The following is a 55,096-nucleotide window of genomic DNA, read 5'->3' on the forward strand; positions in this document are numbered from 1 at the left end:
AAGCATAGACGAGCTGATACATCAGGACGAACATGATGCCCGTCGACGTGGCGACCATCGCTGCGAAGCGCCCCCATCCCATTTTCATCTTTTGGTGCTGATCCATGGCGACCTCCTGCCATTCAACGGATCAGGCGGCCCTTGGTTCAGCGCGGCATGAAATGCGCCTAGAGCAGCCCGCTCACGACCGCGCCGCCCTTCGCGGGGTCGCTGATCTCGAAACTTCCCTTCGGAAATGGCCGCAAGAGCTCCCCCACGGGCCTTTGCTGCGTGAGCCAGTCCTGCCAGTCGTCGGGGCGCACGACGGCCATGTGGCGGTCCTTGTAGGGCGCAATGTCGGGGTTCGCTTCCACGGTGAGCGCGGCGAACGCCTCGGGCCATCCATCCTCCGCCGGACGCCACACACCCGCGAAGCAGAAGCACGGCTCGTCGGTGATGAGCTTCGCCGTGTAGCGCTTCCTGCGCGAGCCCTTGCCCGCATCGATCGTGAAATCCGATGCGATGATGAGGCAGGGATTCGTGATCGTGCGGCCTTCCGAGCGCAGCAGGTGAACGGGGTTTCCGTACATCTCGACGGGCTTCAGGCCCCACTTGCATTTGAGCTGCATCGCCGCGCCGTTCCGCCAGAGGACGATCTGCGCGGTTTTGCCGGGGCCGTCGCGCCAGCTTTCGGCCGGCGCCCGTCGTGCCTGTGCCGTCATATCGGGTCTCCTTCAACGCCGCCGCCGTAGCTCCTTCTTCCATACGGCCTCGCTCGGCATCGGCAGCGTCTCATCGGTCGGCGGCTCGCGCACAAGGTCCAGCGTCGGCCGCCGCGCCCCGCAGGACGTGCATTTACACTTCTCACGGACGTCTGGGAGCCAGTCAGGTCGGCCGCGCTTGTGGAAGTGATACCAGAGGGCATGGGGATCGAATATCCGCTGATGGCGGCAGCGGGGGCAGGTGAGCTTGACGGCGTAGTGGCGGACGGCTGCGTCGAACAGGTCGCGGATGGGATTGACCAGCTCACGGGGTGGCATGTCAGGGACACGGGTCGGGCTCTGTCACGCCGAACTTGCCGGGGCTTTTGCCATGCGGTGAGGCGTCCACCATTTCGGCGGCGATGACCATCGTTCCGCTGTTGTCGATCAGGTCGCAGATGCGCCCGGCAAGCGCGCTGGCGCCTTCGTCCGACTCGTGCGGCAGCTTCGATTTGAACTTTCGCACATCGACCTTCGACGCCGTTTTCAGGCTCACGCTGATCCACGTTGCAAGCTCGTCTCGGGTGATTCGTCTCATGCCACGATTATGAGAACAAAACGGGAACGATGACAAGAGGCGATCCGGCTAGGCGCGCTGGTCTTGAAGCGATCGAAGCACGATCCAAAATAGGCCGGGCCGAGCCGTTCAGGTCGGCACGAACATAGTCAACTTTTGCATGGAGTGGGCGATGTCCAATCATCTCTTGAACTATCTGCGGCGCGAACATGCACGCCTCGAAGGTGAACTCGCAAGGGAGGCGGCACGGCCGCTCCCCGATCAGGTGCTTCTGGCCCGGCTGAAGAAACTGAAGCTGGCCGTGAAGGACCAGATGGCAGAGGCGGAGAAAGAAAACCGTCAGGTCGCTGCCTGACCGATACTGGCGGGGTCGTGTCGGCCCCGCCTTCCTTCACGTAAGGCCCATAGGGACGCACAGGGCGGGCTTGGGGTCCTTCATCTGACAGTCAGCTTGGCAGGGATAACGCGAAGTATGACAGAGATAGCACCATTGAACGCGGGTCCGGCAGGACGCAGGCGGAAACTCAAACGCGAAGCTCGTGAGCGGACGCTCGGTCCCGACAGCATCCGTACCCGGTGGCTTGGAACGCGCCTCAAGGACCTCGCGCTGATCGCGTTGAGCGGGCTCGTGCTCTGCGCGTTCGTCCTTTGGTTTATAGGACTGGTCAACGGCGCCTCGTAAACGAAAACGCCCGGCACTGGGGCCGGGCGTTACGATTTGTCCTGATCAGGCGGGGCCGGTGGTCACGTAATCTTCCGGACGGCGGTAAGTCCCAGAACAAGAAAAATGACGGCAATGATCAGCGCCGCGACGAACAAGATTTTAGCAATCCCCATCGAAGCGCCGGCGAGGCCGCCGAAACCCAGGGCGCCGAGCACCAATGCGGCGATGGCGAAAATAATGGCCCATTTGATCAACGCGCGCTCCTCTCGTTAAGGGATCTCTCCCGAAACAATGTCTCGAACGCCGAAGTGTTCCGTGCGCTGCATGGGTCACCGTTGTGCGGTGCTGCTGGTCCCGCCCAACGTTTCAAAGCCCGTATCGCTTGTCCCCGTCACCGCGTGAGCGCGATCCGGCGGCGGAGAAGCCCGCATGGAGGGCAAGGTTCACCGACCGCGATACAGCTCGCACGCGATGCCGTCGCCGTCCCTGTCGAGATGCGGCCCGTACCCCGGCTCGCCGATGCGGATCGGCGCGGCGCCCGCGGCGCGCGCCTCGCTGCAGTTCCGGTAGGCCCCGCCCGACGCACCAAACAACCGGGACGGCGTTTCGGACCGTGGCGATGCGGATGCACGGTGACAATGATAGTCGCCGGTCTTTCGGTTGTTATGGCAGCCTTCAGCATTGAGGCCGCCCGGATGCGACAACGCCGGCATCGCGGCAAATGCCACGCACAAGATCGTCAGATACCGCATGTCCGCTCCAAAGCCAGAATTGCGCTTAATATGGCAGCGTCTTTACCAATTTGACGTTTCCTTGCGGTGTTGAACATGACTTGCGTGTTGGAAGACTGAAATGGACTTGATCGAATGAATGCCCACGTGCAGTCCGGAATTTATACTGAATTCAATCCTCACGTCCCGTGGGGCCGAAGGGATGGAATGGGAGTCTGCGGATGGTGCCGCCGCCGCTGAGCGACTGGGAGCTCTGGGCCGTTGCGCGGCGGTTCATGGAGGAGCACGGCGACATGGCGGCCGGCTATGCAAGCCTGAAGGCGGCCGAGCTTGATGCGCGGGGCGACGCACGCGGGCGGGATGTGTTCCTGGAGGTCGCTGCCCGGATCAATCGAATGGGTTCAGCCGAAGGGACGCGGCACTAGCGCCTAGTAGCCGGCATCCTCGATGCTCGCCGCGCGCGCGCGGATCGCGGCATCCGTGAACGTCCTGTGTGAGGGCGGCGCGAAGCCAAGCGTGCGCGCGGCGAGCCAGAGCTCCAGTCGCCGTTCTTCCTGCACTTCATTTGCAATTGCGGAAAGTAGCGAGGCAACACCACGATCGTATTCGGCAGTCGAAAGGCTCGCGACGTCCAATCGGCCAAAGTGCTCGGCAATGATGGTATCTGCAACCATCGGGCCTCCGCGAGACTTCAATCTCTTATTTTACGCTCCGAGTATATGAACAGCAAGTTAAAGCAGGCCGAGCGTCTTAAAGCTTTTTATTCCGCTCTCGCTGACGACAACATGATCGTGAAGTTGAAGTCCAAGCACGCGCGCCGCATCGCGAACGTGGTTGGTGAGCTGGATATCGTCGCGACTGGGGGTCGGATCGCCGGAGGGGTGGTTGTGGATGAGAATGAGTGCGGTCGCGCCGACGTCGAGTGCGCGGTGTATCACCTCGCGAACGTAAACAGGCGCCTGGTTGACCGTACCGACGCCCATCTCCTCGTCCGTAATGAGCGCGTTCCGGGAATTCAGGAACAGCACCCGGAAATGCTCGCGCCGGCTGTGCCCGAGGCTCACATGGAGATAGTCATAAAGCGCCTGCCATCCTGCGAGCACGTTGCCGTGCGTCAGTTCCCGGAAAAGCGCGCGTTCGAGGCTCTGCGCAACGGTTGCAAGGATGTCGAGGCCTTTGGGAGGGACGCCGAGCTTGATCAGGAGCGAAGGCGCGCTCGTCAGCACGCGCGGATAGCTCCCGCGTTCCGCGATCAGCGTTTCGGCGAGCCGGGTCGCCCTGGCGTCCGGCAGGACGAAGCCGAGCAAATGCGCGAGCAGCGCCCGGTCCGCGTCCGGGGCGCGGTCGCGGGGACATGCACAGGGTACGTCCCTGACATCCGATAAACTTCTCACGGCACGTCTCCCAGAATATCCAGGACGCGGCCGCGCAATTGTCGCCCCTCAATACGACTGGATGGGTCCAGTTCGTCCTCGGACCCTTTCCGGCCCGGTTTCGTCAATGCGCGGTTTCTTAAGTTCCCCGACTGTCAAACCGATGAGAATTATATTTTGTAACGAAAACCCTCGGACCCTTCGCTTCCCAACGCGGTCCAGGTCCTGATCACCAGCATGTTGCGCTCCTCCATAACTTTTCTTGATTTAGCGTTCAGGAGAAGGCGAGATCATAACTCAACCGTATCGATTCGCCAGATGTGAATATAGGTGCGCTGAAGATATGCGGCTTTCGATCGGAAAATCTTGATTGTACCGCTGCCGCGATGTCTCTTTGCTTGCTTTGACAGCGGATGTTCTGCGCGATCGCGGCCTTTCTCTCAGCACGGGGTCATGTCTTCCACGGAGAGCCTGTCGAATCCGATGCGCCGTGCGGCGATCCGCACCCGGCGCCCCACGAGCGCCTCGGCGCGGCGCGGCGCGTCAAGCTGCCAGGTGCCGCCGTCATCGCGCCTGAGCACGAGTCCGGTTTCGCTGCGCAGGAGCAGGCCGGTTTCGGTGACGCGTCGTGCCATCAGCGTGCGCAGCGCCGATAGGCGCCTTTTGAAAACCGCGTCCATTCGCGCGCTGCGCCGAGCGCAATCAGACGGCAGCCGAGATCGCTCTTGTCGGGAAGGCTGCACCGGGCGGCGGTGCGGTTGCCGCCCGCGCCGCCGTGGGAGCGGCAGGCGATGGGGCTGGCCTCCACAAGGCGGAGATGGCCGGTCGACGTGGCCCCGCTCGCGGCGGGCTGGAGGAGTTTGATCAGGACGTCCCTCGCCGCGATAGGCGGCATGTCCGGGCACGGGTGACCGTGGCGGCAGGTGCCGTCCATTTCGCGCGCGGCGATCCCGTGGAGCCGAATGCGCGGGCCCTCGGCGCACCAGATCGGGCCGTCGGCGTCCCAGACCTGCACCGGCGTGCACGCGAAGATCTCGGCCTCCGGCACGACGAACACGGCAGCAGCGAGGATCATGAACAGCATTCAGGCGCGTTTTCTCATGGTCACAGACGGCAAAGTCTGTTGCATGAGGCAGGGCTTGTTGTCACGGCGCCGCGTGACAGGATGGATGTCGACAGACGTTCCGTCGCCGCTGCGGCCAAGGCGCCCGGCGATCACGCGAAGGGCAGGCAAGCACAAAGGCGGGGGCGGCGGCATATGGCTGCCGCCCCCGGTTTGCGCGCGTGTCAGAAGCGGAACAGGACGCCGACGACACCCTGATTGTTGATGACGTCGTCCTCGAAGTTCACGTGATTGAACTCGGCGCGGAGCGAGGCCTTGTCGCTGATCGCAGTCTCGACGCCGCCGCCGAAGCGGACGCCGTCGCCCCACGCGCTGATGCCGCCGCCGCTGATCTTGTTGCGCTGATAACCGATGCGGCCATAGAGGCCCGTCGCGTCATTGATCTTGAAGCCAGCGCGGGCGCTCGCGCCCCAGCCCCATTTGGCTTCAAGCCCGCCAGCATCGGCGGTGTTGAGGTCGATATTGCCTTCAACGCCGACGAACGCGCCGCCGAGCGGCATGTCATAGCCGACGAAGCCGGTGAGGCCGGCGCCGCTTGCACCCAAGCCCTCGAGGCTGCCGGAACCGTTCACGTTGTCGAGGGTCGCGCCGAGACCGGCATAAGCGCCATTGAACACGTCGGCAGACGCAGGCGACACGACAGCGAGCGCCGCGAGCGACGCCAGAACGAATGTCTTCATTTTTATGCTTACCTTTATTTGAATGAATAAACAGCGCCGCTGCGCGAGACCTTGTTTCTTATCCAGCGGCGGCGCGGAAATAGGCTCGGGTTTGCGGTGCGGCAAGACGACAAAGATATTGATCTTAATCGGTAAACTTCGATGTTGCCGAATTGTGACACGCCCGGCGGCTGTATTCCGATTGGACAAGCGTGTAAGTAATGTGCCTGAGACCTCGCGGAAAGGCGGGTCCGTACGAAGTCAAGTCCTAACGTATGGCTATATTATACAAATGTATCATCTCGCAAATCGGATCAGCGTCAAAATCGTCAAGAAAAAACTGTGCCGACCGCGAAAAAAATACTTGCCCGTCATTCAGGGAAAATTGCGAAGGGCATACTTGAATCGCGCGGCGACAGCCTCGGGAATCGTTTCAGAAAAGAGGCAGGGGGGTGTCCGGATCGGCCGCCGCGAAATTCGAAACCGTAACACCCACGAGCCTTATCCCCTTGCGTGTCGGCAGCACGCTCCGAATGAGCGCAAGGCTGAGTTCGTGAAGCCGTTCCCGGCTGGTCACGGGACCCGAATCGCTGCGGCTGCGCGTCACCTGCGTGAAATCCTGATACTTCACCTTGACGGTCACCGTGCGTCCGAACGCCTGCGTTTTTTCGCACCACGCCCAGACGTCGTCGGCCTGCCCGAGCACACCGGTTTCGATGTCCGCGTTTTCGGTGAGATCGCGGTTGAACGTTGTTTCGCTGCCTGCCGATTTGCGCACCCGATCGGGATCGACGGGCCGGTTGTCCTCGCCGCGTGCGATCGCATGATACCAGTCGGCCGAACTTCCGAAATGCTGCCGGAGGAACGCGAGGGACTTTTCGCGAAGATCGCGCCCGCTCTCGATGCCGAGCCGCTTCATTTTCGCGGCCGTGACGGGACCCACGCCGTGAAAGCGCGCGACGGGGAGTGTCTCGACCCACGCTGCGCCCATGTCGGGCGTGACGGCGAACTGGCCGTTCGGCTTGCGCTGATCGGAGGCGAGCTTGGCGAGAAACTTGTTGTAGGAGACGCCCGCCGACGCGGTGAGCCCGGTTTCAGCAAGAATGCGCGCGCGGATGTCCTTCGCGGTGTCCCACGCGGTCGGGAGACCGCGGCGGTTGGCGGTCACGTCGAGATAGGCCTCGTCGAGCGAGAGCGGCTGGATGAGATCGGTGTAGTCGGCGAAGATTGCGTGAATTTGCTTCGAAACGGCGCGGTAAACATCGAAGCGCGGCGGCACGAAGATAAGTTCGGGGCATCGTCGGAGCGCCGATACCGACGGCATTGCCGAACGCACACCAAACACGCGTGCCTCGTAGCTTGCCGCTGCGACGACGCCGCGCGCGGCGCCGTGGCCCACGGCAACGGGCTTGCCACGAAGCGATGGATCGTCGCGCTGCTCGACCGACGCGAAGAAGGCGTCCATATCGATATGGATGATCTTGCGAACCGGGCTCATGCAGGTGTGTTCTAGAGCGTGATGATCTTAGGCTGAAGCCTATCCATTGTTTCTGACGTCGTTGGCGTATTCGCTGGGAGAGACGGCATCGCGCAGGGTTCGGATGCGTTTCCAGTTGGGTTCGACGGATTGTTCGTTCGCCATTCGCAGGCGAGTCTTGAGCTTGGCGAAGACCTGCTCGATCGGGTTGAGGTTGGGTCTGTAGGGCGGGAGGGAAGTGTACGCTCGCGATGGGTGCAGAGATTGGGAGCGCGAAAGCTGAAGCTGTAATTCTGGGTTACGAAAGGCAGAGATCAAACAGATCGGTTTGATCCCTGAAGGACCGCCCTGTTGGCTTTAGCTGAACGCCGCGACCAGCGCGTCGACATCGGACATGGGCAAGTACAGGCGGAGGTCATTCGACGGAAGCGGGACGAAGCCATAGGAGACATAGAGCCTCTTGCGCTGCTCGACGCGCGCGGGGTTGCCGCAGTCGAGCACGTCTAGCAGGACGACGCGAATTCCGATCTCAGCGGCGGCGCCGGCGATACGGCGGAGGCAGTCGACAAGCAGGTCGCCGCCAAAACCCCGGCCCTGATATTTGCTGTCGACGCCGATCATCGAGATATAGGCCGCAGGGATGATCCCGTGGCCGGGCCGGTCACGTTTGAACGGGTCAGGCAACTCGGCATAGTGAACCGCGTGGGCGTTGGTCGCGTAAAATCCGATCAGGCCGCCGTCCGGGCCGGTGAGCACATAGACTCTGGTATTGCCGGCTTTCGCGAGCTTGTTCGCGGTCCGTTTGAAATAATTGTCGACCTGGTCGATGCCGCACGAAAAGGCCGCTCGATCATGCCGTGATGGATCGAGCGGCTCCATGGTGCATTTTGCATCCGCCTTTTCGCCGCTCACCGGCTTTCGATCGTCTCGCTGTGACGTGCGAATGCAGCGCGCAGCCTGTCGGAGGGCGCTGCCGGACGGTCGAGCGCGGCAAGGAAAGCCGCATGATCGACGGGCTCGAGCGTCGTGTGCTCGTGCGCGGAAATCGTTTCCATGGCAGCCTTGTAGGCAGCGTTCATCGTGAAGACGGAATCGTCCACGCCCGCGAGCGCCGCGGCTCTCTGGATGGTTTCCTTGATGCGCGGCTTGGTCCGAAACGACATGCGTTCCGTACTCCGCTCGTCGATCGCGCCGGTGATGTCGTGGCCCAGCATGGTAGTTTCCTTTCATCCGTCATGTACGCCGTATCGGCGTACATTTCAAGATATGTACGCCGTAACGGCGTACACGGAGCAGCGGTAGCATGGTGTCCTGCCTCTCTCCGCGAGAAGGACGTCTTGAGCGGGCGCGCGAGCAGGCTGCGTGATTTTCTGGATCGCATATCTCAAGCTATCGCTTTGTTGACGCAGCTTTTCTGAGCAAAAAACCGGTGCCCATGTTTGCGTGCGAGGCTCTAGATCGGCAAGCGGAGCTGGTTGCGATCGACCTCCGTCACGCCTTCAAGCCGCCGGACAACGCTTTCCGCGAGCGCGCGTGCGGCGGCATGCCGTGCGGTTTCGCTATGCGTTGCAAGCCCGATGCGGGCGCCGAGCGGGGCGGTCAGGAGCAGGGTTGCAAGTTCGCCGGGATCGATTCGAGACATGGGCCAAAGAGAACATACAAGGAACATTCTTGCAACGGTCTCTTCCTGTCGGCAGCCGGCGGCGTAGGAGGGGCGTCAAGCCCCGCCGACGTTTTCCAAGGATAAACCGTGGTTGTCGCTGCGCTGATCCTGTCCTGTTTCGCCCAGCCGGTCCACGACGGGGACAGTTTGCGGTGCTAGGGCGCGCGGGTGCGGCTGGTCAGCATGGACGCTCCAGGGCGGACGCTGTCGAGGGCGCGGCGGTCACGCGGCCCGGGCGAACTTCTTGACCTTGATGTCGTGCTCGTGCGCGCGGGCCTGGGCCAGTTCATAGGTGGTCTGCATGCGCAGCAGCGTGTCCGCCTTCACGCCGAACGCCTTCTCGAACCGGATCGCCATGTCGGCGGACAGGCTGGCACTGCCGTTCAGCAGGTTGCTCAGCGCCTGCCGGGACACCCCGAAATGCTCTGCCAGCGCTGTCACGCTCACGCCTGCGGGCGCGACGATTTCGGTCTTCAGCCAGTCCCCGACATGGACCGCGAGAGACGGGTGCATCCTAAGCGCCATGATAATCCTCCAAATCCATATCGATCAGCGCGCCCTCGTCATTGATGCGGAACGTCAGGCGCCAGTTTCGTGTTACCGTCATCGACCAGCTTCCCTTGCGGTCGCCTGTCAGCTCATGCAGCCCGAAGTTCGGCGGTATGGCCAGCTCCTCAAGGTCTTCGGCGGCGTCTATGTACGCGAGCATCTTGCGGAGTCTGCCGGTGTCGCCGACGAGGCCCTTGGGATTGCCGGCTTCGAAGAACCGCCGCAGGCCCTTGTGGCTTATGCTCACGATCTCCATGGTGCGACTCTGATGCAGGGCTTGTCGTTTGTCAAGTGTCACTTGTCGCTTGACGGAGGCGGTCGCTGCAGTGTCGGACGACGGCGCGCCCCAACCGAACGAACCGGACCGAACCGACCCTCGACGGGGACGTCGCCGATGCCATCCGCGCAGGAAGCGGCGGGCAAGGCGCGCTTGCGGGCGCGGGGGGGGCACCCCGCGCCCGCATGCGTTTCAGGCGGCGAGCCTCGCTGTTTCCGCGTTTGGCGCATCCGCAGCGACATGCTCCGGCGCGGCTTCGGCATAACGCGACGCCGGAAACCGCATCCAGCGCGGCACCCAGCGGGTCACGCGGGAACGTCCGTTGCTGCCGCTGAGGTGGTCGCCGAGGATCGAACGCAGCACCTTGCCCGCCGCGCCGTGGTTGGCGTCGGCGATCGTCTTGCCCGCCACCTCGGCAACGAGCGCGGCGAGGGTGCTCTTGTCGCGGACGAGGCCGAGGAATGCGTCGTCGGCTTGCCACCAGTCGGCCATGTCGATGCCGAGATGGAGGCCGAGCGCGGCGATGACGGGATCGCCCGCCGCGAGCGTCTCGCCGATGACGACGGCGAGGATGTCGAGAACGACGCCGTCCGGAAGCTCGGCGAGACGCAGGAACAGCGCGGGAAGGTCGCGAACGCCGTAGGCGCCGACGACGCTCGGGCAGTCGGCATCGAGGCCGAGCACGTCGAGGACGGCACGGCGCTTGCTGTCGAATGCGGTTTCTCCCGCCGAGGTTTCGACGCTTTCGGCGACGGCTTCATTCGGGGTTGCCTGCGGTTCGCGGCGGACGGACCACAGGGTGGAACCGCAGACCGCGTGCGCGAGCATCAGGCGCAGCGCGGCGCCGCTGTGTGCGGTGAGCACGGCGCGGACGGCGGCATGGCGGTGGAGGTCGAGATAGGCGCGGAGCGGCTTGCTGGTCTCGGGGCGCGGCACCGCGACGGGCGCGGCGTCAGTTTCGCCGTCGCGAAGGCGTTTCGCCTCGCGGCGCGTGATGTAGCCCTCGTGGAAGACGACCTCGCCGGTGCGGCGCACGTCGACGTAGACGCGCCCACTCTTGCGCTTGGCGCATTTCTCATGCTCCCAGCTCTGGAACGGCGTGTCGGGGCCGAGGGTGACGACCTCGTGCCACTCCGCCGCACGATACGCGTCGGCGCGGGCGGCGACGGCGGCGTTCTGCGCGGTCCAGAACGCGTCGGCGTCGGCGAACAGGCATGCATTTTTGAACAGGTCCTCGGTGACGGCAAGGCCGCTGGCCTCAACATCGAACAGTGCGTGCTCGACGGGAATGGCCGCGCCGCCGAGAAGCCATGCCTTCAGGCGCTCGCCGGTCGGGGCATGGCTTTGCGTGTCATCGAGAAGCGCGAGCCATGCCTGCTGCTGGCGCTTGGTGGCGAGGGTCAGGTGCCGGATGGTGGCGGTATCGATGTCGCCCTGGCGGTAGAGGCTGCGGAGGCGCGGCAGCAGGTTGCCGAGCGCGAGGACGCGGCGGACGACGCTGTCGGCGAGGCCGAACGTCGCGGCGATGTCGGCGTGCGTGCGGCCTTCGCGGGTCAGGCGCACGAAGGTTTCCCACTGGGCGACCTCGTCGGGATCGAGCCGGGCGAGGTTTTCGATGAGCGAGGCCTCGACGGCGGCGGCATCGTCGCTGTCATCGAGAATCGCGCAGGGCAGCATGGCGGCGTCCGCGTCGTCCGGGCGCTCGGCGGCGACGGCGAGCGCGGCGTGGAAGCGGCGGCGTCCGGCGACGATCTCGAAGGTGCCGCAGGCGCCTCCTGCACGAACGAGAACGGGGACGAGCACGCCGCGCGCACGGACCGAGGGGAGGATGTCGCCGACGTCGGGCGGGCGCTTGCCGTGGCGCATGTTGGCGCGGCTGACGCTGAGGCTGGCGAGCGGGATGAAGTCGAGTTTCATGGGGTGGACCTTTCAGGTTCGAACTGCGGCGAGTGCGCGCCGCGCGCCTTTCGCGCCGCGCCGCTCGGAACGGCGGGCGCGGCGGGTCAGGCCTTGGCCATGCGCGCGAGCGCGGCTTCGGCGGCGATGATCGAGCCGGTACGGCGGGCGAGGTCCGCCCACGCCGAGATCGCAACCGTGCTCGTGAAGTGGAGGTCGCGCTCGATGCGCAGTCCGAAGCGCAGGCGGATCGCGGCGATTTCGGAGAGGCTGAAAGATCCGAGCTCGGGGCAGCCGAAGCCGAGATCGGCAAGGCCGAACAAAGTGTCGTCGTCGGCGTCGAGCTCGGTCGCAAGCCATGTCGCGCCGCCGCAGGGGTTGAAGAATTTGACGGCGGGCGGCGGGTCGTGGCGACGGCGTGCAGCAGCGTCGGCATTGGCGCGAAGGACGCTGCGCAAGGGTGGGGTTAGAAGTTCCATCCGTGTCTCCTTGCCGCCCGCGAAAAAGCAAGCGTGGCTCCCCGCTTGGGCGGGGACGGGCGGCAGGCGCGGGATCGGACCCGCCGGGCAGCCGCGGACCGCACCCGGAGGGCCGGAACGCACGTGGAGGAGCCGGCAGCGCCGGCTTGCGGACCGTGGCCGCGGGTCCAGAAGACCGTGCCCGCCCGGCCCCGCCGCCTGCGGGAGCCGACAGGACGTCGCCGCGCCGGCGGCGCGGCGGCCGGTGGGTGCGCGCAACCGGTGCTGCCGCTGTCAGCGCCTCGGCGCTGCGCCGCTCAGAGCGGTCCTTCGAGGCCGAGCAATGTCCGGTAGCTGCCTTCGATCATCCGGCGCGCGCTGCGAAGGACGCGCTGGATGCGCAGCCGCATGAAGCGCGAGTTGTCGCTCCAGCGCTCGTCTGCGCCCGCGCGCCCATAGAGCAGTCCGGCGATGTCGCGGTGCGAGGCGCCCGCCGCGTGTGCGTCGTGAGCACGGAGCATGGCCTCGAGACGTGTGGCGCGGCGGAGTGGCGGCCAGAGCCGCCTGCAGGGCGCGCCGCGGACCAGACCTGCGAACCGGCGGAGCGTCAGCAGCTGGGGTGCCATGCCGCCCGCGCCGTCGACGGTGAACAGCGGCCGGATCGGCCCCGAGAAAATCGTGCCGCCGACGACATCGATCCGCAGGTGTCCGGGGCCTGCGGGGATGAGCAGGCGTTCGGCGTCAGTTTCGACGAGCACGGCGATGTTGCCGTCCAGCGCCAGCACGTCGATGCCGCCCGGGCACGGCTCGGCGTTCATGGCGACGACGTGGGGGTCGGCATCGCTCCGCCAGAAGGCAAGCGCCTGCGCGGCGGGGCGGGCGGGGTCTTCCGCGAAAATGCAGCCCCCATGCGGCGGGTGCCGCGACGCGGACGCTGTCCTTGCCTGTCGGCGACACGGCATCGACGGCAAGGCGCCGGTAGGCAGGGTTGCGGCGCAGGAACTCCCAGGCAAAGCCCTGCGCATCCAGTCCCATCATACCCTCTCGCGCCATGGCGGCGATCCTTACGGCTACGTTACAAGCTGCAGGAAGTGGCAAGCGCGCGCCGGCGTCGACCCTTCGATCAGAGGGTCGACGCCGGCCCCGGAGCGCCGCACTCAACCGGAATCGAGCGATGCAACAAGTCGTGTGATGGCGTCGGCAAGTCCGGTCTCGACGTCGGCAACGCCGATGCCGAGGTGCGCGGCGATAGCGTCGTACGGCCAGTCGTCGAGCGCGCGTGCGAGAGTGTCGCGAAGAGGCGCGGGCAGCGCGAGAACGGCGTTTCGGTAGCGATCGTGATCCATGACGGTTCCTTGTGTGCCGCGCGGCACGCGCTGCCGGCGGCAGGCCGGAGACAGGCGGACCCGGACGGCGCGCGCACCGGGAACCGGCCGAAGCGTCAGCGGAGGACCCGACCGGGGTTGCGGGCGTGGGTCGGGGATGCCAGCGGGCCTGACAGTCGCCGGGCGCTAGCCGTGCCGCCATGGTCCGCGACAGGAGATGGAAAGACATCGTGCGACCTCAATCGCGCTCGGGTTTGTCCTCTCCGGTTCACGACAGGAAAGGATGCCGAAGAGGCATGTGAAAGTGAAATAAAGAATGGACCGGTAGGTTTGGGTATCACGATAATTTCGATATCGTGACTTGCGTTTCTTCAGAACTGTGAAATCATTCGCTGAGACAGGTCTGTCATTCGAGTCGATTGTCTTTCGATCGCTCATCATAGATGGACGGACCACGTGTGCCGCTGGTGTGGAGTTCGTCATGGTGGCGACGTTCGATTTCGGCGTCTACGAGGAGGGTTTTCGCAGCGCGCGCGGCCCGGAGACGGTCGCCGTGCTGCTCACGGCCGCAGCGCACGATCTCGGGTTCGAGCAGTTCATGATCGGCCACCATGTCGATCCCGCCGCGCCGCCGCGCCATACGTTCCAGCTGTCGAACTATCATCCCGACTGGGTTGAACAGGCGATCCTGAAGCGGCACTTCGAGGTCGATCCAGTGTACATCGCGGCGATGCGTACGGCGACGGGTCTGCAATGGAGTGAAGTGCCGCGGCTGCTGCGGCTGTCGCCGCGCCAGTCCCGAATTCTCGAACGTGCGCAAGCCTATGGGCTGTGCACGGGCTATACCGTGCCGTTCAACGTTCCCGGCGAGCCGCGCGGTAGCTGTTCGTTCGGAACGCGTTCGCCCGAGCGGCTGCGCCGCAACGCGCTGCCGATCGCGGCGAGCATCGGCGGCTATGCGTTCGAGGCGATGCGCCGCCTGGTCCAGCCGGCGGAGGGCGGTCCCGCGCCGCCGCCCGCGCTCTCGCAGCGCGAGCATATCGCGCTGGTCCGGGTCGCGCAGGGCAAGACCGATATCGAAATCTCCATGATGGAAAAGATCGCGCCGAGCACGGCGCACGAGCGCGTCGAGAATGTCCGGCGTGCCTACGGTGGTGCGCAGCGGCCCTACCTCGTCGCCCGCGCACTCTATGACGGGCAGATTTCGTTTCGCGAAATCTTCGAGTCCTGAACCGCCCGACTCCGGGCGCATCGCACACCAACCCCCTGATCAGCGGGTCGCATATTTGCTCGCCGAGAGGCGATCCTTGCCGCTTGGGAGGCAAGGTGTGTGGCGGACGGCGTGGACAGCACAATCGACGAGGCGGCCTGCCGCTGGCACGATGCGTTGCTGCGCGACGGCTACTGTATCATTCCGGACCTTGTCGGGGAGGACGCGGTCGCGGCACTTTCTGCCGATCTTGATCCCGTGTTCGAACGGACGCCCTTGTCCGAGGGCCTGTTCTACGGAAACGCCACGCGGCGCTTTCACGGGCTGCTCGCGCGCACGCCGCACGCGGCTGCGTTCGTCGGCCATCCGCTCATCCTCGCGATCGCGCGCGCTGTGCTGACCGAATGTGACGCGATCCAGCTCAACCTGACGCAGGCGGTCGAGCTGATGCCGGGCGCGCCGATGCAGCCGCCGCACCGTGACGAGGAGATGTGGCCGCTGCGCACTCCCGGCGTCGAATATCTCATCAACGTCATGTGGCCGTTCGTACCGTACACGGCCGGGAACGGTGCGACGCTGGTCTGGCCGGGAAGCCACCGCCGCGAGCCGGAACCGTCCGAAGCGCCGGTCGCGGCTAAGATGAGGCCCGGCACAGCCTTGCTCTTCCTCGGCTCGACGCTCCATGGCGGCGGCGCGAACCGGTCACCTTACCCTCGCCGCGGCATGATCGTCAGCTACAGCCTCGGCTGGCTGAAGCCCTACGAACTGCCCTGGCTCGCCTACCCGCCGGCGGTAGCGCGGACGTTTTCGCGCGAGATCGCTGCGCTTGCGGGATATCGCGCGCACCGTCCCAATCTCGGGACCTGGGAGGGTCGCTGCCCGTCGTTCCTGCTCGGGTGCGCATCCGTGCAGCCGCCCGGCGCGTGCGATACGCTGCGGCCCGAGCAGGAGGCCGCAATCCGGGCGTTCATGGACATGCAGCAGGGACCGGTCCGGCAAGAGCCGCGCTGACGGGCTTGCCGCCAGCGGCGCATTGGGTCTAGGATTCGAGATGACGCGGCGAACGCAGGCCGGCTGCGTTGCAGGATGTCCTGCACGGCATCATGAAGTTTCGGCCTGACGGCCGGAGCATGCGCGGCGGCTTCTGGCGGCAAGCGCTTCCGCTGACCCCCGACGCAGCGCCTGCAGGCGCTGTAGCGTGCCTGCCGCGCGGGTTTCCATGGAGAATGACGAGGCGCGGCGATGCGCGCCGGATACGGACGCGCTCTACCGGCGCGAGGCAACGCGGCTTGCGCGCTTCTTTCGTCGCCGACGCACTGCCGAAGAGCCGCAGGACCTTGTGCATGATGCCTTTGTCCGCCTGATGAGTGCGGCTACGGTACGGCCGGTACCGGAACGCCCGGCCGCCTATCTGCAGCGTATCGCTTGCAATCTTCTCGTCGACTGCGCGCGCCGTGCCGCCGTGCGCGGCGAGACGGTGTCTCTGCAGGCGGACAGCGCCGCGCTGGCCCACGCGCCTGAGCAAACCCATGCCATCGAGGTTGAAGACGTGCGCAGACAATATCGCGCCGCGGTCGACGCACTCCCGCCCCGCACGCGGGAGGTGTTCCTGCTGCACCGGGTCGAGGACCTTACCTACCGCCAGATCGCCGAGCGGCTCGGTATCGGCATTCGCACCGTCGAGTGGCATATCGCGGAAGCGCTGGTGCGAATCGGGGAGTCGCTGGACAGGCCATGACGGATCCGTCTCAGGGAGCAGGGGATGCGCTGCGGCGCGAGGCGGCGCGCTGGTTCGCGCGCATGCGCGGGCCGGGTGCGGAGCGCTGGCGCGCGGAATTCGACGTCTGGTTCGCCGTGCCGGAACACCGCGCCGCCTATAACCGCGCAAGCGAGGTGTTCGGGCTCGGCAAGCTGCTGCGCGATGAAGGCGGTTTCGTGGAGCTGCCGCGGCGGGCATTCGCGCGAAACGTCGTTGCCGGGACGGCGGCAGCAGGCCTGCTTGGCGCTGGCGGGTGGCTGGCGCTCGCCGGGCGCGGGAGACAGGACGGTATCGTCGCGACGCGCCGCGGCGAGATCCGCGCGGTGGTGCTCGCCGACGGCAGCACGGCGACGCTCGATACCGAAACCCGCCTTGCACTCCAGATCGGCGCGGAGCGCCGTGTGACGCTGGTGCATGGCCGCGCGCGCTTCGTGGTCGCGCCCGACCCGCGCCGGTTCGTGGTGACGGCGGGAACGAGCACGGTCGTGGCGCATGGCACGGTGTTCGATGTGACGCGTGAGGCGGGCGGCACCGCGGTCGCGCTCCTCGAAGGCCGGGTCGAGGTCGCCGATGCCGGCACTGTGCTTCCGCTGGCGCCTGGCGAGGGAATTCGCCGCGAGGCCAGCGGCGGTCTTGTTCGCGAGCGCGCGGCCTCGCGTGATGCCGAATGGCCCGCTGGTATTGCGGTGTTCGAAACGGCACGGCTTGCCGAGGTGATCGGCACCGCCAACCGCTACGGGCCTGAGACGCTCGTTCTTTCCGGGCCAGGCCTTGCCGACCTCAAGGTCTCGGGACGCTTTCGGGTGAACGATCCCCGTCTGCTCGCGCCGCGCCTTGCGCGGATGTTCGGGCTTCGCGTCGAGGCGGAACACGGCGTCATTCGCCTAGCGCGCGCCTGACGCTGCGGGCGCGTTCCCGAAGATATTTTTCATCACCGCACCCCGTGTAGGGGGGACGCTCCACGTCGAACCTTCCTGAACGCCGCAACCACGCGGCGCGCAGGGAGGGGGAGTTATGACGACAGGACGAAAAGCCTTGGCGCTGGGCATTGCCGCGGCGTGGGTATTGGCCGCGCCCGTTGCAGCAGCGGAACCGATTGAATTCGCGGTTGCCGCGCAGCCGCTCGGGACGGCGCTGACAGAGGTCGCGCGAACGGCGGGCCTGGAGGTAATGTTTCCGGCCGATGCCGTCGTAGGCCGTCGTGCGCCGGCGATCAGCGGACGCCGCACGCTTGCGGACGCGCTCGACCTGCTGCTGGCGGGGACCGGCCTCACTGCGACGATCGAGAACGGGACCATCGTCGTCCGGGAGGGCGGCGAGATCGTGGTCACGGGAACGCGCATCCGCGGCGGCGCAATCGCCTCGCCGCTGATTTCGATTTCGGGCGCGGACATGCGCGCTGCCGGCCATTCGTCGCTGACCGAAGTCGCCGCGGCGCTTCCCCAGAATTTCGGGGGCGGTCAGAATCCGGGTATCGGCTTCAACGTGCCGCTGGCAAGCGGCGAGAACGTCGGCTCGGGAACGTCGATCAACCTGCGCGGACTCGGCCAGGATGCGACGCTGACCTTGTTCAACGGACGGCGGCTGTCGTTCGGGGGCAATCGCCAGACGATCGACGTTTCGGCGATCCCGGTCGCGGCCGTTGATCGCCTCGAGATCGTCGCCGACGGGGCCTCGGCGCTGTACGGCTCCGATGCCGTTGCCGGCGTCGCCAACATCATCCTGAAGCGCGACCATGATGGCGTAACCACATCGGCACGCTTCGGCGCCTCGACAGATGGCGGCAATGCGCAGCAGCAATACGGGATCGTCGCCGGGACGCGCTGGGCGGGCGGGGGTCTCATCGCGACGTACGACTATGGCCGCCAGTCAGCGATCCTGTGGCGGCAGCGCGACTATAGTGCGGATGTAAACTACGGCCTGTCGCTCTATCCCGAGCTTTCGCATCATAGTGTCGTAGCCAGTGGCCACCAGGCGCTTGGCGACCTTACGGTCGCTCTTGATGCGCTCTACAATCGTCGCAGCGAGCGGCGTATCTATGCCGTGCTGGCGGACCCTGCGTATCCGACATTCGCTGTGCCGGGGCGGACAGAAAGTCTCTCGATCGCTCCCTCGCTCAAGATGGATGCCGGACGCTGGTCGCTCGGCGTGTTCGCGACCTACGGCTTCGATCACACCCGGTACGGGACCGACATGCTGTCGGGCGGGACGGTAACCCGCACCTTGCGCGGCTGCTATTGCAACACCGCCTGGTCGGCGGAAGCCAATGCGGACGGGCCGCTGTTCGTCCTGCCTGCGGGAGAGGTGCGCGCGGCGTTCGGCACTGGATACAGGGTCAACGATTTCCACGCCTATCGCACGGTGGGCCCGGTGCAGGACATCGATGTCTCGCAGGATACGTACTACGCATTCGGCGAGCTCAGTATTCCGCTTGTTTCGCCGGCGCAGGGTTTGAGGTTCGCACATCGGCTCGAACTGAGCGCTGCGCTTCGCTACGAGAATTATCCAGGGGTAGACAAGGTCACGACGCCGCGGCTCGGGCTTGTCTACGCCCCGACGCGCGATATCGACCTCAAGGCATCGTGGGGGCGCTCGTTCAAGGCGCCGACGCTCTGGCAGCAGCACAGCGGACAGATCGTCGACCTGCGGCCCGCGTCGACGGCGGGCGGCATTGGCCTCCCGGCATCGGCGACGGTGCTGACCGTGTTCGGCGGCAATCCGGGGTTGAAGCCCGAACGCGCCTCGACGTGGTCTGTGAGCGCGGCACTTCATCCTGAAGCCTTGCCCGGAACGTCGGTCGAGATCAGCGGTTTCGGAATCGACTACGACGAACGGATCGTAACACCGATCACGCAATATGCGCGCGCACTGTCGAATCCGGCCTTTGCCGAATTCGTCGTCAGCAATCCGTCGGCAGCGGATATCGCTGCCGCATTCGACGGCCGCGAGTTCGTCAACCGGGCAGGTGTTCCCTACGATCCGTCGAACGTCGCAGCGGTGATCTGGAACGCGAACGTCAATGCCGCCTGGCAGAAGGTACGCGGTATCGACGTCGCCGTGCGTCAGCGCTTCGAACTCGGCGTGGATACGGGGCTTATTCTCAGCGGGTCGGCGACCTGGATGAAGAGCCGGCAGAAGGTCAGTGACGGGCAACCGGAAATGCGGCTCGCAGGAACGGCCTTCAACCCGCCAAAATTCAGGACGCGGGCTGGCGCGACTTATGCCGCACCCGAATTCGATCTGTCGGCGTTCGTCAATCACGTCGGGGGTGTCGATCAGACACGCATTGTTCCTGCCGAACGCCTGCACGGCATGACGATGGTTGATCTCAGCTGGGTGTATCGCCCTTCGGGATCGGGTGTGTTTCGAAACCTCGTGTTCAGTGTGTCCGTTGCGAATGTTCTGAACGCGAAGCCCGACACGTTCAGGCCCGACTACGTTCTCGATGCCCCTTACGACTCGACGAACTATTCGGCGCTTGGCCGTGTCGTGAGTGCCGGAATCAGCAAAAGCTGGTGATTGTCCTTCGCCGCAGCGGAACGGAGCTTTCGCTGCGGCCTACCGGAGTTTTTCATGCATTATCATCGATTTCCCGGCTGCACGCCGCCGCTCGCAGCCTGTCTTGCCGTTCTCCTGATGGCAGGTTGCGCCGCGCGCGCAGCGACACCGATCGACTATGCCGATATTGCCGAGATCAGAACGATTGATGGTCTGACCGTCTCTCCTGACGGCCGCTATGTCGCGTACCGCGTCGTCTCGCCGTCTGTCGCTGCCAATCATATTACGGAGCAATGGTACCGCGTGCCTGTGGACGGCGGCGAGCCGGAGCGCCTTGGTGACGCGGCCGAGCCGATCGTGATGCCGCTGCACGATGTGGTCGAGGATCCCGTCAGCCAGTGGAATGCTGACGGCAGCGCGCTCTACGTTCGCCGGCTCGAAGGGGCGGCAATCGGAGTGCACCGCCTTGCGTCGAGCGGCGTGTCGCAGCGGGCGGTTGTCGATGCGGCGGACGTCGAGCGCTTCACGATCGAGGGCAACATCGTCCGCTATCAGGTGCGCGCGCCGCGTGCGGAGATTGATGCCCGCCAGGCCGACGAGGCGCGTCGGGGCGTGCATTTCGGAACGGACGTGTTCACCGAAGGGCTGCCGATGACGCGGAGCGTTCCAATCGGAACGCGCGAGACCTCGATCCGTCGCACCGGCGCGATCGGACCGATCGAGGCTTTCGCCGGACCACTGCGCGACAAGCAGGCGGTCATCGCGGAGTTGGGCGCGCCCAGCGCGGAACAGCGCACGATCAATCCCTCGCTCGATCTTCGGGGGGCGATCGCTCTTCCGGGTGGTCTGAGGCTCGTTCTTGAGACACGCGTGCCGAGTGATCCACTCTGGGGGAGGGACTTCCGATCGGACCGGATCACGGTGCTTCGCGCGGATGGACGCAGGCTTGTCTGCAGTCACGATGTCTGCACCGGTGCGCCGCGGCAGCTGCGGTTCATCTCGGCAAGCTGGACCGGTGAAGTTGTATTCGCCCGCGCCGACCAGGCTGGCCGCACGGTGCTCCATGGCTGGACGCCGGCGACCGACCGCTTGCGCACCATCGCGGAGATCGGTGGGTCGATTGACGGGGGTGTTCGTTATACGCGTCCGCACTGTCCGCTGACCGGGACCAGTCTTTTGTGTGTTGAAGCTGGTCCGGTGCAACCACCGCGCCTTGTGCGGATTGACCTCGCAACCGGCGCTGTCGCGGCGCTTGCCGATCCGAATGCAGCGCTTCGCGCCAAGCCGCATCTGGCGCCCACGTATTTGTCATGGGCTGACGACAAGGGGCGGAGCGCGGCGGGTCTCCTGATACTACCGGAGAACCGCACGGGACCGGTCCCGCTTGTGATTACGACGACGGCGTGCCGCGGCTATCTGCGCGGCGGAGCCGTGCCGCTTGCTCCCGAGCAGATTCTGGCGCGCCATGGCATTGCAGCGCTGTGCGTGAGTGCGAGCGACGAGGGCGGAAACGCGCGCGGGCCGGACGGAAAACCTGTTCCGCTGGCCCTGCATGAGACTGCGCTCTCGGCCTATGCCGTGATCATTGAGAAGCTCGCTGGGGAAGGCGTCATCGACCGGAAGCGGGTGGCGCTCACGGGGCACAGTTTTGGCGCGATCATCACGACGCATGCGATTTCGCATACGGACCTGTTCGCGGCTGCCGTGATCGGCACGGGCATCACCACCGACCCCGCGGTGTTCACGATCTCGGCGCCGCACGCGGACTCGCCGCGCGCGATTTCGTTTCACGGTACGGGACTGCCAGCGCCCGAGGACGATCCGACAGGGATATGGAAATCTGTGTCACCATCGCTCAATGCCGGCCGGATCCGTGCGCCTCTGCTGATCCAGCCCCCGGAGGACGAATGGCTGATGGCGCTGCCGCTCTTTTCCGCGATCGACCGCAGCGGCGGTATTGTCGACATGTACGTGTACCCGAGGTCAGGTCATATGCTGCAGCGCTATCCCTCACATGAGTCCTGGCGCTTGCGACGTTCGGTTGAATGGCTGCTGTTCTGGTTGCTCGGCAAGGAAATCCCAGACGCTGCGACAGACGATCAGTATCGCCGTTGGCGCGCGCTGCGCGCTCGGAAAGCCGCGCAGGGTGTCTCCTGATCTGTCCAGCAACGGGCCCAGCTCTCGGCATCGACGAGGCTCATGATCTGCATGTAGCGGACATCGGAGACTGGACGCGGGTCCCGTGTGTAGTGGGCTACGGCGGTTCGGTCGATGAGGCCATTGTGAGCGAGGAGGCCGTCGCAAAGCATCTCCCGAATTTGCGATCGCCTGGTTTCGAAGAGGGTCATCACGAAGCTTGCGGGCGTGCCCTTGGAGCGTCGTTCAAGGACGACCGTGGGGAGAATGTCGCGAAAAGCCTCGCGCGCAACGGCACGGTCGCGCCCGCCGCTCACCCACATCCAGGCCGGAATGCGCAGGCACAGTTCGACAATGGGCTGCGCCATCAGGGGGAAGATGCCAGGGAGCTGCAGGGTGCGGCCGACCGGATCGAGGTGGTTGAAGATGCCGAGAATCCAGGCGATGTGCGCGGCCTTGCCTGGCGGCGTTCCCGCGGGCGGAGCCAGCCAGGGGTGGAGAGGCAGCGCTGTTACCGCTGCCCTGCAATCCCGGCTGAGAAAGGGATTGGCGCGTGGGGGCAGCGGCCTGGCGCCGCGCCAGGCATTGCGCACGCCGCGGACAAGAACGGGCCAGAGCGGGCTTCCAGTGAGGCTGCCGATATCGCGCGCGGTACGCGCCAAATCCACAAGCCCAGCCTTGGCGAGAATCCGGTCGGCGAGGGGAGACGCTGATCGAAGCGCACAGAACACGCTGTCTCCGCCGCCGCCGCTCATGAACGCCGTGGCGCGGCGCTCCGAGGCGATCGCCAGCTGAATTGCGTCCGAGGACTGGCTGAACGCGCGTGTCGACGGCCGCGGCAGGTGGGCTGCTGCCGAATGTTCCAGATCGACGTGATCCGGATCCTCGAATGCCTCGACAAGCGGAATGCAGAGCGCATCGGTAAGGGCGCGGGCATAGACGCGTTCATCGCCGTCGGGCTCCCGCGTGGCGAGCGTGACGGCGGTGATATTCGCGCCGGCACGTTTCAGCGCGGCAGCGACAATCGAGGAATCCAGGCCGCCCGAGACCCCAAGGACGACATCGGGAAACTGCGCCGCCCAGGCCTCGGCGACTTGGTTGATCGTTCGTCGCAGAGTTTCAGCGGCTGCCGTCTCCGACGGAATGCGGGATTTCGCGGTGGTAAAGGTCCACGGACTCCAGAGTGTTTCGGGAGCATTGTCTGCCGCGAACTGTTGCCGCGTTCCGGGGGCCGGCTCGAAGATGTCCGCCAGGCATGTGGCGCGGCTCCGCATGCCGCCTGTTGCCAGAAAGCCTGCAAGGCATGGCCAGTCGATTTCGGCCGTACCGGTGCAGGTCAGCAGTTTCGCATCGGAGGCAGCGAGGCTGACGTCATTACAGTGACGGACATAGCACGGGAGCATGCCGGACGGATCGCGCGTGAGGGCAATCCCGCGCGGTCCATCCGAGAGTTGGATATAGTTCCCCCAATTTCTGAAATCCGGCACATCATCGACCCTCTCCAGGCCCGTCCAGGGAAAGGCATGGCCGATCGTCAGCGTTTCTTGCTCGGCCGATGGGACGACGGGGAGGTCGGCGCTCATGACGAGCGCCGACCCAAAGGCCTGCATCCGGGCGCGTTTCGAAACGAACGCTTTCGCGCTGTGTGCAATGGCGCGGCATCGTTCCGCGTTGGAGGCGTTGATGATCAGGTAACGGCCGGCGCTCATATGGCAAGGATGGGCGCGTAGAGCGTGACGATATCGGCGCGGTCACCGACGACTCGATCTCCGACCTGTATCCAGGCATGAGCACGGAACGGATGCAGCGAGAGGCCGATGACGAAATCGCCGGATGCGCCTTTCCGCAGCATCAGGCCGAGGATCGCTGCGGCGCGGGGGAGGCATTGGTCTTGTCCTGAGAAAACCCTGTCGAAGAGCCGGAAGACTGCGACGATTTCACCAAGGTCCGTTTCCGGCGAGGACGAGGGGCGGAGGTCCGTCTTGCGGCGCACCATGTCAGTGATCAGCCTCTGCAGGGGCATGCGCGCCCTCCTGCGCGCCGTTACATTTGCCACAAGTCCATGCGCGATGTCGGAGAGGCGCAGCCGCGTCGCCGGCCATTCGCTGGTGACGCCGACGACTGAACAGGGTGGGGGTATCTCGCATCGGCGCGCGTGCCGGATGATGCCGCAGTTCAGGAGCGCCCTGGCAGCGGGCCCGTGTTCGGAAGGCATGTCGCCGTGCGCGGCAGCCATGAACGCGTGCGCCGCGGAGCCCTTGAGGCAGAAATAACGGTCCGCCGGAATGTCGAGGAAAAAGACATGGTCCTCGATTTCACGCCAGTGCAGACCGGGGCGGAGCGCATATGTCATGGCCATTGGGTTCGGAAAGCCGGCGCGCGCATGCCGCGCGCGCCGGGTCCGGTCAGTCGTCGCTGAGGCCTTCCTGCGGACGGTCGCCGTAGTTGTCGGGGAACGGCGTTCCCGGTGCGCCCTTGGTTTCGCGGCTGGCGGTGCCGAGGTCGACGATCTCGGATGACGCTTCGTAGGTCATGTCACTCTCCCTTGTGTTGTACCGCTCCAAAAGCGGCGCGAGCAGGATCGGAAAGTGATCGATGATATTCACCGATAAATATGGACTGAGCCCCGGTGTCGCATATTGGAATTGCTCTCAGAAACATCCTGGCATTTCGTAAGCTCAGGAATTCAAAGCTCTGCCTCGAGAGCCAATCTCTCTGCAATCTGTGGCGCAAGCAGAATACGGCGGCGGTGGTAGGCAAGAATTCTCCTTCGCACGGCTTTTTGAACACCGGTATGATCCGGAATCGCGAGTCGTTTTGCTTCGGCATGAAAATCGTTGATCAGTGCCGGTTCCCGGCGACGTACATGATAGAGGCGCGCGTTTGTCGCAGCGACCTGACGGCTGAATTCTCTATTTGCAGATGCGTCGGCAAGCCTCTGAAACAACCGCGGAACCGCGATTTCAGGCGTCGCCAACGGTTCGCCTGCATACCTCCAGACCCCGACAAGCACGGTTTGAATAGCCGAAAACGATGTGGCATGAAGCGCCGCCAGTAAGTGCTGACCGTTCCAGAAGTAGATATCCCTGAGGCTGTCGACCGTTGGCAGCCACAGCCGAAATCCTCCGCTGGGGAGCATTTCCACGACCTCTTCGCCAACCAGGCGGCAGAGCCCATCCCTGACGGGTGTAACACTGGCCTGGAACCGTTCAGCCAGTCCAGCGATGTCGATTCTTTGCCCGGATCGGTAATCATGACTAAGAAGAATGGATTTTAGAGAAAGGTAGATGCGCTCGTGGAGATGTCGTTCGGGCGCCATGCTTATATGTCCTTGGAGACGGCGACTACAATCGTGCGTCGGGGCGAAGGGCCAGCTATTTCCCCGGGTATGGCCCAGGCCAATAGAGATTGGTCGAGGACGTATCCGAGTCCACCCTCTGATCGGAGGGTCGACTAGCGCACATGCATGTCAGCATTGCTATCTGTGAGAAAGTCGCTGCCGGTAGAATGGCCCGTCCCCAATTCTCCGAGGCCGGTTAGAAGGTCGATGCTTGATAGAGGACGGACAAGCTGTGCCTATCTTGGATTCTTCGGGTCGATCTCGCCCAACAGTTGCAGCATTGCCGCATTGGATAAGGCGGGTGCCGCCGTGTTGGACAGGTATATGAGGTTTTGGCGCTGTCCGGTCTTGATCAAGGTGTCGATAACTGAAGCGGGGATGCGGGTAGAGCACACTGATCCAATCCACCGTAGCCGATCAGCATCCTTCCGCGCAGGTTCGTAGATATTGATCCTGCCGTCAGTAGCCTCGTTCGGGAAATGTTCAGCCAGCCGCCCGCCCGCAATTAGGCCCGACAATTACATCGTTGCACTCACTGTCGCCCGGCGAATGAGTTCATCTCTTGCTAACTTAAGTGAACTTGCAATTTCGGAATGATATTTTAATTGCATGCGCGTCCTTCTCGATCTCGGACAATCTGTTCTGGTCAATGAGCAGTCCGCGCAGGATCAAACGCGCAAAGTTCCTGGCCTGATGGTCCGCGCTGCCGGTATCAAGTGTAGTGAAATAGCCCGCCTCCGGTGCGTAGATCAGCAAAGCTGCAACCACCGAAGGATCGATGGCCACAAAGATGCCGCTGGCGATGCCTTCACTGATCATCTCGCGCCGCCGCTGCTCAGCATCCTTCCTGATATGCGTAATTTTTTCGAATTCCGATCTTTTAAGTTCGGACATTCCAAAAATCGCGCGCACTACGGGATCATCCTCCGCGCTCGCCCGAGATTCCATGTACAAAAGAAGATATAACTGTGTGTCGATCGACAGGCCTGTTGCAGAGAGCCTATCATACATTTCGAGATATGGTTCGCTGCCGCGCCTGTAAACCTCCTCCGCAATATCTTTCTTCGTGGGAAATCGATGGAAGATGGATGATGGCGTACTGTTCAGGACGCTACAGATGTCACGGATGCTCGTGCCGTCATAGCCGTGCGTGGCAAATAGCTGCGCCGCAGCGGTAAGGATGTCTTCCTTTGAGAGCGGAGGGCGCCCGTCAGGACGAGGGCGTCCGGGAAAGCGGCCTTCCTTTCGTTTGGCATGGGACTGAGAATTCGACGGCATCTGTGTTATCTAGCGTGCAAATCTATGATTTGTAAGCCCCTGTGTCAGCAGCAGTGCAGCCACTGCTCATTCGCGTTGAGATAGGCTTGCTTGCTTCAATGCTCCACTTCGGTCGGCTTGGCGGCCCGACTCGGAAAAAGCCGGTTCTTTACTGCAACGACTTCGCCGCGCTGCGCCTCGGATGCGCGAAAATAGGCTCCCATTATTTTCTAGGATGAAACTGAGAAATTGGTGGCCGGCTACCACCGGCAGAAACGCTAGAAGCCTGTTGGGTCGGGCAAGCCGTGCCCAGGAAGCTGCGTAGCGGTAGCCGACAATGTATTGCTAAGCAAACGAACCGGCGTAGCGGCTCTTCAGCTTGTTGGTATACCATCTGCAGAACTGATCGACGAGACGCTCCTGCCGACTGAAAGGGCCGGGCTGATATCGGTCTGACCGGCATCCATTTCGGCTCATCAAAATAAGATCTTTGTCCTGAAGTGTCGTGATCTTGTTCACATAGAGCAAATCGTCAAGGTTGTAGTCGCGGCCTTCCTCGGCATCTTCCCGCACCAGCCAGGTCAGTTCGATCTCCGTCGTTTCTGGTCCGACGGCGCTCCAGCGATGCAGAACCACATAGTCATCCAAAATCCATGCCCAACTCCAAGGGTTGAAGACGCCAATTGCTGAACTGCCTTCGTGTGCTCCCAGGTTTCCGAGAGGCAGAGAGACGGGTCTTCCATCTTTCGATTCGCTCAAAAAGCCGGCCTTTAGAGGGTAGCGAGAGAGATTCCGAAGGTGAGTCGAATTCTCGTCGTCATCGACCAACATGCCAACCAAGTCGGGACGATTTGCAATCTGGCTCTGCCAAGTTTCGACCTCACGTTTGAATTTCGCAATGTCGGTTTGGTCGGCCTGCTCCGGCACAAGGCCGATGCTCTTGAGATTTTGCGTTGATCTGGTCGAGCAGAGTTCAGGATGCGTGGCTGGACAATGATAGCATTCCACACCATTTTCAATTACATGCTTCCAATTCGCCTCGAGGCGGTAGCTCCAGATATGAGCTATTTTGGTATTCCTGACGCCATAGAGTTTGAGAACATCAGCAAAAGGGCTGTAAACAGCGTCAAAATCTTCGACCGGCTCATCCGCCAAATTGATAAAGATGATGCCCTCAATGGTCGCCACATGGCATTGATATAGGCCGTAATCGCTTTTTTCGAAACCCGGCTGCATGAGGGGTGCGCCCTTGAGCCGGCCGTCCAGCGAATATGTCCATGCATGGTAGGGGCATACAAAGGCTTTCGTTCTGCCGCTCTTGTTGAGGCATAATGGGCTTCCCCTATGCCGGCAGTTATTGAAGAAGGCTCGCACCTTCCTGTCGTTGTCTCGGGTCACGATAACCGCTTCACCTAGAAGCTCGAGAACGAAATAATCGCCGGGTTCGGGGATACGGCTTTCATGCCCCGCGAGATGCCAGACGTCGGAAAGAACGAGCTTCCTGTCAGCCTCCCAGACGTCGGGTGACCGGTAGTAAAGTGCGGGCAGACTATGTCCCGGTCGATATGTGTCGAGCAAATCCTGAAGCTGGGTTTGCCCCGTTTGAAGGCCTTTCGGACTGACAGGGTTCTTATTCAATTTGGTGACCGCGGTCATTTTAATCTCCCGATGAATCGCGTGTGGGTGGAACCGGCACAAGCAGCTTGCATTGCCGTCGAAATGTTTGTATGTATCGACCGATACAAACTCTATCCATGCCGTTGTGTCAAGATCAATATGTTGGCGGCTGAATTAGAGCGGGAATGCTTCAAGTATTGGAAATATAGATTCACGTTTTCTATGAAATGCGAATCGATTTATTTATATTGGTTCTTTATTCTAAAAGAAATTAAATAGTTGAATATTATATATATTTAGATCTTCGTCTTAAACTGGGCAAGGGGGGAGAGTATGTTTGTATTTCTGAGGTGCGCGAATACGCGGCGTGGAATGTTGCTGGCGTCGGTCGCGATGGCTTGGTCCGCGCCTGTCTGGGCTCAAGATGATGTTCGGGTTGATGAGATTGTCGTCACCGCCCAAAAGCGCGAGCAGAGTCTTCAGGACGTTGGTGTTGCGGTAACGGCTATTGGAGCCAAGCAACTGGCCGATTTTGGGCGCCAGTCGATTGATGCTCTTACGATCAAACTGCCCAGTACGCAGGTGCTTTCAACTGGGCCAAATCTGACATCGTTCAACATTCGCGGCGTTTCACAGAATGACTTCGCGGACACGCAGGAGGGGCCGGTCGCTTTCTACAGTGACGAAGTTTACATCGGGGCCATGGGCGCGCTCGCAGGGCAGGGCTTTGATCTAGAACGCGTTGAAGTTCTACGAGGTCCTCAGGGAACTTTGTTTGGACGCAATGCGACGGGTGGCCTGGTACAATTCGTGTCCGCGAAGCCCACGTCGGACGTAAACGGGTTCGTGACCCTCACCGTTGGAGACTATGGGCAGGTGGCGACGGAGATGGCACTCAGTGGTCCTCTCTCCGACTCGGTGCGTGGACGTGTTTCATTCACGACCAATAACCACCGCGGGTTCATCGAGAATCGGATCGGCAAGGACTTGGCTAACTCCAAATTCTATGGTGGGCGTGTTCAACTGGAGATGAATCTCAGTGATCGCGACACTGTTCGGATCAAGGTGCAGGCTCTTCGGAACGATCATGAAAAAGGCCAGAACGCTGCGCTGGCAATAACCGCTCCGAACGCTGATGGATTAGGGCAGCTAGTGGGGCCGGACGAAAATTACTATGGCACCTGTCCAGGATGTTCGCTGTATAACTTCAAGGAGCCTGACAACGATCCCTACACGGGATCCTTCCAGGATGAGTATGTCGACTTCGAAAGAACGGTCCTGCAGTCATCACTCTTCTATACGCGAGACATGGACTTCGCGACGCTAGTGTCGATAACCGATTATCAGAGACTTTCTAAAAATTACATAGAAGACTCTGATATGAGTCCAGAGGATTTCTTAGTCTATGATACGGCGACACGAACCACCCAGTTATCGCAGGAACTGCGCATATCTTCTCCTTCAAAGGGGAGGCTTACATGGCTGATGGGCTTGTACGGCCTCCATATCAAGGCGGATGGTCGATACCAGATCGATCTTCCATATTTCGAATCGATATACGACTACCGGTCGATAACCAAAACAACATCGCTCGCAGCTTTCGCGAACGCCGAATACGCGCTTCTCGATGAATTGAAGCTCATAACCGGGCTAAGATACTCGTGGGATGAAAAAAAACTGGACTATAGATCCAAAATCAATGGAGCGGCGGAGCCTGATATAAATTCTCAGAGTTATCCGGACGTCGCAAAAACCGAAAAGGGCAATTTTTCGGGAAAGATCGGTCTTGAAGCCAACCCCGTGTCCGGAACCTTGCTCTATCTAAGTGTGAGCCGCGGTATCAAAAGTGGAGGCTTTGCAACGCCGATTCCACCAGCCGACCCAAGCACTATCGGTTTCAAGGGTGAGAAGCTCACCTCATATGAGGTCGGCCTGAAGCAGCGCCTGTTCGATGGCAGGGCGACCATTAATCTCTCCGGCTTTTATTATACTTATGATGATTACCAAGCGTACACGTCTCTCGGCCTGTCCCAATCCTTGACCAATCTCGACGCGACGATCAAAGGTCTCGAGTTCGAATTCAATGCCAAAGTGGCACGGGGTTTGAATATTCAGACTTTCGGTACCTATCTTGATTCGAAGGTCAAGGATGTGACGCTGCCTAGCGGGGAGGTGACGGCCCGCAGAATGCCGCAAGCACCGAAATTCAGTATGGGCGGTTCGGTGAATTATAGTTTTGCCCTTGGCGACGGGACATTGGGCATTCAGACTGACTGGAAATATAATAGCTCCCAGTACTTCTCCACATTCAACGCGCCCATCGACTATGAAAAGCGCTATATTCTTGGTAATGTGCGAGCGAGTTACGCCATCAACGATGGGACTGTCGAGTTTGCTGTGTTCGCTAACAACGTGACCGATAAAGCGTATCGCGTTTACGCGTTTGAGAACTACCTTTCTTTTGCCACCCAGTCTTATGCCCGGCCGAGGTGGATCGGCGCCAGCGTGACCATGTGGACAAAATAGGGACTTAGCTAATTATTGTCGCGGCCGACTATCATGGTCGGCCGCGATGAGGAACAATCAGATATGGCTGGCAAATATGCAGGCCTCGGCCTGGTACCGGTAGGCTTCGTCATGTTTTGTGCGATGCTACCAACCTACACGCCACCAATAGAGGTCTCGATCAGCGATCCGCTCATATCGAGTATAGCATTCGGTGTGGCAAGCGGCCTGACGATTGCCTCGATGGCCGTCGCGGTTTTGCTTTGTGCGCTCGTTACCTGGACACGTGCGCTCGACCCGCGACTTCTTGGCTGTTTAGGCGCATTGCTGAGCGCTTTCGGTAATCTGGCATCAGCGCTCGCGGCTTCTCTGCCGTTCTTTTATCTTGGTCGAGGCGTCTCGGGAGCGGGGATTGGCATCACGCTTGCCTTGATGAACCGCCTCATAGCGAGTTCAGAGAAGGCGGAAAGGGCTTATGGCAGTGTCTACGGCGCCATGACAATTACCACGGCAGCGATGCTATTCGCGCTCGAATATCTCACGGAAAAACTCGGAAAAGTTGCAGTTTATGGCATCCAAGCGCTCTTCTGGGTGGCGTGCGTCGGCCTCATTCTCCGTATTCTGCCTGACACGGGTGGCGGAGATTTTCGTCATAAGAGAGATGATCAGCCTCGATCGAAGCGGCCCATCTTGTTCGTTGTGTTTTTCTGTCTGACTATTGTGGGGCAAAGTGGAATCTGGGCTCTGGTCTCCTGGCGGGGGGAGTTAATCGGCCTGAGCGTCTTCGAATCTGGCCTGAGCCTCACGATAGCGACATTGGGAGGTGCATTCGCCAGCTTCCTGATAGGGCGAATTGGCTTCATCTACAGCCCGCGATTTTCTCTCGCGGGCTGCGCGGGCCTCGCAGCAGTTTCATGCCTGGCAGTCATGACCGTCTCAAACACTATCATTTTTATATTCTGTTGCGGCTTTTTCGGTCTGATCTTGATGGCAGTCATTTGTTATATTTTCGGTGCTGCGGCGGCCATGGATCGCACCGGCGACTATGCAGTGATCGTGCAGGGACTTTTCTTTTTTCCTTATGCCGCGGGGCCGGCGCTTTTCTCGATGTTGAATGCTCATCTAACATCGGTGCAACTTGGTGCATTGGCCTTCAGTATGTGTCTTCTGGGGGCGATCACTGCTCTCCGGATGGAGATGCTCCACGATCGTGAAATGTAGAGGCGATGTCGAAATCCTGGACGAGCGATCCTCTAGACCGGGAGATCAGCGCTCTTACATCTGATGCAGCGACATCGCTCAGACCGATTATTCGGTTCGGCACTGGGCAGCGCGGCGATCGAGAACTTGTGAGACCGACGCCATCGACTTAATCGCCAGGGCCGGCTTGTACAGCTGAGCGCTAGTGCTGGTCTGAGGGCGTGCCCGGAGGAGAGCGTAATAAACACTCCGCGAAGAGGGCGCAGATGAGTGAGCTGCCGGTATCCAATCAATGCGCTGCTGTCGTGGCAAGGCTGGATATAACATCAATCTTTATACGTTCTCGGGAATCCGAAAACGCTCGAGAAGGCGTTTTGCAACAGATTCTCTAATGAGATGGCCGTCGCAAATCTTGCGCCACGTATTATAACTAATGCCAAGATCAATCATCATGGGTGTACTTTTTTGAGATTGACGATGGCGTTTCAATTCCTCCACAAAATCACCAGGTAATTTAGCAAGTCTGGGAAGGTTATTTCTCGGCATAGGCAACTTTTCCTGCGTATAAATTCCTGCCCTAAGGCTGATGAATTGCGTATAATTTGTTCGATACAAGTAATATACGAAGCTCAATCTGATGAAATCATATTCACCCCCAGCATATGCACGTCGTGAAGTGCCCGTCCAAGAAGCCCGCTGCCGTTCATAACCATCGCCCTAGCCGCGAGGAATGTTGGAGCCGCCGAAGAGTCCGGCGCCGCCTAAAAGGGCAGAAAACACATGGTCTGTACTCACAGATTTTTCCACGAGCATATGAATCTATATATTATTTATATGTATGATGAATTTAAAAAGTCAACACATTGTGTGGCTTCGCTGAGTGGGCGTCGAAGGGTGGATGTTACGGGAGCCAGTGAAACGCCAGGATATCTCCGCCTTCCGTTCCCCGGGTGACGGTGTCCAGTTAACGACCTGATGCAGGGGTATGAGGTGCGGCTAACAGGATTTTCGGGCAGGGCGAGGCGCTTGGGTTTTTGGCGACATTGGGATTGATGGATGTACGTCCATTAATTATTTCATGGTATAATTATTAATGGACGCGCTGCCTTTTGCATTATATCGTGATCCTAATGTCCCAACCGCAAGCAGGGTCGAAGCATGGCAGAAAAGCACGGGATACCTCTTGTCCGGCCATTCGAGATTCGCATCGCGGATCGGCAGTTGATTGATCTCCGCGCCCGCCTTGCCATGGCGCGCTGGCCTGACGAAGAGACGGTTGCTGACTGGAGTCAGGGCGTCAAGCGAACCAAATTTAGAAAACTTGTCGACTATTGGGCCGGAGAATACGACTGGCGCCGTGTGGAGCGCGTTCTCAACACCTATCCGCAGTTTCTTACCGAGATCGACGGCGTAGACATCCACTTCTTCCATATTCGCTCTCGGCACGCGCATGCCCGGCCCTTGCTGATCACTCATGGCTGGCCGGGTTCGGTGATCGAATTCCTGAAAATCATTGAGCCGCTTGTCGATCCTGTTGCGCATGGCGGAAGCAGCGCCGATGCGTTCCACTTGATTTTGCCGACCTTGCCGGGTTTCGGCTTCTCAGGAATCCCGAGGGACACCGGTTGGAACGATAAGCGGATTGCGCGTGCTTGGCTGGAGTTGATGCGCCGTCTCGGATACAACGCTTTCGCAGCTCAGGGTGGGGACTGGGGTGCATGCGTGACGACCAGATTGGGGCAACTGGAACCCCCAGAATTGAAAGCCATCCACCTCAATTGGGCTTTCGTCCTTCCAGATCCCGTTCCGACGGAGGGGCTGTCTGACGAAGAGCGGCAGGCGCTGGGCGATCTCGATCATTTCCTGAAATCGGGGAATGCCTATTACCTGGTGCAAATGACCAAACCGCAGACGATCGGCTATTCGTTGGTCGATTCTCCTGTTGGTCTGGCAGCCTGGATCTACGAAAAATATCACGGCTGGACCGATAATTCCGATGATCCGGAGGATGTTCTCAGCCGTGACGGGATGCTCGACAACATTATGTTGTACTGGCTCACCGCAACCGGAGCTTCATCAGCGCGAATCTACTGGGAACACTCGGGCAATGTCTTTTCGGCCGGAAAAGTGAATGTGCCGGCGGCGATCAGTGTTTTTCCGCACGAGATATACCGACTTCCAGAGAGTTGGACGCGCGAGGCTTTCCCCAATCTCTACCGGTTCGTCCGGCACGACCGGGGCGGGCATTTCGCGGCATGGGAACGGCCCGATGTCTTTGTGGCGGACATGAGGGAATCCTTCAAAAGTGTAGATATGGGAAATCTCTAAGGGGTGAAGTCTCTAGCGAAACATCAGGCAATAAATTGGGAGGTTTGAATGGTGCAAGTGATTGAAGCTTCTGAATGTCCTCATTTTCCAAAATTCGATCCGTTGGATCCTGAGCAGGTAGTAAACCCATTCCCGATTCTTGCTGAAGCTCGTAAAGAAAAGCCAGTATTCTACATGCCGGAATACGATCTTTGGGTCGTTACCCGATTCAAGGATGTTCAGACGATCTATCGCGATCTGAAGACCTATTCGAACGCAGAGATGCATGAACCGCGAATGCCGCGTACGCCTGAGGTGGTGAAACGCAAAGGAGAAGATTGGCATATTCCGATGGACGGATTGCTGAACCGTCTCGATGGTGCCGATCATATGCGTGTCAAAAAAGTTCTCTTCAATGAACTGACGCGCGCAATCAATGGCATCGATGCTTGGCTGAACGATTGGCTCAACGAGCTCGTAGACGGTTTCATCGACGACCGGGAGGTGGATATCATCGAGTCGTTCAGCTGGTGCATATCTGTCTCAACGATTGCACGACTTCTGGATGCGTCTGAAACTGATGCGGCAAAATTCAGGGAATGGAGCGAAAACTGGTTTGAATTGAGCGGTTCCGATCAGCTTACTCATGAACATGCCGACATTTGCTGGCAGGGGTTCGCCGATTTCGAAGAGTTTGCGATCAGGCTCATCGACGCGCGACGGGCGGATCCTGGAAACGATATCGTTTCAAAGTTGATCGAGGCGCAGGAGAAGGGAGCGCAGCTCTCCTATCGTGAATTGGTCACCAATATCCTCGGCTTGGTCGTGGCCGCAACGGATACTACGGCCAACAGCATCGGGATGATGATGTATTCTTTGGCTGTGGATCAGGATCTACAGAAGCGATTGCGAAATGAGGAAGCTCTACGCGCGTCCTTCATTGAGGAATTGCTCAGGGCTCGAGGACCGCTTCGAGGCGTCGTTCGGAAAATTTATGAGCCGGTTGAATTGTCGGGCATTTCCATCCCGGCGGGGGCCACGCTTTATGTCCATATATCGTCGGCATCCCGTGATGAGGAGACGTTCACTGATCCTGAGATCTTTGATCCGGAGCGGGCGAATGCGCGTAAGCATTTTGCTTTTGGCAGCGGTGCGAGAATGTGCATTGGAGCAGCGCTCGCACGGCTTGAGATCAGAAAGGCACTGGATGTATTCCTTGACCGCGTCCCACAGTTTGGTCTAAGCGATCCCAGTCAAGGGTTGACCTACTCACAGAATATCATCGGTCCGGCGCTCCATTCCGTGAAGGTATGTTGGTGATTCCCGATAAGCGGCTGCCGATGGCATCGGCAGCCGCTTCTGGCCGGACGATGTCGGCACGGTCCGCCTGCACAGTATCCATCATGGATTTGCAATAGGCCCTGGTCAACGATCTCTTTTGCATATGCGAACAACAACGTTGCGGTGCTGGTTCTATGAAAAAAGCCATTTTTGAGATGGCGGTACTAGAATTTGAGAAATGATACGGTCTTCCGAAACCCCTTACATGAACGGATGGCTTTCTCGGATCTTCGTTGTCCCGATCAGCAGTCCGCCAGATCCTCTAGCATCTGCTTCATGCCTTTCCGCGGAGCGGGCAAATTGCCTTCGCCTGAAATAGCACAGACGGTCGGCGTATCAGATCCCAGTGCGAAAATTTGATCATTTGGAGACTGAATGCCTTCGAAAATCAGCTTGAAGTCGGTTCTTTCCGGCCTGCGTGTCTTGGAAATCGGCCATTTTGTCGCTGCACCTTTCTGTACGCGATTGCTCGCCGATCTTGGCGCCGACGTTATCAAGATCGAGCCTCCTGCCGGAGACCCCGTTCGGCAATGGGGTGAGATGGTTGAGGGACGATCATTGTGGTGGTCGATGCATGGCCGAAACAAGCGCAGTGTTGTGATAGACCTGAAATCGGAAAAGGGGCGTGAGATTGTCCTGAGGTTGGCCGCTGAATGTGATGTCGTTGTGGAGAATTTCCGCCCTGGCCAACTTACGCGAATGGGATTGGGCCCTGATGTATTGCGCAAGGCGCGACCCGATTTAATTGTCGCGCATATTTCGGGCTATGGTCAGGATGGGCCAGGAGCACACCGAGCCGCCTTCGGCGTGATCGGCGAGGCAATCGGAGGATTGCGCTATCTGACCAACCATGCGCCCGGCATGATCGATCTGCCACCCGTACGCGTTGGCGTCAGCATCGGGGATTCGATCGCAGGTCTCTATGCGGCTTTCGGGCTTATGACGGCGCTGTGGCAGCGTGATCGTGCCGGGGGTGATGGTCAGGCGCGGACGATTGATGTCGCACTGACCGAGAGTATGCTGAGCATGATGGAAGGTATGCTCCCAGAGTATGGAGCGTTGGGCAAGATCAAACAGCCGGGCGGCGGCGGTATTTCCACTGCGGCACCGTCTAATGCCTATCCAACGGCTGATGGCGAGTGGGTTTTGATTGCGGCCAATTCGGAGCCGCTATTCGCCAAGTTGATGGCACTGACTGGTCATCCCGAGTTGATTGGAGCGCCTGGCTATTCAAGCAACCCGGAACGCGTTGCCAATGTCGAGTTTCTCGATCGGTTGATCGGTGAATGGACGCGAGAGTTTTCCGCCGACGATTTAACCACGCGTCTGGATGAGAACGATATCCCCAACTCCAAGGTCTATACCGCTGCCGACTGCGCGTCCGATCCGCAATATCTTGCGCGCGGCATGGTGCGAGACGTGCCTGATCGGCATTTTGGAAAAGTGCTTCAGGCGGGTGTGGTGCCGCATATTCCTGAATCGCCGGGGGCTGTGCGGTGGGCCGGCCCCGATCTTGGTGAACATAGTCGGGAGGTTTTGACCGAAGTGCTGGGTCTCGATCCGGTCGAGATTGAAGAGTTGAAACGGGATGGCGTACTGTGATTGCCACTGGACATCGACATGACCTGCAGCCGGAGGGATCTTTCACTACGGTGATGAAAGCTTCTGATACCGGGGTCGGGCTATCCTTGTGTGCCGACGTGTCTATCTCGTCGCCGGGAAGCCTGCATCATAAGCCAGCGCGGAAATCTCGACAAGCTGACCGGGCACAAACAGAGAAGTCACGCCGAGCAGAGTGCTTGCCGGCCAATGATCGCCGACGAAATCTCTGACTGACGGCATCGCTTCGAGAACCGCGGGCGTATCGATGCAGTAAATTGTCCACGAGGCCAGGGAGTCAGGCTTCAGTCCTTCCGATGCAAGCAACTTGCGCATGATATCAAGGATGAACTGCAGTTGCTCGGTGGCCGTGTTGCCCACAAGGCGGAGCGTTGTCAGTGATCCAGTAACCGGTGCGATGCCGGAGATATGCACGAATGGGCCGGTCCGAACCATCTGGGCGAAACCAAAGGTCTCGTGTATCTCGCGGTCGAGATAGCCAACCTCGGGAACGGTGCGTGTGATGCTGCTGCTCATCCCTTGAGGTCTGCCATGAATGTCTTGACACCATCCTGTACTCCGGCGGTCTTCTTCATGAGATCGAGCCCGAACACTTCGTTTTCGGGCATATCTCGCAGCACGGTCATGGGGTCCCGCGAATCGGCGACATAGCCCATCGCGTAACAGGACAATTGATAGCCCATCACCCTGAGCAGATCATCGGGCAGGGTGCGTGCGACCTCAAGAGGGGTGGACAGATACTGGTTCTCTTCCTGGCAGACCCAGCCGACAGAATATGTGATATTGATTCCTTGGCGGTGTTGGTCGCTGCGATTGCAACCAGCGGCGTGGAGCACCTTGCCGGTGTAGAATAGCGCTGAACCACGAGGCATTTCAGCACACACCATGTCTGCTTCCCCATAGTGATCCGGATCGGCGTGAAACTTGTGCGTGCCTGGCACGATACGGGTCGCTCCATTAACATCGGTGAAGTCCGTCATCGCCCAGATCATATTAAGCTGTACATTGTAGTCGAGCGGGAAAGGAAAAAAGTCCCAGGCGATCTCATCGCAGTGAAGTTTCTGCGGTTCACCGCCAGGCAGGATCGTCATCACCTGAGTTAAGTTCAGGCGAAAGCTCGTAGCCTTGTCGAGGAATTTTTGGGCGGTCTCAAGTGCCAGAGGATTCATCACCAGTTCGTGCGATGCTGGCGATCGGGCAATCATCGCCCCCGTTCGCTTAGTATGAAAGCCGAAAAAACTGTCGCGTCCCTGTCCACACCGCTCGACATACGGCGCCATCTCCGCGCCGATCCGGTCCATGAGGTCATTAGTGACCAGATTGTCAACGATAACGTAGCCATGCTCGCGCAGGCGTTCGACAACAGCGTCAGCACCACAGTCATTCTTCAGGCGAATGGTTTCCACGGTCAACCTCCCGGCAGAAGCAGCGCACGCTACGTGGCTGGCAATATCGTGTTTCCGACCGGATTGTCGGGTAGGCAATCCATCTTTGGATAGAGTAGGTGTGGAACAGAGATGAGGAGTCTACCCGCGTTCGGTGCCCAGCCATCTCGACATTACTGGCTATTGAGGCGAGGCCGTTCGCGAAATGAAGTCAAAGACTTGCAGAGTTTGACTTGAGTATGATCAGAAATATGATGCAATTATTCGAATTGCAGGAGGGAAGGCGAGAAGGTTTGCGGAAAGCGGGCATGACGGACGCTCTCGGAGCATCGGCTGATCCGATCAGCATCAGGACTCTGTCTTTCGTACAACGATGCCTGCGGGTTTCCTTTTCCACGCTTGTCTGGATAGATGCCAGTGATGTCGGTTTCTCAGAGTATCTCAGTTTGGGACTTCCGGATCAGTTAATGCAGGATTATTTTGCAGGGGTTAGCCAGTTCGATCCGTTGAGCATCTCCAATACGTTGGGATACAATAGGTGTTTTGTGGCTCTGGGCAGCGATGTGGTTCCACAGGATAGTCCCGCCCAGATTCGTTATCGCAGCCACCTCGCCCATTATGGCATTGAAGATGAACTCGACATGCTCGTTTGTGTTGGCGCGGTGCCGGTGGCAAGCATTGCCATCCATCGTCGTCCTGTCGATCCGGCATTCATTGAGGACGACGAATTCTGGTTGAATCTTCAAAGCTATGTCGAGTTCAACATGCGCTTTCATCCGCGCGTGCAAAGCTTGGTGTTGTCTAGCGCGTTAAAGGGTCAATACGGTCTGAGCAAACGCGAAACCGAAGTCGCAATGCTGGTCAGTGATGGTGCATCCAACAGCGATATAGCAGAAATCCTATGTATCAAGACCGGCACGGTAAAAACGCACATCGTCCGCCTACTCGACAAGCTTGGTGTCAGTAGTCGCTACGGTATTATGGCTCGATGCCACGCCATCCGCATGGATGCGCGGAACTGAGGTGTTGTTTATTGGGCCGAGCAGGTCAGTCCGCGGAGATTGCCGTTTTAGGTGCCATCAGGCCTGCCGTGAGAAACTGGATCATTCGTTCGAGGACCTCATCATTGTCGTCAGTATTATACTGTCCGTCAGAAAGGTCATCGAGGCGGGACACATCGGCAAGCATATAGAGGTAAGTGCCAACAATGAACATCATGCGATAATGGACATCAACGGACGGGACTTTGGGAAGGGCATCGCAGAGAGCCTTGATATAGCGCTTCGCTGATGAATCATAAACTTCGCGACGAAGTCTGAACGCCAGTTCGTCAGGTTCATGGTGTAGGCGTGCCTGAATTCGAACGAAAGCGAGACCAGCCGGCCCGCTTTTCTTGAACTCGAACTGAGGTTGTATAAAGGCGCGGATCAAGTCCTGAACGCTGGGCCTTGCCTTCCTGCTCAGCAGTTCGTCGAGCAGCTTATGTCGCTTCTCTGCCAATTCCATGCCGCGACGTTTGAAGACTGCCTCGAATAGGCCTTCTTTAGATCCAAAATAATAAGTTATGAGACCCTGATTCACCGAAGCATTTTCGGCGATCTCCCGCATTGATGTCCCGCTATAGCCTTTTTTTGCAAACAACCGTTCAGAGACGTCAAGAATAGTCGCATCTATGTTGAGGTCGCGCTGAGGTCGACCGGGGCCACGCACCGAGCGTTTCAGTCGGTATGATGGCTTCTCCATCTTAGTAGCCATGTCCGACCACTTCTTGAACTCCCGAATAAATCAAAAATCGCCTGCGTGTGTAGTCAGGTCCGATACCGTGCGCCAGCACTAAAAAGGATTGTTGCATGGTTGAAACTGCCTCCGGCACCGATGATCGTGTCATCAATAATCAATCGCAAAGCCTCGGTTCCAGGCACGCGCCTGTTCGTAGCCGCTTCGCCATTCTGTAGTCGGGGCCACGGCTGACCGCCTCCTGTAATGGACCGAAAACTGCCGATCCTTAGGAGTTATTGCAGTTTTTAACCGCATTTGCAAAGGGGCGTTGACAATAATGTTCACACGTATAATTAATAGCATTCATGGAGTCGGTTGTGGGGCCGGTCCAACACGCAAAAAATGGATGTTAGAGGGTGGTCGATATGACCAGAAGGGGGTGAAATGAATATCAGGTACTCCATCGTGCTCAAGACCTGCACTGCCATGGCTGTGTTGCAGTTCGCCGTTCCAGCGTTTGCACAGACGACGGAAACAGGGATCATTGACGCCGACATCGTTGTCACGGCGCAGCGTCGTACTGAAACAGTTCAGGACGTTCCGGCGGCGATCACGGCATTCGGGGCGGAGAGCCTTCTCAGGGCAAGCGTGTCGAGTGGAAATGATCTTCCGCGCATCGTTCCGAACCTCAACTCTTACTCGCCAATAGGCGAGGGCAGTAGCCCGGTTTTCATCATGCGGGGCATTACGGCGAACGATTACAGTCCGCACCAAAGTCGTCCAGTCGCACTCTTCGTCGATGACGGAATTCGTGGCATGTCCGCTTTGGAAGCCGTGCAACTTTATGATATTGAGCGTGTGGAAGTTCTGCGCGGTCCTCAGGGGACTTTGTACGGGAAGAACGCAACGGGCGGTGCCGTCAATGTTATCACGCGCAGGCCGACGTTTGAGGATGAAGGGTCTTTAACGCTGGGCTATGGTTCGTTCAATCGCGTCGAGGCTAGGGGCGCTGCTCAGACCACGCTGATTGACGATGTGCTAGCCGTGAGGCTGGCGTTTCAGATGATCAAGGATGATGGTCTGGTAAAGAATCTGGTGCCGCGCGCGCCTCGTCTCGACCAGACTGACGCGCTTGGTGTTCGGGCTAGCGTGTTCTTCAAGCCTTCCGAGGATTTTGACGCCACTCTTCGTGTTTTTCATGCACGTGTTGGCGGTACGGGTTCCGGACCGTTTGCAAAGATCATCTCGCCAACATTGTCGGCAATTGCAAACCGTGACGGTCTGGGCTTTTACGAACAGCGTCAAAACTATACGCCCGATCGCCGTATTCGCGACACCGGCCTCAACTTGAATCTGAACTGGAATCTGAGTGATACGCTCACGTTGACCTCGATCACGACCTATGATCGCGGCGACCAGTTCGATGGCGGCGACTACGATGGCCTGGAAGTTCATACCGATCACATCGTCATTGCCACTGACGACATTCGTCAGTTTGTGCAGGAGGTGCGATTCAATGCAGATATCGATCGCCTGAAGGTCACTGCCGGCGCATTTTTCAGCTCAGACAAGATGCTCGTCTTTAACGACTTCGCGTTTAACGCCGAACCTGCGCTCGGTATTACCTTCGATCCCAACGCATTCGGTGTGCCTTACACCGGTCCTACGCTTTATGGTATCACGCTCGGCAACTCGTTTGATCAGAAGCGGAAAAGCTACGCTGGCTATGTCCGTGGTGTTTACGAGGTAACCGACAACTTTAACGTTTCTGCCGGTTTTCGATACAGCCACGACAAGGTGTCCGCGCTCAACTACTCCGCGATGATTGGAGGCGTGGAAGCGTCGCCCGCCGGCGGGGTGGTCACGGAGGCCGGCTGGCGTTTCCTGGTGCCGACGTTCACAAATATTGATCGGATCAGAAAATTTAATAACACGAGTTTCGAGTTCGGCGCCGACTATACGATCGGTGATGCGATGATCTATGCTTCGTTCAAGCAGGGATACCGCATGGGTGCAGTAAATGCATCGGGTTTCAACATCCCGGACGAAGCGAGTATTATTGATCCGGAAACGGTTGATGCTTACGAAGTGGGCGTCAAGTATCAGACGCCGGACAGAGTGCTCACGCTGAATCTCGCGGCATTTCGCAACGACTATAAGGATCAGCAGTTCCAGGTCACGCAGGGCGCCCTGATTTTTCTCAACAATGCGCCAAAGTCACGTATTTGGGGCGTAGAAGCGGAAGCGAGGCTTCGTCCGATTGACAGTGTATTGTTGACCGCAAGTGCTGGTTGGTTGGATCCGAAGTTCCTGGAGGCGGATGTCACGCCTGGCGACCCCCTGACCGGTGACGTATCCGGGAAACAGCTGGTTGGTGCGAACAAGTTCAATACCAATGTCGCGGTTGATTGGCAGATGCTGGAAACCGGTGCCGGGATCGTTAACCTGCGACTTGATGCTGTTTACCGTAGCCGGACGTACTATGTGCCTCTTAACAAGCGCGAGTTGTCACAAGCAGGTTACTGGCTCGCCAATGGTCGACTTTCCTACGATATGGATAAGTTCAGTATAGCACTTTGGGGCAAGAACATTCTTGGAAAGAAATACTTCGTGTCGAGCTTCGATTATGTGAATGCTGTCGGAGTTTCGATGAACAACCGAGGTTCTCGTCGTCAATTTGGTGTTGAAGGAACGATCAGGTTCTAGGGTCTTTCATTATCCGTTCCAGCTGGCAGATCAGGCTCTGGAACGTAATTGAAGCTGCCGCGCCAAGCCATGGCGCGGCAGCCGCAAATTAAGGAGTGCAATATGGTTTCGATGCGTTCGGTGCAGGATTCCAACGGCTCGCATTCTTCATGGCTTCCCGAGGATACTTCTGAACTGCGCCGATATCTTCAGGGAGCAGATACCGTGGCATTGCTGCCAACTGTGGCGCATCTGACCCGTGACCCTTCTGTGCTTCGCAAGGAATGGAAGCCTGCATTTTATTATGGAAACCCAATCAGCGGATTGCCGCAGGATGAAGAAGACAAAATCCGTGATTTCTGTGCGGAGAAGTTGATTGAATTCGTGCGGTCCGGGAAGCCTGTGCCATCGCAGCGTAGTTACGACGAAGTCCGAGCTTTCTGCCAATGGATGATGCCGGAGGTTCACGAAGGTTATACCGGTATGCTGATCGAGGAGCTTGTTTGCGACAAGCATGATCCACGAGAGCCCCGTTGGAAGCTGGATTCCAAGAGTGGCGCCGTAGCACCGCATGTACTGATCATCGGAGCCGGCGAGTCCGGGCTTCTACTCGGCTATCGCTTGAAGCAGGCTGGTGTTCCCTTCACGATCATCGAGAAAAATCCCGGTGTTGGCGGAACCTGGTTCGAAAACGATTATCCAGGCTGCCGGGTGGATGCAAACAGCTTCTTTTACAGCTATGCATTCGCACGCAACATCTGGGAGGAGTATTACTCTCAGGCGCCCGACCTTCGGAAGTATTTTGCTCGTATCGCCGAAGAGACCGGTTTGTACGAGAATATTGTTCTGAACGCGGAAGTCACGGCGTGCGTGTGGGACGAACAGGCTGCAAAATGGAAAGTCGAATATCGGCAGGGCGACACCATTCAATTAATCGAGAGCGAGTTTGTCACCAGTGCTGTGGGACAGCTCAATCGCCCATCCCTGCCCAACATTAAGGGACGCGAGCTCTTCGCCGGACCGGCGTTCCATTCGGCTCGCTGGGATCATAATGTCGATCTTACGGGCAAGCGTGTCGCAGTGATCGGCATTGGTGCCAGCGCAATCCAGATTATTCCGCAGGTTGCTAAAGTTGCCGAAAGGGTGACCGTCCTTTGTCGCAGCATGCCCTGGCTGGTGCCGACCCCGCTGATTCATGAACATGTCAGCGAAGGCATGAAGTGGGCGCTGCAGAATATACCGAGCTATGCCTTATGGCTTCGAGCGACCCTCGCGCTGCCCGGAGCCTATGGCATGCTTGACTGGGTGGTAGTGGACCCCGATTATCCGCCGACTGAGCGTTCGGTTTCGGCACTGAACGATCAGGTTCGCGCCGTCATCACGGCGTGGATCGAAGAGAGGATTGCCGACCGACCCGACCTGCGTGACCTGCTGATCCCTTCCTCGCCTTTCGCTGCCAAGCGAATTACGCGAGACAACGGATCATTCATTGAAACTCTGAAGCGCGACAACGTGGTCGTAAACAGGACGCCGATTCAAGAGATCGAGGAAGGCGGTATAGTGTTCACGGATGGTAGCCGTGAAGATTATGACGTCATCATTTACGCGACGGGCTTTCATGCTTCTCGTTTCCTTATGCCCATGAAGGTCTTGGGAGAGGACAGCCGCGATCTTCATGCAGTTTGGGATGGAGATGATGCGCGCGCCTATCTTGGCATGACAGTTCCTCATTTCCCAAACTTGTTCATTCTCTATGGCCCGAACACCAATCAGGCTGTGCATGGCGGCAGCGCGATCATGTGGACCGAATTTTCGGTGAAGTATGTTCTAGACGCTGTTCATCAAATGACGCTGCAGGGTTTCCGATCACTCTCAGTAAAGCAGGATGTGTTCGAAACCTATTCAGATCGCATAGATGAGGCTGGAGCACTTCGCACGTGGGGCTTTTCGGATGTAAGCAGCTGGTACAAGAACTCGAAGGGGCGATCCACGCAGAACTTCCCTTTTTCATCATATGAACTTTGGTGGCGCACTCATCAGGTCGACCTGTCAGATTATGAACTGACATACTGATTCGATGCTGGGAGCGATCGGTTGGAGGGGTTCATGAAGCCGGCAGAGCATACGTTGAATGCCGATACACGTGCATTGCTTGATTTGTTGGCAAACGCTGGTGGCCCCTCGCTTGAAGAAATGCTTCCAGCGGATGCACGGGCCTTTTTCGCGGCCGGGCGGGATTTCTTTGCCCGCGATCAAGAACAGGTAAGTTCAGTCGAGGATATCTGCGTCGAACATCAGGGGCGCAGTCTCGAAATGAGGATTTATCGCCCTGTAGGCACTGCGCCCGAAATGATGCCTGGTCTTGTATACTTCCACGGTGGCGGATGGGTTCTCGGAGATCTCGATAGCCAGGACCCGCTGTGCAGAAAGCTCTGCAATGCCAGCGGAGTTGTGATCCTCTCGGTTCAGTATGGCCATGCTCCCGAAGCGCCTTACCCTGCTGCGGTCGATGATGCCTCGGCTGCGTTTGACTATATCTGTACCAATGCCACGCAGTTGGGACTGGATGAGCGCCGCATTGCCGTTGGCGGCGAATCTGCGGGCGGTACGCTTGCGGCGGTGGTGGCACAAACGGAAGGCCGACTGGGAGCAACTCGAATAAGGTGTCAGTTGCTTCTTTATCCAGTTACCGATTTGTCGAGGGCGGACGGCCAGAGACAACCTTCGGACGGCTATTTTGTTACTGCAAAGATGTTGCGCTGGATGATTGATCTCTATCTGGCCGGAGCAGATCCCGCCGATCCTCGCGTATCGCCGCTGTTGGAACAAGATTTGACCGGATTGCCACCTGCGATCATGGTCCTTTGTGGATTCGATCCGTTGTTGAGTGAAGGAATGGAGTATCGGGACCGTCTCGCCGATGCCGGCGTAACGGTCACGACGAAGCTCTATCCGGGGCAAATCCATGCTTTTCTTACGATGGATCGTCATATTCTCGAGGCGCATGATGCTATCTTAGAGATTGGCGGATTGTTGCGTCAGTCCCTGTCGCTCTGAGCGGTACTAGTCAATGCACCAGATCCGGATTCCGCTCCGGTAGGGTGTACAAAAAGGGGCAGCGGTATGCACGTTGAGTCCGATGGCGCGTTTGCGATTGATATCGAACAAAAGCTCCCGCCTAGACAATTGATGTTGTTTGCATTCCAGCATCTTCTCGCTCTGACCGGTATCTGGATTTTCCCAGTGCTCATCGGCCAAGCTCTAAATCTGTCGACGGTGGAGGTCGGCACCATCATTCAGGCGTGCTTCCTGACAACTGGTCTCGTGACGATATTACAATCCGGCAGGATGCTGCGTTTGCCCGTCGTACAGGGGCCCACGGCAGTATTTTTCGTTGTTCTTGTTGCCGGCGCACATAGTTATGGGCTGGGTGCTGCTTTCGGTTCAATGGCGGTGGCAGGCGTGATTTTCGCACTTCTCTCGCTCCCGATCCGCGGCTGGGCATTGCTTCCGCGATTGGCACCCTTTGTCTCGGCCCCGGTGGTATTCGGAACGCTGCTGGTGATCATCGGTGGCCAGCTGGCGGGAATCGGCTTGCCCAACTGGTTTGACGGCGATGGTTCTGGAGGCATCGGATTCATTTCCGCACTTACCTGCGCGATCGTGGTGCTTATCAGCATTATTTTCGGTGGCAACACGGTCGTCAGGCGGGGTGCGCTGTTGATTGGCATCGTCGTCGGCAGCATCTTGCATATCTTCGTTGCGGGTATTGATCTGACTCCGATCCGAGAAACTCCTCTTCTCCAGATCGTTCAACCGGCTCCCTTTGGACTTGGCGTTGCTTGGCCGCTGGTAGGCTTGATGCTCTTGGCGTATGTTCAGGCAGGTTCAGAAGCGATGGGCATGTATTCGCTTCTCGCGCGATGGGGCGGTCAGTCCTTGTCAAGGGGCCGTATTGGTCGCGGCCTGTTTGGCGAATTTGTAGGCTGTGCCATTGGTGCGTTGTTTGGCGGTCTCGGTACGACCTCCTATGCTGAGAATGTCGGCATTATCCGCGTATCCGGTGTTGGAAGTCGCTGGGTGACAATGACGGCCGGGATATGCGCTATCATTGTTGGCCTGATACCGATGTTTGGTATCCTGATCGCCAGTCTGCCGAGTACTGTTCTGGCGGCAGCATCGACGATACTCTTTGGTATCATTGCGATCTCAGGTATCCAGATGATGCGGGATGTTGTCTGGGACGAACTCAACCTCATGGTGGCGGCAGTGTCCTTTATCGTCAGCCTGGGTTGCGCTGCCTTGCCTGCCGCCCTCTTCTCAGGGAAGGATCCAATCGTTCAGGGGCTCTTCACTCAGCCGATCCTCGTTGGAATCATACTGCTCATGGTTCTTCAGGTGGTCGTGAATGTCCTGATCCGCCCTTGTCTTGAGCGCAAAGCCAACAGCGCTGCCCAAGAAATGGGCGATCAAACGATACAAGGCACCGTGGAGTAAACTGTCCGGAGGCTCATCATGCTGGCCCGTCCTTTGATCATTACAATGCTGTTGTTCTCGACGGCACCGAGTTTTGCTGCTGGAGATCCTGAGAGGGGAAAGCAGCAATTCTCCGTTTGCAGTTCATGCCACAGCGTGCAAGCCGGTGGCCCCAAGAAGCTTGGCCCCAGTTTGAGCGGTGTCGTTGGCCGGAGGGCAGGCAGCGAACGTGAATACCTGACCTATTCGAAAGGTCTGCAAGAGTCGGGAATGGTATGGAGTCCGGAAAATCTTGATCGCTTCCTAGCCGACCCGATCAAGACGATTCCCGGCACCAAGATGACGATTGGTAAAGTCACCAATATGCAGACCCGAGCGAACATAATCGCTTACCTCGCGTCCCTTAGTAAGTAGCCGATGGGTGTTGGTGGCGCAGTGGAGAAAAATGCCAGCGGCCCGCTAGCGTAGTGTTGGCTGTAAGTCCAAATTTCTTGTTTGAGCGCAGGGGTGCTCCGTGAGACCTGATTGTGTCGCCAGTTCGGAAACTCTCGCAGACAGTATACTCGCACTATGCCTATCCGAATTTGGAGCGTCATTTGCAATGCTGTTCTGGTTCGGAGAGAATAATAGGCTCGAAGCGCCCAGATCTCTGGCAATGTCACAAGGTCTTTTGCCGTTTTACGATGAGCATGTCGGCACCCATGATCCGCTGAACCTGCTGAGTCTTTCAGAAGCTCGCTCGGAGGTCCGGTCGTTGCGCCAAGACGTACGGATGATCAAAGAGCTCCACCCGGCTTATCTGGCCTATCTTACCCGCTTTCAGATTCATGACGAACTCGATATGGTTTTTTGGTACGGGGAGCGCCCTGCCGCCGGCCTTGCATTGTTTCGTACGATGGGCTGTCAGGAATTTCTTATCGATCAAAATTGCTGGGACAATATCCACCACCATTTTGACTGCGTGCTTCAGGCGCACGACAGATTGCGAGAGATCAAGCTGCAGCACTTCTCGCATCGCTATGGCCTGACTGTCAGTGAAGTATCGGTGGTGCGGGCGATGATGGCGGGAGCGAGCAATCATGAAATCGTGGACTTGCTTGAACTGAAGCTATCGACGGTGAAATCCTATATTTTTTCTATCTTCAACAAGATGGGCGTTGAGAACCGTACTGCGGCAGTGGCCCTGTTATATCAGGCGCTGCTCCGCTGAGCAGGTGCGGTCAGGAAAAGTGCCGCCACGCCGCTTCAAATGTTGCACGGCTTATGTCAACAATCTCATCGATTTGCTCTCGTGTGACAACTAGAGGGGGCAATAGCATCATCGTATCGCCCATCGCACGCAGGGCCAGACCATTGTCAAGTGCCCATTGCATACACCAGGGGCCGACGCCTAGCTCCTCGTCGAACAGTGTCCTCGTTGTCGCATTGCGGCCAAGCTTGATACCCGCAAACAGCCCGCGAGCCTGAGTGTCGACGACGATGGGAAGAGTGTTCAGCTCCTGAATCCTGCTTTCGAAATAAGGGCCGATATCACGGCTGATGCGGCCGATCATGTCCTCATCTTCAATGATAGCCAGGTTGGCCAGTGCCACCGCACAAGCCATCGGAAAACCCGAATAGGTGAAGCCGTGATACCACTCGCCACCCTGCTCGATCAGCACGTCAGCGACCGACTGACTGATGATCGTAGCAGAAAGCGGCACATAGGCCGATGTCAGCGCCTTTGCGCAAGTGAGAATGTCAGGGATCGCGCCATAGCCTTGCATTCCCCACTGATGCCCGGTCCTGCCGAATCCGGTGAGCACCTCATCGCTGACGAGAAGGACATCGTATTTGCGGCAGATCCTGGAGATTTCCGGCCAGTAGCTTTCGGGTGGCAGAATTGCACCGCCAGCACCCTGGATCGGTTCCCCGACAAAGGCCGCCACTTTATCGGGACCCAGTTCGAGGATTTTATCTTCCAGCCAGCCGGCTGCGCGAAGCCCGAAGGCCTCGCTGCTTTCACCGGCTCCGAACAGGAAGTGATCAGGACAACCGATATGTGCAAAGCCGGGGAGGGGGAGATCCCCGCCTGCACCATGCATGGTATTGATGCCTGACAGACTGGCAGTGGCCATGGTCGATCCATGATAGCCATTGTCGCGGCCGATGATGACCTTGCGCTCGGGACAACCACGCAGATCCCAGTAGCGGCGCGCAAGCCTGATTGCCGTTTCGTTCGCTTCCGATCCTGACGTTGTGAAGAACACGTGGCTCATGCCCGGCGGTGAGATGGCAACCAGCTTTTCGGACAGCTCGATTGCCTCGCGATTGGTTGTCCGAAAGAAGGAGTGGCAATAGGATAGCTTCTCAAGCTGCGCTGCGGCGACGGCCGCTAGTTTTTTGTTACCATAGCCAATCGCGACACAGCCAAGGCCTGCCATGCTGTCAATCACGCGATTGCCATCGACGTCCCACATGTAGACGCCTTCTGCACGCGCGACGACGCGTGCGGGGGTTTCGCGCATCGACTTGTAATCGGTAAAAGGGTGCAGATAATTGGTATTGTCGGCATCCTGCCATTGCTGCGTGGATCGGTTGCGGAACATCGCGGTCTCCCGAATCAAATCTCGTCGAACATGCTTTCTATGAAAGCATCGGGATAAAAACTGGCCGTGCAACCAACTTTCGTTGGTCAACTGACCACTGTCTCAATGAAACTGTTTGTGGCCCATGTGTCGGAGATCGCATTCCGCGGATACAACGGGGCAGGCTTCAGCGCTTCCAGCACGACGTGCTGAAGGTGCATTGGCATCGGAAGCGCTGAAGTTAACACTGTTGCTCGCCATCTTCGCGAATGACGATCCAGTCTATAGGGTAAAGCCTACCAGGCAGTATAACCGCCATCAATCACAAGCTCGGTGCCCGTGACAAACTTCGAAGCATCCGAGGCCAGATACAGGGCGCCCTGAGCGATATCATCCGGGGTTCCCAGATTACCTATGGGATGCAAATCTACAGCAGCCTTGCGCATACCCTCCGGATCACCGGAATTGTCGAGAAAATTCCACAGCATCGGCGTTTCGATGAAGCCGGGATGGATCGAGTTGACACGGATATTGTAGCGCTTCGCACCGCAATGGATCGCGACCGATTTCGTCAGTAGCCAAACGCCGGCCTTGCTGGCGTTATAGGCAGTCATCTCACCCTGCCCGACCAAGCCCCATACCGATGACAGGTTGACGATAGAGCCACCGGTTCGCTTCATTAGTGAAATACCAGCTTTGCAGCCTAGGAAAACGCTGTCCAGGTTGACGGCCTGCATAAGCTTCCAGTTTTCGAAACTGGTGTCTTCAATTGAGGCGCTGAACGACATGCCGGCATTGTTCACTAGAACGTCGAGCCTGCCATACTCCTTCTCAATCAAAGCGATGGTGTCATTCCATTGGGTTTCCGACGTGACATCCAGGCCGTAAGCGACAGCCTTTCCACCTTGTTTGCGGATTGCCTCGACTCCGGACTCGCACCGCTGCGTCGTCAGATCGCTGAGAACGACGGTCGCACCTTCGGCTGCGAAAAGGGCCGCAATTGCCTCACCAAGACCCTGACCCGCCCCCGTTACAAGAGCAACTTTACCGGATAGCTGACCCATGCCCGAATTCCCCTCCATCAGTTTCGGCTGCCATACAAACGCAACCCGTGAGGAGCGAGCGCCGCCTCCGATGCTGTGAACGGCCGCCCCCTCATGGGGTGTGTAAAAAACGTTTGCGCAATATTGTATAATCGACCAAACAATATATAGCAAGAGTGTCGCGGTCAGCGGGGAAATCAATTGAAACGCTATCGGATAGGGCAGATCGTCCCAAGTTCGAACACCACCATGGAAACTGAGATTCCGGGCATGTTGCGCGCTCGGGAGATGGTGAGACCGGAGCGGTTTACCTTCCATTCAAGCCGCATGCGAATGAAGCACGTAAACAAGGAAGAGCTTGCTGCGATGGATGCCGAGTCGGATCGGTGCGCGCGCGAACTCGGCGATGCTCGTGTCGACGTGATCGGTTATGCTTGCCTTGTCGCGATCATGAGCATGGGTCATGGTTATCACAGGGCTTCGCAGGAGCGCCTGACGAGTGTTGTCAAGGCCGAGGGTGCCGAGACTCATGTCGTAAACAGCGCCGGCGCCCTGGTGGATGGTGTCAAGGTCATGGGCGCGAAGCGTATTGCAGTCCTTACGCCTTACATGAAGCCGCTAACCGATATGGTCGTCAGCTATCTCGAGAATGAAGGGCTTCAGGTCGTCGATCGGGTTTCGCTGGAAATCTCCAACAATCTCGACGTTGGCGCGCACGATCCCAAGCGATTGCCTGGCATTGTCGCGGGCATGAACTTTTCTGATTGTGATGCCATCGTTCTTTCGGCGTGCGTGCAGATGCCGTCACTGCCGGTCATCAGTCAGGTAGAGGCGCTGACGCGCAAGCCAGTCATCACGGCTGCAGTAGCCACAACCTATGCAATGCTCGAGCGGCTCGGTCTGGAACGGATCGTGCCTGGGGCGGGGGCGCTTCTGTCCGGTGCATATTGAGAGCCATGAAATGAGCGGAAATTTTCTCTACGGCGCCAATGTCGCAGCGAACGGCATTCGTCAGCATTATCTTCGTTATGGCGGTCGTGGACCGGTGGTGGTAGTGGTGCCCGGAATTACCAGCCCAGCCATAACTTGGGGATTTGTTGGCGAGGCCCTGAGTGCCGATTACGATGTCTATATCCTCGATGTGCGTGGGCGTGGGTTGTCGTCGAGTGGCCCTGATTTGGATTACAGCCTCGATTCTTGTGCAGCCGACCTTGCCGCGTTCGTGGAGGCGCTCGGTCTTTATGGCGTAACAGGTCTTGGGCATTCGATGGGCGCACGTCATCTCCTGCGCGCGGCGCGTAGCGGTGGCTTTGATCGGCTGATACTGGTTGACCCCCCGGTTTCAGGGCCGGGCCGGCGGCGCTATCCCATGGCTCTCGAATGGTATACTGCCTCGATCGCACTCGCCGTCCGCGGTGCGAGCGCTGACGAGCTTCGGCAATTTACCCCGACCTGGTCCGAGGAGCATGTGCGTCTGCGCGCCGAATGGCTCCATACGTGTTACGAGCCAGCTGTGCGGGCGTCTTTCGACGGCTTTCACGATGATGATATTCATCAGGATGTCGCGGTGTTGGGCGTGCCGTCTCTGTTGATGGCGGCAGAGAACGGCGGCGTGATTGCCGACGGCGATCTCACGGAGATCAGATCACTTTGCCCGTCCATGGAATGGTGTCGCATCGCCAATGCCGGTCATATGATTCCATGGGATAATCTCCCTGATTTTCTTGCGCAGGTGAAGAGATTCACAGGATGACGCGAGGCCTCGCTTCAGCTGACGTGATGTCGGAGACTATCCTCAAACGGGAAAATGCCAGATGCCGGTAAGTGATTATGATCTTTGCGAAGCTTGGAAGCATGTCCTTGGTCTCTGCCGGGTGAACCGGGGAGACAATGTAACGATTCTTACCGATCGCAGCACGCATCCCCAAAATCTGAGGGCAGCCACGATTGCTTTGCAAAGCTTGGGCGCGGTTGTAACGCGCATCGATCTTCAACCTGTCGACGCCGAAAAGGCGCTCAGCAGGGACGCATTCGGCTATCTTGGCACGACGCCGCTGACCGGAAACGAGGCGGCGCTCGCTGCTTGTCTAGCGAGCGACCTCGTTGTGGATTTGATGGTATTGCTCTTCTCTGACGAGCAGCAGAAGATTCTCGAGTCGGGTACGCGCATCCTGCTTGCGGCAGAACCGCCCGAAATCCTTGTCAGGCTCATTCCCACGGAGGTTGATAAAGCCCGGGTCAACGCTGCGGCACGGCTGCTTGAGGCCGCTTCAAGGATGCACGTAACATCGGACGCTGGGACCGATGTAGTGTTTAGTCTGGGCCAGTATCCCGCGGTTAAGGAATATGGCTTTGCCGAGGAGCGTGGGCGGTGGGATCATTGGCCAAGCGGCTTCATTCTCACTTGGCCTAACGAAGGCCATTCAAATGGCCGGATTGTCATCGATCGTGGGGATATCGTGCTGCCTCTCAAGCGCTACGCCACCGGGCCGATCACGCTGGAGATCAAGGATGGCTATGTGACCAGTATCTCCGGAGGGACTGACGCCGAACTTCTCCGAGAGTTCATGGAGAGCTTCAATGATCGGGAAGGCTACGCGATGTCCCATGTCGGATGGGGACTTCAGGACCGCGCGAAGTGGTCGACGCTGAGCTTCTATGATCGCGAGCAGACGATCGGCATGGATGCCAGGGCTTTCGCTGGCAACTTCCTTTTCTCGCTTGGTCCGAATCTGGAGGTTGGGGGCACGCGTAACACGGCTTGCCATGTCGATGTGCCCTTGCGAGGTTGCTCGATAACGCTTGATGGAAAGGCGATTGTCGAGCGCGGCATCGTATTGAACATGAACGTAGAAGATCAATAATGACGCAGGCGGAGGTCTATAACCGACAAGGATTTGGTCAATCACTTCAGCTTAGGCCGCCTTTTGGTCTGCTTATTGTCGACTTCGTTAACGGCTTTGCCGACCCTGATCAATTTGGCGGCGAAAATATCAGTGAGGCAATACGCAACACGATTACTCTACTTAGGGTTGCGCGGATACGCGAATGGCCGTGCGCATTCAGTCGCATTGTTTTCGCTGATGACGATGCTGATAGTGGCGTGTTTGGCCGGAAGGTGCCGAGTCTGCTGGCGCTAAAGGAGAATACGCCAGCGTCAGCCATCGTTGACGACCTCGCCCCAATTTCAGGAGAACTGGTGGTGCGCAAGACTGTGCCATCGGCTTTCTTCGGTACAAACTTGGCTCCCTTTTTAATCGAGCGTGGTGTAAAATCGCTCGTCGTCGCCGGTGCTGTGACCAGCGGTTGCGTACGGGCGAGCGTGGTAGATGCAATGAGCTGGGGATTCCAGCCTATCGTACTTTCCGACTGCGTGGGTGATCGGGCAATCGAGCCACATAAGGCAAGCCTGTTCGATATCGAGCAGAAATACGGGGAGGTTTTGCAACTTGCCGAGTTCTTGAAAAGAACGGAAATGGGAGCTGGCTGAAGATATCGTAGCCGACGCGAGGCTCAGAAGGGATCGTGTCGAGGATGATATGGCAGTCATCGAAGGACGGAGCTGATAGATGAGCGTAAGTCTGAACGTCAATGGGAAGACCGTACAGCTGGATGCAGATCCGGAGATGCCGTTGCTCTGGGTTCTGCGGGAAAAGATGGGGCTTAATGGCACCAAGTTTGGCTGCGGCGTCGCGCAATGCGGTGCTTGCACCGTCCATTTCAATGGTGATCCGGTGCCTTCGTGTCAGCTTACGCTTGGCGCCGCAGCCGATGGCGACATTGTAACGATCGAGGGACTTAGCGCGGATGGATCTCATCCATTGCAGAAGGCGTGGATCGAGAATGATGTGCCACAGTGCGGCTACTGCCAATCGGGTATGATAATGGCTGCGGCGGCACTTTTGGATCGTATTCCCAAACCGACAGAAATCGACATCAACGAGAATATCACAAATATCTGTCGATGCGGAACTTATGT

The 55,096-nt window shown here is 59.1% G+C and carries 58 protein-coding genes and 1 pseudogene (2 of these 59 running past the window's edge); 25 read left to right on the top strand and 34 right to left on the bottom strand.

Translation table 11 applies throughout. The annotated features are described in order from the left end of the window. From ACFQ00_RS15230 to ACFQ00_RS15245, 4 genes are all read right to left on the bottom strand, one after another. Positions 1–106, bottom strand: the beginning of a protein-coding gene (locus ACFQ00_RS15230; protein ID WP_381492599.1) for a DUF305 domain-containing protein. Its footprint begins 476 nt before the window's first position; the window shows 106 of its 582 coding nt (coding positions 1–106); the start codon lies at positions 104–106; its stop codon lies off the left edge, out of view. A gap of 61 nt (positions 107–167) precedes the next feature. After that, positions 168–701 (bottom strand): SOS response-associated peptidase family protein, encoded by a 534-nt coding sequence (locus ACFQ00_RS15235; protein ID WP_381492602.1) that lies wholly within the window; start codon positions 699–701, stop codon positions 168–170. A 12-nt stretch (positions 702–713) separates the two neighbouring features. Continuing rightward, positions 714–1,019, bottom strand: coding sequence for a hypothetical protein (locus tag ACFQ00_RS15240; protein ID WP_381492606.1), 306 nt, complete (start codon positions 1,017–1,019; stop codon positions 714–716). A 1-nt stretch (position 1,020) separates the two neighbouring features. Further along, the gene (locus ACFQ00_RS15245; protein ID WP_381492608.1) at positions 1,021–1,278 is read right to left on the bottom strand and encodes a hypothetical protein; all 258 of its coding nucleotides are present in this window, start codon (positions 1,276–1,278) and stop codon (positions 1,021–1,023) included. Positions 1,279–1,429: 151 nt separating this feature from the next. Between ACFQ00_RS15245 and ACFQ00_RS15250 the strand changes: the two genes are divergently transcribed. Continuing rightward, positions 1,430–1,612: a DUF465 domain-containing protein gene (locus ACFQ00_RS15250; protein ID WP_339709868.1), complete on the top strand. Its 183-nt coding sequence runs from the start codon at positions 1,430–1,432 to the stop codon at positions 1,610–1,612. 389 nt (positions 1,613–2,001) lie between these two features. On the opposite strand, the gene ACFQ00_RS15255 is transcribed toward ACFQ00_RS15250, so the two are convergent. Next, positions 2,002–2,175: a DUF1328 domain-containing protein gene (locus ACFQ00_RS15255; protein ID WP_271256721.1), complete on the bottom strand. Its 174-nt coding sequence runs from the start codon at positions 2,173–2,175 to the stop codon at positions 2,002–2,004. Positions 2,176–2,364: 189 nt separating this feature from the next. Then, positions 2,365–2,673 carry an excalibur calcium-binding domain-containing protein gene (locus ACFQ00_RS15260; protein ID WP_381492611.1) on the bottom strand — a complete coding sequence of 103 codons (309 nt, stop codon included), beginning with the start codon at positions 2,671–2,673 and terminating at the stop codon, positions 2,365–2,367. Positions 2,674–2,873: 200 nt separating this feature from the next. Here ACFQ00_RS15260 and ACFQ00_RS15265 point away from each other — a divergent pair, with 200 nt between their 5' ends. Beyond that, positions 2,874–3,077 carry a hypothetical protein gene (locus tag ACFQ00_RS15265; RefSeq protein WP_381492614.1) on the top strand — a complete coding sequence of 68 codons (204 nt, stop codon included), beginning with the start codon at positions 2,874–2,876 and terminating at the stop codon, positions 3,075–3,077. Positions 3,078–3,080: 3 nt separating this feature from the next. On the opposite strand, the gene ACFQ00_RS15270 is transcribed toward ACFQ00_RS15265, so the two are convergent. The 17 genes and pseudogenes from ACFQ00_RS15270 to ACFQ00_RS15350 form a co-directional block, all read right to left on the bottom strand. After that, positions 3,081–3,326, bottom strand: a complete 246-nt coding sequence (locus tag ACFQ00_RS15270; RefSeq protein WP_381492617.1) for a hypothetical protein — start codon at positions 3,324–3,326, stop codon at positions 3,081–3,083. Between the two features lie 57 nt (positions 3,327–3,383). Beyond that, positions 3,384–4,046, bottom strand: coding sequence for a JAB domain-containing protein (locus ACFQ00_RS15275; RefSeq protein WP_381492619.1), 663 nt, complete (start codon positions 4,044–4,046; stop codon positions 3,384–3,386). Between the two features lie 419 nt (positions 4,047–4,465). Then, entirely contained in the window at positions 4,466–4,660 is a 195-nt protein-coding gene (locus ACFQ00_RS15280) for a DUF5818 domain-containing protein (protein WP_381492622.1), read from the bottom strand. Beyond that, positions 4,660–5,109 carry a thermonuclease family protein gene (locus ACFQ00_RS15285; protein WP_381492625.1) on the bottom strand — a complete coding sequence of 150 codons (450 nt, stop codon included), beginning with the start codon at positions 5,107–5,109 and terminating at the stop codon, positions 4,660–4,662. The genes ACFQ00_RS15280 and ACFQ00_RS15285 overlap by 1 nt, the downstream gene beginning before the upstream one ends. Before the next feature lie 203 nt (positions 5,110–5,312). Then, on the bottom strand, positions 5,313–5,828 hold the full coding sequence (locus ACFQ00_RS15290) for an outer membrane beta-barrel protein (RefSeq protein WP_381492628.1): 516 nt from the start codon (positions 5,826–5,828) through the stop codon (positions 5,313–5,315). 412 nt (positions 5,829–6,240) lie between these two features. Continuing rightward, entirely contained in the window at positions 6,241–7,305 is a 1,065-nt protein-coding gene (dinB, locus tag ACFQ00_RS15295; protein WP_381492630.1) for a DNA polymerase IV, read from the bottom strand. A gap of 39 nt (positions 7,306–7,344) precedes the next feature. Further along, positions 7,345–7,518: pseudogene (locus ACFQ00_RS15300) on the bottom strand (IS630 family transposase); the annotation flags it as partial. A 123-nt stretch (positions 7,519–7,641) separates the two neighbouring features. Continuing rightward, positions 7,642–8,163 carry a GNAT family N-acetyltransferase gene (locus tag ACFQ00_RS15305; protein WP_381492633.1) on the bottom strand — a complete coding sequence of 174 codons (522 nt, stop codon included), beginning with the start codon at positions 8,161–8,163 and terminating at the stop codon, positions 7,642–7,644. A 29-nt stretch (positions 8,164–8,192) separates the two neighbouring features. Continuing rightward, the gene (locus tag ACFQ00_RS15310) at positions 8,193–8,498 is read right to left on the bottom strand and encodes a type II toxin-antitoxin system TacA family antitoxin (protein ID WP_381492636.1); all 306 of its coding nucleotides are present in this window, start codon (positions 8,496–8,498) and stop codon (positions 8,193–8,195) included. A gap of 239 nt (positions 8,499–8,737) precedes the next feature. Continuing rightward, on the bottom strand, positions 8,738–8,926 hold the full coding sequence (locus ACFQ00_RS15315; protein ID WP_381492640.1) for a DUF6771 family protein: 189 nt from the start codon (positions 8,924–8,926) through the stop codon (positions 8,738–8,740). A gap of 243 nt (positions 8,927–9,169) precedes the next feature. Beyond that, a complete protein-coding gene (locus ACFQ00_RS15320; RefSeq protein WP_381492644.1) occupies positions 9,170–9,472 on the bottom strand; it encodes a HigA family addiction module antitoxin in 303 nt (100 codons plus the stop codon). Continuing rightward, a complete protein-coding gene (locus ACFQ00_RS15325) occupies positions 9,462–9,752 on the bottom strand; it encodes a type II toxin-antitoxin system RelE/ParE family toxin (protein WP_381492646.1) in 291 nt (96 codons plus the stop codon). Before ACFQ00_RS15325 ends, ACFQ00_RS15320 begins: the two co-directional genes overlap by 11 nt. Before the next feature lie 213 nt (positions 9,753–9,965). Then, positions 9,966–11,690 (bottom strand): ParB/RepB/Spo0J family partition protein, encoded by a 1,725-nt coding sequence (locus tag ACFQ00_RS15330; protein ID WP_381492649.1) that lies wholly within the window; start codon positions 11,688–11,690, stop codon positions 9,966–9,968. An 86-nt stretch (positions 11,691–11,776) separates the two neighbouring features. Beyond that, positions 11,777–12,148 carry a DUF2958 domain-containing protein gene (locus ACFQ00_RS15335; RefSeq protein ID WP_381492652.1) on the bottom strand — a complete coding sequence of 124 codons (372 nt, stop codon included), beginning with the start codon at positions 12,146–12,148 and terminating at the stop codon, positions 11,777–11,779. Between the two features lie 296 nt (positions 12,149–12,444). Continuing rightward, a complete protein-coding gene (locus ACFQ00_RS15340) occupies positions 12,445–12,945 on the bottom strand; it encodes a DUF2285 domain-containing protein (protein WP_381492654.1) in 501 nt (166 codons plus the stop codon). Next, positions 12,869–13,180, bottom strand: a complete 312-nt coding sequence (locus ACFQ00_RS15345; protein WP_381492656.1) for a transcriptional regulator domain-containing protein — start codon at positions 13,178–13,180, stop codon at positions 12,869–12,871. The genes ACFQ00_RS15340 and ACFQ00_RS15345 overlap by 77 nt, the downstream gene beginning before the upstream one ends. A gap of 104 nt (positions 13,181–13,284) precedes the next feature. Then, positions 13,285–13,473: a hypothetical protein gene (locus ACFQ00_RS15350; RefSeq protein WP_381492658.1), complete on the bottom strand. Its 189-nt coding sequence runs from the start codon at positions 13,471–13,473 to the stop codon at positions 13,285–13,287. Positions 13,474–13,933: 460 nt separating this feature from the next. Here ACFQ00_RS15350 and ACFQ00_RS15355 point away from each other — a divergent pair, with 460 nt between their 5' ends. The 6 genes from ACFQ00_RS15355 to ACFQ00_RS15380 all read left to right on the top strand — a co-directional run bounded on the left by ACFQ00_RS15355 (position 13,934) and on the right by ACFQ00_RS15380 (position 22,076). After that, complete coding sequence (locus ACFQ00_RS15355; protein WP_381492661.1) at positions 13,934–14,683, top strand: helix-turn-helix transcriptional regulator; 750 nt, start codon at positions 13,934–13,936, stop codon at positions 14,681–14,683. Positions 14,684–14,782: 99 nt separating this feature from the next. Further along, positions 14,783–15,673 carry a phytanoyl-CoA dioxygenase family protein gene (locus ACFQ00_RS15360; protein ID WP_381492663.1) on the top strand — a complete coding sequence of 297 codons (891 nt, stop codon included), beginning with the start codon at positions 14,783–14,785 and terminating at the stop codon, positions 15,671–15,673. A 208-nt stretch (positions 15,674–15,881) separates the two neighbouring features. Next, positions 15,882–16,400 carry a sigma-70 family RNA polymerase sigma factor gene (locus ACFQ00_RS15365; RefSeq protein WP_374598073.1) on the top strand — a complete coding sequence of 173 codons (519 nt, stop codon included), beginning with the start codon at positions 15,882–15,884 and terminating at the stop codon, positions 16,398–16,400. After that, positions 16,397–17,320 carry a FecR family protein gene (locus tag ACFQ00_RS15370; protein WP_381492666.1) on the top strand — a complete coding sequence of 308 codons (924 nt, stop codon included), beginning with the start codon at positions 16,397–16,399 and terminating at the stop codon, positions 17,318–17,320. Before ACFQ00_RS15365 ends, ACFQ00_RS15370 begins: the two co-directional genes overlap by 4 nt. A 115-nt stretch (positions 17,321–17,435) precedes the next feature. Continuing rightward, the gene (locus tag ACFQ00_RS15375; RefSeq protein ID WP_381492669.1) at positions 17,436–19,940 is read left to right on the top strand and encodes a TonB-dependent receptor plug domain-containing protein; all 2,505 of its coding nucleotides are present in this window, start codon (positions 17,436–17,438) and stop codon (positions 19,938–19,940) included. A gap of 54 nt (positions 19,941–19,994) precedes the next feature. Next, a complete protein-coding gene (locus tag ACFQ00_RS15380) occupies positions 19,995–22,076 on the top strand; it encodes a S9 family peptidase (RefSeq protein ID WP_381492672.1) in 2,082 nt (693 codons plus the stop codon). Here the strand turns inward: ACFQ00_RS15380 and ACFQ00_RS15385 are convergent. The 6 genes from ACFQ00_RS15385 to ACFQ00_RS15410 all read right to left on the bottom strand — a co-directional run bounded on the left by ACFQ00_RS15385 (position 22,019) and on the right by ACFQ00_RS15410 (position 28,308). Beyond that, entirely contained in the window at positions 22,019–23,638 is a 1,620-nt protein-coding gene (locus ACFQ00_RS15385) for an asparagine synthase-related protein (protein WP_381492676.1), read from the bottom strand. The two genes, ACFQ00_RS15380 and ACFQ00_RS15385, sit on opposite strands and share 58 nt — an antisense overlap. A gap of 122 nt (positions 23,639–23,760) precedes the next feature. Then, a complete protein-coding gene (locus ACFQ00_RS15390; RefSeq protein ID WP_381492678.1) occupies positions 23,761–24,408 on the bottom strand; it encodes a lasso peptide biosynthesis B2 protein in 648 nt (215 codons plus the stop codon). 52 nt (positions 24,409–24,460) lie between these two features. Beyond that, the gene (locus ACFQ00_RS15395; protein ID WP_381492681.1) at positions 24,461–24,589 is read right to left on the bottom strand and encodes a benenodin family lasso peptide; all 129 of its coding nucleotides are present in this window, start codon (positions 24,587–24,589) and stop codon (positions 24,461–24,463) included. Positions 24,590–24,741: 152 nt separating this feature from the next. After that, a complete protein-coding gene (locus tag ACFQ00_RS15400) occupies positions 24,742–25,374 on the bottom strand; it encodes a GntR family transcriptional regulator (protein WP_381492683.1) in 633 nt (210 codons plus the stop codon). 591 nt (positions 25,375–25,965) lie between these two features. Then, a complete protein-coding gene (locus ACFQ00_RS15405; RefSeq protein WP_381492686.1) occupies positions 25,966–26,673 on the bottom strand; it encodes a TetR/AcrR family transcriptional regulator in 708 nt (235 codons plus the stop codon). Between the two features lie 324 nt (positions 26,674–26,997). After that, positions 26,998–28,308 carry an aromatic ring-hydroxylating oxygenase subunit alpha gene (locus ACFQ00_RS15410; protein WP_381492689.1) on the bottom strand — a complete coding sequence of 437 codons (1,311 nt, stop codon included), beginning with the start codon at positions 28,306–28,308 and terminating at the stop codon, positions 26,998–27,000. Positions 28,309–28,602: 294 nt separating this feature from the next. Between ACFQ00_RS15410 and ACFQ00_RS15415 the strand changes: the two genes are divergently transcribed. The 5 genes from ACFQ00_RS15415 (at position 28,603) to ACFQ00_RS15435 (ending at position 37,224) form a co-directional block, all read left to right on the top strand. Then, positions 28,603–30,795: a TonB-dependent receptor gene (locus tag ACFQ00_RS15415; RefSeq protein ID WP_381492691.1), complete on the top strand. Its 2,193-nt coding sequence runs from the start codon at positions 28,603–28,605 to the stop codon at positions 30,793–30,795. A gap of 33 nt (positions 30,796–30,828) precedes the next feature. Further along, entirely contained in the window at positions 30,829–31,995 is a 1,167-nt protein-coding gene (locus ACFQ00_RS15420; RefSeq protein ID WP_381492694.1) for an MFS transporter, read from the top strand. A 1,137-nt stretch (positions 31,996–33,132) separates the two neighbouring features. Then, positions 33,133–34,302 carry an epoxide hydrolase family protein gene (locus ACFQ00_RS15425; RefSeq protein ID WP_381492697.1) on the top strand — a complete coding sequence of 390 codons (1,170 nt, stop codon included), beginning with the start codon at positions 33,133–33,135 and terminating at the stop codon, positions 34,300–34,302. Between the two features lie 48 nt (positions 34,303–34,350). Then, the gene (locus tag ACFQ00_RS15430; protein WP_381492700.1) at positions 34,351–35,601 is read left to right on the top strand and encodes a cytochrome P450; all 1,251 of its coding nucleotides are present in this window, start codon (positions 34,351–34,353) and stop codon (positions 35,599–35,601) included. Between the two features lie 396 nt (positions 35,602–35,997). After that, positions 35,998–37,224, top strand: coding sequence for a CaiB/BaiF CoA transferase family protein (locus ACFQ00_RS15435; RefSeq protein ID WP_381492703.1), 1,227 nt, complete (start codon positions 35,998–36,000; stop codon positions 37,222–37,224). Positions 37,225–37,326: 102 nt separating this feature from the next. Here the strand turns inward: ACFQ00_RS15435 and ACFQ00_RS15440 are convergent, their stop codons facing one another. Beyond that, positions 37,327–37,758 (bottom strand): RidA family protein, encoded by a 432-nt coding sequence (locus ACFQ00_RS15440; RefSeq protein ID WP_381492705.1) that lies wholly within the window; start codon positions 37,756–37,758, stop codon positions 37,327–37,329. Then, entirely contained in the window at positions 37,755–38,648 is an 894-nt protein-coding gene (locus tag ACFQ00_RS15445) for a phytanoyl-CoA dioxygenase family protein (protein ID WP_381492708.1), read from the bottom strand. The genes ACFQ00_RS15440 and ACFQ00_RS15445 overlap by 4 nt, the downstream gene beginning before the upstream one ends. A 287-nt stretch (positions 38,649–38,935) precedes the next feature. On the opposite strand from ACFQ00_RS15445, the gene ACFQ00_RS15450 reads away from it, so the two are divergent. Next, positions 38,936–39,649, top strand: a complete 714-nt coding sequence (locus ACFQ00_RS15450; protein WP_381492711.1) for a helix-turn-helix transcriptional regulator — start codon at positions 38,936–38,938, stop codon at positions 39,647–39,649. A gap of 25 nt (positions 39,650–39,674) precedes the next feature. Here ACFQ00_RS15450 and ACFQ00_RS15455 read toward each other — a convergent pair whose 3' ends face one another. After that, positions 39,675–40,382, bottom strand: a complete 708-nt coding sequence (locus ACFQ00_RS15455; RefSeq protein ID WP_381492714.1) for a TetR/AcrR family transcriptional regulator — start codon at positions 40,380–40,382, stop codon at positions 39,675–39,677. A 408-nt stretch (positions 40,383–40,790) separates the two neighbouring features. Between ACFQ00_RS15455 and ACFQ00_RS15460 the strand changes: the two genes are divergently transcribed. The 6 genes from ACFQ00_RS15460 to ACFQ00_RS15485 all read left to right on the top strand — a co-directional run bounded on the left by ACFQ00_RS15460 (position 40,791) and on the right by ACFQ00_RS15485 (position 48,717). Further along, complete coding sequence (locus ACFQ00_RS15460) at positions 40,791–43,052, top strand: TonB-dependent receptor (protein WP_381492716.1); 2,262 nt, start codon at positions 40,791–40,793, stop codon at positions 43,050–43,052. 48 nt (positions 43,053–43,100) lie between these two features. Further along, positions 43,101–45,104 carry a flavin-containing monooxygenase gene (locus tag ACFQ00_RS15465; RefSeq protein ID WP_381492719.1) on the top strand — a complete coding sequence of 668 codons (2,004 nt, stop codon included), beginning with the start codon at positions 43,101–43,103 and terminating at the stop codon, positions 45,102–45,104. A gap of 33 nt (positions 45,105–45,137) precedes the next feature. Continuing rightward, positions 45,138–46,088, top strand: coding sequence for an alpha/beta hydrolase (locus tag ACFQ00_RS15470; RefSeq protein ID WP_381492722.1), 951 nt, complete (start codon positions 45,138–45,140; stop codon positions 46,086–46,088). Positions 46,089–46,154: 66 nt separating this feature from the next. Continuing rightward, positions 46,155–47,528 (top strand): uracil-xanthine permease family protein, encoded by a 1,374-nt coding sequence (locus ACFQ00_RS15475; RefSeq protein WP_381492724.1) that lies wholly within the window; start codon positions 46,155–46,157, stop codon positions 47,526–47,528. An 18-nt stretch (positions 47,529–47,546) separates the two neighbouring features. Beyond that, on the top strand, positions 47,547–47,921 hold the full coding sequence (locus ACFQ00_RS15480; protein ID WP_381492726.1) for a c-type cytochrome: 375 nt from the start codon (positions 47,547–47,549) through the stop codon (positions 47,919–47,921). A 187-nt stretch (positions 47,922–48,108) separates the two neighbouring features. After that, on the top strand, positions 48,109–48,717 hold the full coding sequence (locus tag ACFQ00_RS15485) for a helix-turn-helix transcriptional regulator (RefSeq protein ID WP_381492728.1): 609 nt from the start codon (positions 48,109–48,111) through the stop codon (positions 48,715–48,717). A gap of 10 nt (positions 48,718–48,727) precedes the next feature. Here the strand turns inward: ACFQ00_RS15485 and ACFQ00_RS15490 are convergent, their stop codons facing one another. Then, entirely contained in the window at positions 48,728–50,095 is a 1,368-nt protein-coding gene (locus ACFQ00_RS15490; protein WP_381492730.1) for an aminotransferase, read from the bottom strand. A gap of 275 nt (positions 50,096–50,370) precedes the next feature. Beyond that, on the bottom strand, positions 50,371–51,138 hold the full coding sequence (locus ACFQ00_RS15495; RefSeq protein ID WP_381492733.1) for an SDR family NAD(P)-dependent oxidoreductase: 768 nt from the start codon (positions 51,136–51,138) through the stop codon (positions 50,371–50,373). A 180-nt stretch (positions 51,139–51,318) separates the two neighbouring features. Here ACFQ00_RS15495 and ACFQ00_RS15500 point away from each other — a divergent pair, with 180 nt between their 5' ends. From ACFQ00_RS15500 to ACFQ00_RS15520, 5 genes are all read left to right on the top strand, one after another. After that, positions 51,319–52,068 carry a maleate cis-trans isomerase family protein gene (locus ACFQ00_RS15500; protein ID WP_381492736.1) on the top strand — a complete coding sequence of 250 codons (750 nt, stop codon included), beginning with the start codon at positions 51,319–51,321 and terminating at the stop codon, positions 52,066–52,068. A gap of 10 nt (positions 52,069–52,078) precedes the next feature. Beyond that, positions 52,079–52,870 carry an alpha/beta fold hydrolase gene (locus ACFQ00_RS15505; protein WP_381492738.1) on the top strand — a complete coding sequence of 264 codons (792 nt, stop codon included), beginning with the start codon at positions 52,079–52,081 and terminating at the stop codon, positions 52,868–52,870. Positions 52,871–52,931: 61 nt separating this feature from the next. Further along, a complete protein-coding gene (locus ACFQ00_RS15510) occupies positions 52,932–53,981 on the top strand; it encodes a 2,5-dihydroxypyridine 5,6-dioxygenase (RefSeq protein ID WP_381492741.1) in 1,050 nt (349 codons plus the stop codon). After that, entirely contained in the window at positions 53,981–54,607 is a 627-nt protein-coding gene (locus ACFQ00_RS15515) for an isochorismatase family protein (RefSeq protein WP_381492744.1), read from the top strand. Before ACFQ00_RS15510 ends, ACFQ00_RS15515 begins: the two co-directional genes overlap by 1 nt. Positions 54,608–54,686: 79 nt before the next feature. Further along, a protein-coding gene (locus tag ACFQ00_RS15520; RefSeq protein WP_381492747.1) for a (2Fe-2S)-binding protein crosses the window boundary here: on the top strand, positions 54,687–55,096 show its 5' portion. Its footprint extends 40 nt past the window's final position; 410 of the gene's 450 nt are visible here — the first part of the coding sequence; the start codon lies at positions 54,687–54,689; its stop codon lies off the right edge, out of view.

This window comes from Sphingosinicella xenopeptidilytica, assembly GCF_042676985.1.
Classification (GTDB): Bacteria; Pseudomonadota; Alphaproteobacteria; order Sphingomonadales; family Sphingomonadaceae; genus Sphingosinicella; species Sphingosinicella xenopeptidilytica.

What these genes read in the sequence shown, in the direction of transcription:
- ACFQ00_RS15235 (WP_381492602.1), bottom strand. Translation starts at nt 701, where the DNA reads ATGACGGCACAGGCACGACGGGCGCCGGCCGAAAGCTGGCGCGACGGC.
- ACFQ00_RS15240 (WP_381492606.1), bottom strand. Translation starts at nt 1,019, where the DNA reads ATGCCACCCCGTGAGCTGGTCAATCCCATCCGCGACCTGTTCGACGCA.
- ACFQ00_RS15245 (WP_381492608.1), bottom strand. Translation starts at nt 1,278, where the DNA reads ATGAGACGAATCACCCGAGACGAGCTTGCAACGTGGATCAGCGTGAGC.
- ACFQ00_RS15250 (WP_339709868.1), top strand. Translation starts at nt 1,430, where the DNA reads ATGTCCAATCATCTCTTGAACTATCTGCGGCGCGAACATGCACGCCTC.
- ACFQ00_RS15260 (WP_381492611.1), bottom strand. Translation starts at nt 2,673, where the DNA reads ATGCGGTATCTGACGATCTTGTGCGTGGCATTTGCCGCGATGCCGGCG.
- ACFQ00_RS15265 (WP_381492614.1), top strand. Translation starts at nt 2,874, where the DNA reads ATGGTGCCGCCGCCGCTGAGCGACTGGGAGCTCTGGGCCGTTGCGCGG.
- ACFQ00_RS15270 (WP_381492617.1), bottom strand. Translation starts at nt 3,326, where the DNA reads ATGGTTGCAGATACCATCATTGCCGAGCACTTTGGCCGATTGGACGTC.
- ACFQ00_RS15280 (WP_381492622.1), bottom strand. Translation starts at nt 4,660, where the DNA reads ATGGCACGACGCGTCACCGAAACCGGCCTGCTCCTGCGCAGCGAAACC.
- ACFQ00_RS15285 (WP_381492625.1), bottom strand. Translation starts at nt 5,109, where the DNA reads ATGCTGTTCATGATCCTCGCTGCTGCCGTGTTCGTCGTGCCGGAGGCC.
- ACFQ00_RS15290 (WP_381492628.1), bottom strand. Translation starts at nt 5,828, where the DNA reads ATGAAGACATTCGTTCTGGCGTCGCTCGCGGCGCTCGCTGTCGTGTCG.
- dinB (WP_381492630.1), bottom strand. Translation starts at nt 7,305, where the DNA reads ATGAGCCCGGTTCGCAAGATCATCCATATCGATATGGACGCCTTCTTC.
- ACFQ00_RS15305 (WP_381492633.1), bottom strand. Translation starts at nt 8,163, where the DNA reads ATGGAGCCGCTCGATCCATCACGGCATGATCGAGCGGCCTTTTCGTGC.
- ACFQ00_RS15310 (WP_381492636.1), bottom strand. Translation starts at nt 8,498, where the DNA reads ATGCTGGGCCACGACATCACCGGCGCGATCGACGAGCGGAGTACGGAA.
- ACFQ00_RS15315 (WP_381492640.1), bottom strand. Translation starts at nt 8,926, where the DNA reads ATGTCTCGAATCGATCCCGGCGAACTTGCAACCCTGCTCCTGACCGCC.
- ACFQ00_RS15320 (WP_381492644.1), bottom strand. Translation starts at nt 9,472, where the DNA reads ATGGCGCTTAGGATGCACCCGTCTCTCGCGGTCCATGTCGGGGACTGG.
- ACFQ00_RS15325 (WP_381492646.1), bottom strand. Translation starts at nt 9,752, where the DNA reads ATGGAGATCGTGAGCATAAGCCACAAGGGCCTGCGGCGGTTCTTCGAA.
- ACFQ00_RS15330 (WP_381492649.1), bottom strand. Translation starts at nt 11,690, where the DNA reads ATGAAACTCGACTTCATCCCGCTCGCCAGCCTCAGCGTCAGCCGCGCC.
- ACFQ00_RS15335 (WP_381492652.1), bottom strand. Translation starts at nt 12,148, where the DNA reads ATGGAACTTCTAACCCCACCCTTGCGCAGCGTCCTTCGCGCCAATGCC.
- ACFQ00_RS15340 (WP_381492654.1), bottom strand. Translation starts at nt 12,945, where the DNA reads ATGAACGCCGAGCCGTGCCCGGGCGGCATCGACGTGCTGGCGCTGGAC.
- ACFQ00_RS15345 (WP_381492656.1), bottom strand. Translation starts at nt 13,180, where the DNA reads ATGGCGCGAGAGGGTATGATGGGACTGGATGCGCAGGGCTTTGCCTGG.
- ACFQ00_RS15350 (WP_381492658.1), bottom strand. Translation starts at nt 13,473, where the DNA reads ATGGATCACGATCGCTACCGAAACGCCGTTCTCGCGCTGCCCGCGCCT.
- ACFQ00_RS15355 (WP_381492661.1), top strand. Translation starts at nt 13,934, where the DNA reads ATGGTGGCGACGTTCGATTTCGGCGTCTACGAGGAGGGTTTTCGCAGC.
- ACFQ00_RS15365 (WP_374598073.1), top strand. Translation starts at nt 15,882, where the DNA reads ATGGAGAATGACGAGGCGCGGCGATGCGCGCCGGATACGGACGCGCTC.
- ACFQ00_RS15370 (WP_381492666.1), top strand. Translation starts at nt 16,397, where the DNA reads ATGACGGATCCGTCTCAGGGAGCAGGGGATGCGCTGCGGCGCGAGGCG.
- ACFQ00_RS15375 (WP_381492669.1), top strand. Translation starts at nt 17,436, where the DNA reads ATGACGACAGGACGAAAAGCCTTGGCGCTGGGCATTGCCGCGGCGTGG.
- ACFQ00_RS15380 (WP_381492672.1), top strand. Translation starts at nt 19,995, where the DNA reads ATGCATTATCATCGATTTCCCGGCTGCACGCCGCCGCTCGCAGCCTGT.
- ACFQ00_RS15385 (WP_381492676.1), bottom strand. Translation starts at nt 23,638, where the DNA reads ATGAGCGCCGACCTCCCCGTCGTCCCATCGGCCGAGCAAGAAACGCTG.
- ACFQ00_RS15390 (WP_381492678.1), bottom strand. Translation starts at nt 24,408, where the DNA reads ATGACATATGCGCTCCGCCCCGGTCTGCACTGGCGTGAAATCGAGGAC.
- ACFQ00_RS15395 (WP_381492681.1), bottom strand. Translation starts at nt 24,589, where the DNA reads ATGACCTACGAAGCGTCATCCGAGATCGTCGACCTCGGCACCGCCAGC.
- ACFQ00_RS15400 (WP_381492683.1), bottom strand. Translation starts at nt 25,374, where the DNA reads ATGGCGCCCGAACGACATCTCCACGAGCGCATCTACCTTTCTCTAAAA.
- ACFQ00_RS15405 (WP_381492686.1), bottom strand. Translation starts at nt 26,673, where the DNA reads ATGCCGTCGAATTCTCAGTCCCATGCCAAACGAAAGGAAGGCCGCTTT.
- ACFQ00_RS15410 (WP_381492689.1), bottom strand. Translation starts at nt 28,308, where the DNA reads ATGACCGCGGTCACCAAATTGAATAAGAACCCTGTCAGTCCGAAAGGC.
- ACFQ00_RS15415 (WP_381492691.1), top strand. Translation starts at nt 28,603, where the DNA reads ATGTTTGTATTTCTGAGGTGCGCGAATACGCGGCGTGGAATGTTGCTG.
- ACFQ00_RS15420 (WP_381492694.1), top strand. Translation starts at nt 30,829, where the DNA reads ATGGTCGGCCGCGATGAGGAACAATCAGATATGGCTGGCAAATATGCA.
- ACFQ00_RS15425 (WP_381492697.1), top strand. Translation starts at nt 33,133, where the DNA reads ATGGCAGAAAAGCACGGGATACCTCTTGTCCGGCCATTCGAGATTCGC.
- ACFQ00_RS15430 (WP_381492700.1), top strand. Translation starts at nt 34,351, where the DNA reads ATGGTGCAAGTGATTGAAGCTTCTGAATGTCCTCATTTTCCAAAATTC.
- ACFQ00_RS15435 (WP_381492703.1), top strand. Translation starts at nt 35,998, where the DNA reads ATGCCTTCGAAAATCAGCTTGAAGTCGGTTCTTTCCGGCCTGCGTGTC.
- ACFQ00_RS15440 (WP_381492705.1), bottom strand. Translation starts at nt 37,758, where the DNA reads ATGAGCAGCAGCATCACACGCACCGTTCCCGAGGTTGGCTATCTCGAC.
- ACFQ00_RS15450 (WP_381492711.1), top strand. Translation starts at nt 38,936, where the DNA reads ATGACGGACGCTCTCGGAGCATCGGCTGATCCGATCAGCATCAGGACT.
- ACFQ00_RS15455 (WP_381492714.1), bottom strand. Translation starts at nt 40,382, where the DNA reads ATGGCTACTAAGATGGAGAAGCCATCATACCGACTGAAACGCTCGGTG.
- ACFQ00_RS15460 (WP_381492716.1), top strand. Translation starts at nt 40,791, where the DNA reads ATGAATATCAGGTACTCCATCGTGCTCAAGACCTGCACTGCCATGGCT.
- ACFQ00_RS15470 (WP_381492722.1), top strand. Translation starts at nt 45,138, where the DNA reads ATGAAGCCGGCAGAGCATACGTTGAATGCCGATACACGTGCATTGCTT.
- ACFQ00_RS15475 (WP_381492724.1), top strand. Translation starts at nt 46,155, where the DNA reads ATGCACGTTGAGTCCGATGGCGCGTTTGCGATTGATATCGAACAAAAG.
- ACFQ00_RS15480 (WP_381492726.1), top strand. Translation starts at nt 47,547, where the DNA reads ATGCTGGCCCGTCCTTTGATCATTACAATGCTGTTGTTCTCGACGGCA.
- ACFQ00_RS15485 (WP_381492728.1), top strand. Translation starts at nt 48,109, where the DNA reads ATGCTGTTCTGGTTCGGAGAGAATAATAGGCTCGAAGCGCCCAGATCT.
- ACFQ00_RS15490 (WP_381492730.1), bottom strand. Translation starts at nt 50,095, where the DNA reads ATGTTCCGCAACCGATCCACGCAGCAATGGCAGGATGCCGACAATACC.
- ACFQ00_RS15495 (WP_381492733.1), bottom strand. Translation starts at nt 51,138, where the DNA reads ATGGGTCAGCTATCCGGTAAAGTTGCTCTTGTAACGGGGGCGGGTCAG.
- ACFQ00_RS15505 (WP_381492738.1), top strand. Translation starts at nt 52,079, where the DNA reads ATGAGCGGAAATTTTCTCTACGGCGCCAATGTCGCAGCGAACGGCATT.
- ACFQ00_RS15510 (WP_381492741.1), top strand. Translation starts at nt 52,932, where the DNA reads ATGCCGGTAAGTGATTATGATCTTTGCGAAGCTTGGAAGCATGTCCTT.
- ACFQ00_RS15515 (WP_381492744.1), top strand. Translation starts at nt 53,981, where the DNA reads ATGACGCAGGCGGAGGTCTATAACCGACAAGGATTTGGTCAATCACTT.